The organism is Kitasatospora sp. NPDC058032, from assembly GCF_042885845.1.
Classification (GTDB): domain Bacteria; phylum Actinomycetota; class Actinomycetes; order Streptomycetales; family Streptomycetaceae; genus Kitasatospora.
Map to the genome: position 1 here is coordinate 86,671 of NZ_JBHVRK010000011.1, position 56,775 is coordinate 143,445.

General features: G+C 73.0%; 50 protein-coding genes and 1 pseudogene (1 of these 51 only partly in view). 20 read left to right on the forward strand and 31 right to left on the reverse strand.

From position 1 onward, the window contains the following. The first annotated feature begins 149 nt into the window (after window positions 1–149). From tal to pgl, 4 genes are all read left to right on the forward strand, one after another. Complete coding sequence (gene tal / locus ACFVUH_RS19460) at window positions 150–1,289, forward strand: transaldolase (RefSeq protein WP_355369128.1); 1,140 nt, start codon at window positions 150–152, stop codon at window positions 1,287–1,289. 67 nt (window positions 1,290–1,356) lie between these two features. Continuing rightward, on the forward strand, window positions 1,357–2,904 hold the full coding sequence (gene zwf / locus ACFVUH_RS19465; RefSeq protein ID WP_355369224.1) for a glucose-6-phosphate dehydrogenase: 1,548 nt from the start codon (window positions 1,357–1,359) through the stop codon (window positions 2,902–2,904). After that, a complete protein-coding gene (gene opcA, locus ACFVUH_RS19470) occupies window positions 2,901–4,010 on the forward strand; it encodes a glucose-6-phosphate dehydrogenase assembly protein OpcA (RefSeq protein WP_387914536.1) in 1,110 nt (369 codons plus the stop codon). The genes zwf and opcA overlap by 4 nt, the downstream gene beginning before the upstream one ends. Then, on the forward strand, window positions 4,007–4,795 hold the full coding sequence (pgl, locus tag ACFVUH_RS19475; protein WP_387914538.1) for a 6-phosphogluconolactonase: 789 nt from the start codon (window positions 4,007–4,009) through the stop codon (window positions 4,793–4,795). Before opcA ends, pgl begins: the two co-directional genes overlap by 4 nt. Before the next feature lie 65 nt (window positions 4,796–4,860). Here pgl and ACFVUH_RS19480 read toward each other — a convergent pair whose 3' ends face one another. The 11 genes from ACFVUH_RS19480 to uvrA all read right to left on the reverse strand — a co-directional run bounded on the left by ACFVUH_RS19480 (window position 4,861) and on the right by uvrA (window position 18,052). Further along, window positions 4,861–5,148, reverse strand: a complete 288-nt coding sequence (locus ACFVUH_RS19480) for an RNA polymerase-binding protein RbpA (protein WP_243436955.1) — start codon at window positions 5,146–5,148, stop codon at window positions 4,861–4,863. 205 nt (window positions 5,149–5,353) lie between these two features. Further along, window positions 5,354–5,590, reverse strand: a complete 237-nt coding sequence (gene secG, locus ACFVUH_RS19485) for a preprotein translocase subunit SecG (RefSeq protein WP_355369132.1) — start codon at window positions 5,588–5,590, stop codon at window positions 5,354–5,356. A gap of 87 nt (window positions 5,591–5,677) precedes the next feature. Next, complete coding sequence (gene tpiA, locus ACFVUH_RS19490; protein ID WP_387914540.1) at window positions 5,678–6,463, reverse strand: triose-phosphate isomerase; 786 nt, start codon at window positions 6,461–6,463, stop codon at window positions 5,678–5,680. A gap of 7 nt (window positions 6,464–6,470) precedes the next feature. Then, complete coding sequence (locus ACFVUH_RS19495; RefSeq protein WP_387914541.1) at window positions 6,471–7,673, reverse strand: phosphoglycerate kinase; 1,203 nt, start codon at window positions 7,671–7,673, stop codon at window positions 6,471–6,473. Between the two features lie 151 nt (window positions 7,674–7,824). Beyond that, entirely contained in the window at window positions 7,825–8,829 is a 1,005-nt protein-coding gene (gene gap / locus ACFVUH_RS19500; RefSeq protein ID WP_355369138.1) for a type I glyceraldehyde-3-phosphate dehydrogenase, read from the reverse strand. 335 nt (window positions 8,830–9,164) lie between these two features. Beyond that, a complete protein-coding gene (gene whiA / locus ACFVUH_RS19505) occupies window positions 9,165–10,145 on the reverse strand; it encodes a DNA-binding protein WhiA (protein ID WP_209411690.1) in 981 nt (326 codons plus the stop codon). Next, window positions 10,136–11,209 carry a uridine diphosphate-N-acetylglucosamine-binding protein YvcK gene (gene yvcK / locus ACFVUH_RS19510; RefSeq protein ID WP_387914542.1) on the reverse strand — a complete coding sequence of 358 codons (1,074 nt, stop codon included), beginning with the start codon at window positions 11,207–11,209 and terminating at the stop codon, window positions 10,136–10,138. The genes whiA and yvcK overlap by 10 nt, the downstream gene beginning before the upstream one ends. Before the next feature lie 138 nt (window positions 11,210–11,347). Then, window positions 11,348–12,259 (reverse strand): RNase adapter RapZ, encoded by a 912-nt coding sequence (gene rapZ / locus ACFVUH_RS19515; protein WP_387914543.1) that lies wholly within the window; start codon window positions 12,257–12,259, stop codon window positions 11,348–11,350. Window positions 12,260–12,377: 118 nt separating this feature from the next. Further along, complete coding sequence (uvrC, locus tag ACFVUH_RS19520; protein ID WP_387914544.1) at window positions 12,378–14,429, reverse strand: excinuclease ABC subunit UvrC; 2,052 nt, start codon at window positions 14,427–14,429, stop codon at window positions 12,378–12,380. Window positions 14,430–14,480: 51 nt separating this feature from the next. Further along, window positions 14,481–14,936, reverse strand: a complete 456-nt coding sequence (locus ACFVUH_RS19525; protein ID WP_387914545.1) for a Rieske (2Fe-2S) protein — start codon at window positions 14,934–14,936, stop codon at window positions 14,481–14,483. Between the two features lie 143 nt (window positions 14,937–15,079). Next, complete coding sequence (uvrA, locus tag ACFVUH_RS19530) at window positions 15,080–18,052, reverse strand: excinuclease ABC subunit UvrA (RefSeq protein WP_387914547.1); 2,973 nt, start codon at window positions 18,050–18,052, stop codon at window positions 15,080–15,082. Window positions 18,053–18,342: 290 nt separating this feature from the next. Here uvrA and ACFVUH_RS19535 point away from each other — a divergent pair, with 290 nt between their 5' ends. Then, window positions 18,343–19,110: a maleylpyruvate isomerase family mycothiol-dependent enzyme gene (locus ACFVUH_RS19535; protein ID WP_387914548.1), complete on the forward strand. Its 768-nt coding sequence runs from the start codon at window positions 18,343–18,345 to the stop codon at window positions 19,108–19,110. Between the two features lie 58 nt (window positions 19,111–19,168). After that, window positions 19,169–19,822: an MBL fold metallo-hydrolase gene (locus tag ACFVUH_RS19540; RefSeq protein WP_355369149.1), complete on the forward strand. Its 654-nt coding sequence runs from the start codon at window positions 19,169–19,171 to the stop codon at window positions 19,820–19,822. 74 nt (window positions 19,823–19,896) lie between these two features. Here ACFVUH_RS19540 and ACFVUH_RS19545 read toward each other — a convergent pair whose 3' ends face one another. From ACFVUH_RS19545 to zapE, 6 genes are all read right to left on the reverse strand, one after another. Beyond that, window positions 19,897–20,880, reverse strand: a complete 984-nt coding sequence (locus ACFVUH_RS19545) for a TerC family protein (protein WP_380684686.1) — start codon at window positions 20,878–20,880, stop codon at window positions 19,897–19,899. 247 nt (window positions 20,881–21,127) lie between these two features. Further along, window positions 21,128–21,709, reverse strand: coding sequence for a TerD family protein (locus ACFVUH_RS19550; protein ID WP_355369153.1), 582 nt, complete (start codon window positions 21,707–21,709; stop codon window positions 21,128–21,130). Between the two features lie 294 nt (window positions 21,710–22,003). Next, the gene (gene uvrB / locus ACFVUH_RS19555) at window positions 22,004–24,103 is read right to left on the reverse strand and encodes an excinuclease ABC subunit UvrB (RefSeq protein ID WP_355369155.1); all 2,100 of its coding nucleotides are present in this window, start codon (window positions 24,101–24,103) and stop codon (window positions 22,004–22,006) included. A gap of 44 nt (window positions 24,104–24,147) precedes the next feature. Further along, on the reverse strand, window positions 24,148–24,456 hold the full coding sequence (locus ACFVUH_RS19560; RefSeq protein WP_387914550.1) for a helix-turn-helix domain-containing protein: 309 nt from the start codon (window positions 24,454–24,456) through the stop codon (window positions 24,148–24,150). Next, window positions 24,453–24,827 (reverse strand): type II toxin-antitoxin system RelE/ParE family toxin, encoded by a 375-nt coding sequence (locus ACFVUH_RS19565; protein WP_387914551.1) that lies wholly within the window; start codon window positions 24,825–24,827, stop codon window positions 24,453–24,455. The genes ACFVUH_RS19560 and ACFVUH_RS19565 overlap by 4 nt, the downstream gene beginning before the upstream one ends. 63 nt (window positions 24,828–24,890) lie before the next feature. Next, the gene (gene zapE / locus ACFVUH_RS19570) at window positions 24,891–25,946 is read right to left on the reverse strand and encodes a cell division protein ZapE (protein ID WP_355369159.1); all 1,056 of its coding nucleotides are present in this window, start codon (window positions 25,944–25,946) and stop codon (window positions 24,891–24,893) included. Between the two features lie 76 nt (window positions 25,947–26,022). Here zapE and ACFVUH_RS19575 point away from each other — a divergent pair, with 76 nt between their 5' ends. From ACFVUH_RS19575 to msrB, 4 genes are all read left to right on the forward strand, one after another. Continuing rightward, on the forward strand, window positions 26,023–26,790 hold the full coding sequence (locus ACFVUH_RS19575) for a pyrimidine reductase family protein (RefSeq protein ID WP_387914552.1): 768 nt from the start codon (window positions 26,023–26,025) through the stop codon (window positions 26,788–26,790). A gap of 141 nt (window positions 26,791–26,931) precedes the next feature. Further along, window positions 26,932–27,393 carry an indole-3-glycerol phosphate synthase gene (locus ACFVUH_RS19580; protein WP_355369163.1) on the forward strand — a complete coding sequence of 154 codons (462 nt, stop codon included), beginning with the start codon at window positions 26,932–26,934 and terminating at the stop codon, window positions 27,391–27,393. 135 nt (window positions 27,394–27,528) lie between these two features. Next, window positions 27,529–28,911 (forward strand): UDP-N-acetylmuramate--L-alanine ligase, encoded by a 1,383-nt coding sequence (gene murC / locus ACFVUH_RS19585; RefSeq protein ID WP_387914701.1) that lies wholly within the window; start codon window positions 27,529–27,531, stop codon window positions 28,909–28,911. A 21-nt stretch (window positions 28,912–28,932) separates the two neighbouring features. Next, entirely contained in the window at window positions 28,933–29,337 is a 405-nt protein-coding gene (gene msrB, locus ACFVUH_RS19590; protein WP_355369165.1) for a peptide-methionine (R)-S-oxide reductase MsrB, read from the forward strand. A 59-nt stretch (window positions 29,338–29,396) separates the two neighbouring features. On the opposite strand, the gene ACFVUH_RS19595 is transcribed toward msrB, so the two are convergent. The 8 genes from ACFVUH_RS19595 to ACFVUH_RS19630 all read right to left on the reverse strand — a co-directional run bounded on the left by ACFVUH_RS19595 (window position 29,397) and on the right by ACFVUH_RS19630 (window position 37,057). Then, the gene (locus ACFVUH_RS19595) at window positions 29,397–30,614 is read right to left on the reverse strand and encodes a cytochrome P450 (RefSeq protein WP_355369167.1); all 1,218 of its coding nucleotides are present in this window, start codon (window positions 30,612–30,614) and stop codon (window positions 29,397–29,399) included. Then, complete coding sequence (locus ACFVUH_RS19600; protein ID WP_387914553.1) at window positions 30,611–31,252, reverse strand: ATP/GTP-binding protein; 642 nt, start codon at window positions 31,250–31,252, stop codon at window positions 30,611–30,613. The genes ACFVUH_RS19595 and ACFVUH_RS19600 overlap by 4 nt, the downstream gene beginning before the upstream one ends. Beyond that, window positions 31,230–31,592, reverse strand: a complete 363-nt coding sequence (locus ACFVUH_RS19605) for a DUF742 domain-containing protein (RefSeq protein WP_355369169.1) — start codon at window positions 31,590–31,592, stop codon at window positions 31,230–31,232. Before ACFVUH_RS19605 ends, ACFVUH_RS19600 begins: the two co-directional genes overlap by 23 nt. Next, the gene (locus tag ACFVUH_RS19610; RefSeq protein WP_355369171.1) at window positions 31,589–32,041 is read right to left on the reverse strand and encodes a roadblock/LC7 domain-containing protein; all 453 of its coding nucleotides are present in this window, start codon (window positions 32,039–32,041) and stop codon (window positions 31,589–31,591) included. Before ACFVUH_RS19610 ends, ACFVUH_RS19605 begins: the two co-directional genes overlap by 4 nt. An 11-nt stretch (window positions 32,042–32,052) precedes the next feature. Next, window positions 32,053–34,002 (reverse strand): ATP-binding protein, encoded by a 1,950-nt coding sequence (locus tag ACFVUH_RS19615; protein ID WP_387914554.1) that lies wholly within the window; start codon window positions 34,000–34,002, stop codon window positions 32,053–32,055. Between the two features lie 75 nt (window positions 34,003–34,077). Continuing rightward, a complete protein-coding gene (locus tag ACFVUH_RS19620; RefSeq protein WP_387914556.1) occupies window positions 34,078–35,082 on the reverse strand; it encodes an MBL fold metallo-hydrolase in 1,005 nt (334 codons plus the stop codon). 132 nt (window positions 35,083–35,214) lie between these two features. Next, entirely contained in the window at window positions 35,215–35,961 is a 747-nt protein-coding gene (locus tag ACFVUH_RS19625; RefSeq protein WP_355369177.1) for a hypothetical protein, read from the reverse strand. A 145-nt stretch (window positions 35,962–36,106) separates the two neighbouring features. Further along, window positions 36,107–37,057: a GNAT family N-acetyltransferase gene (locus ACFVUH_RS19630; protein WP_387914558.1), complete on the reverse strand. Its 951-nt coding sequence runs from the start codon at window positions 37,055–37,057 to the stop codon at window positions 36,107–36,109. Between the two features lie 268 nt (window positions 37,058–37,325). Between ACFVUH_RS19630 and ACFVUH_RS19635 the strand changes: the two are divergent. The 3 genes and pseudogenes from ACFVUH_RS19635 (at window position 37,326) to ACFVUH_RS19645 (ending at window position 40,820) form a co-directional block, all read left to right on the forward strand. Further along, window positions 37,326–38,743 (forward strand): annotated as a pseudogene (locus ACFVUH_RS19635) (DUF692 domain-containing protein). A 93-nt stretch (window positions 38,744–38,836) separates the two neighbouring features. Beyond that, window positions 38,837–39,943 (forward strand): TIGR04222 domain-containing membrane protein, encoded by a 1,107-nt coding sequence (locus ACFVUH_RS19640; RefSeq protein ID WP_387914559.1) that lies wholly within the window; start codon window positions 38,837–38,839, stop codon window positions 39,941–39,943. Between the two features lie 100 nt (window positions 39,944–40,043). Further along, entirely contained in the window at window positions 40,044–40,820 is a 777-nt protein-coding gene (locus tag ACFVUH_RS19645) for a TIGR04222 domain-containing membrane protein (protein ID WP_387914561.1), read from the forward strand. A 76-nt stretch (window positions 40,821–40,896) separates the two neighbouring features. Here ACFVUH_RS19645 and hemQ read toward each other — a convergent pair whose 3' ends face one another. The 3 genes from hemQ to ACFVUH_RS19660 are packed head-to-tail and all read right to left on the reverse strand — an operon-like array spanning window position 40,897 to window position 43,683. Further along, window positions 40,897–41,622 (reverse strand): hydrogen peroxide-dependent heme synthase, encoded by a 726-nt coding sequence (gene hemQ / locus ACFVUH_RS19650; RefSeq protein WP_355369185.1) that lies wholly within the window; start codon window positions 41,620–41,622, stop codon window positions 40,897–40,899. Continuing rightward, window positions 41,619–43,052, reverse strand: a complete 1,434-nt coding sequence (hemG, locus tag ACFVUH_RS19655) for a protoporphyrinogen oxidase (RefSeq protein WP_387914562.1) — start codon at window positions 43,050–43,052, stop codon at window positions 41,619–41,621. Before hemG ends, hemQ begins: the two co-directional genes overlap by 4 nt. Before the next feature lie 34 nt (window positions 43,053–43,086). Then, the gene (locus ACFVUH_RS19660; RefSeq protein WP_387914564.1) at window positions 43,087–43,683 is read right to left on the reverse strand and encodes a Uma2 family endonuclease; all 597 of its coding nucleotides are present in this window, start codon (window positions 43,681–43,683) and stop codon (window positions 43,087–43,089) included. Between the two features lie 55 nt (window positions 43,684–43,738). Between ACFVUH_RS19660 and ACFVUH_RS19665 the strand changes: the two genes are divergently transcribed. Together ACFVUH_RS19665 and ACFVUH_RS19670 are read left to right on the forward strand one after the other, a co-directional pair. Then, window positions 43,739–44,179, forward strand: coding sequence for a DUF523 domain-containing protein (locus ACFVUH_RS19665; protein ID WP_387914566.1), 441 nt, complete (start codon window positions 43,739–43,741; stop codon window positions 44,177–44,179). Between the two features lie 174 nt (window positions 44,180–44,353). Continuing rightward, complete coding sequence (locus tag ACFVUH_RS19670; RefSeq protein ID WP_387914568.1) at window positions 44,354–45,427, forward strand: DUF4349 domain-containing protein; 1,074 nt, start codon at window positions 44,354–44,356, stop codon at window positions 45,425–45,427. Window positions 45,428–45,493: 66 nt separating this feature from the next. Here the strand turns inward: ACFVUH_RS19670 and hemE are convergent, their stop codons facing one another. Further along, a complete protein-coding gene (gene hemE, locus ACFVUH_RS19675) occupies window positions 45,494–46,507 on the reverse strand; it encodes a uroporphyrinogen decarboxylase (protein WP_355369234.1) in 1,014 nt (337 codons plus the stop codon). Between the two features lie 259 nt (window positions 46,508–46,766). Between hemE and ACFVUH_RS19680 the strand changes: the two genes are divergently transcribed. The 5 genes from ACFVUH_RS19680 to ACFVUH_RS19700 all read left to right on the forward strand — a co-directional run bounded on the left by ACFVUH_RS19680 (window position 46,767) and on the right by ACFVUH_RS19700 (window position 53,528). Further along, the gene (locus ACFVUH_RS19680; RefSeq protein ID WP_355369196.1) at window positions 46,767–47,429 is read left to right on the forward strand and encodes a DUF3000 domain-containing protein; all 663 of its coding nucleotides are present in this window, start codon (window positions 46,767–46,769) and stop codon (window positions 47,427–47,429) included. 318 nt (window positions 47,430–47,747) lie between these two features. Beyond that, window positions 47,748–48,464 carry a response regulator transcription factor gene (locus tag ACFVUH_RS19685; protein WP_355369198.1) on the forward strand — a complete coding sequence of 239 codons (717 nt, stop codon included), beginning with the start codon at window positions 47,748–47,750 and terminating at the stop codon, window positions 48,462–48,464. A 166-nt stretch (window positions 48,465–48,630) separates the two neighbouring features. Next, window positions 48,631–49,884 carry an HRDC domain-containing protein gene (locus ACFVUH_RS19690; RefSeq protein WP_387914570.1) on the forward strand — a complete coding sequence of 418 codons (1,254 nt, stop codon included), beginning with the start codon at window positions 48,631–48,633 and terminating at the stop codon, window positions 49,882–49,884. A gap of 267 nt (window positions 49,885–50,151) precedes the next feature. Then, window positions 50,152–51,396, forward strand: coding sequence for a thiolase family protein (locus ACFVUH_RS19695; protein WP_387914571.1), 1,245 nt, complete (start codon window positions 50,152–50,154; stop codon window positions 51,394–51,396). Window positions 51,397–51,398: 2 nt separating this feature from the next. Further along, window positions 51,399–53,528: a 3-hydroxyacyl-CoA dehydrogenase NAD-binding domain-containing protein gene (locus tag ACFVUH_RS19700; protein ID WP_387914573.1), complete on the forward strand. Its 2,130-nt coding sequence runs from the start codon at window positions 51,399–51,401 to the stop codon at window positions 53,526–53,528. Window positions 53,529–53,594: 66 nt separating this feature from the next. Here ACFVUH_RS19700 and ACFVUH_RS19705 read toward each other — a convergent pair whose 3' ends face one another. Together ACFVUH_RS19705 and dxs are read right to left on the reverse strand one after the other, a co-directional pair. Beyond that, entirely contained in the window at window positions 53,595–55,136 is a 1,542-nt protein-coding gene (locus ACFVUH_RS19705) for a glycosyltransferase family 39 protein (RefSeq protein WP_355369206.1), read from the reverse strand. 134 nt (window positions 55,137–55,270) lie between these two features. Then, a protein-coding gene (gene dxs / locus ACFVUH_RS19710) for a 1-deoxy-D-xylulose-5-phosphate synthase (protein ID WP_355369208.1) crosses the window boundary here: on the reverse strand, window positions 55,271–56,775 show its 3' portion. Its footprint extends 400 nt past the window's final position; the window shows 1,505 of its 1,905 coding nt (coding positions 401–1,905); its start codon lies beyond the right edge, outside the window; it ends in the stop codon at window positions 55,271–55,273.

The following is a 56,775-nucleotide window of genomic DNA, read 5'->3' on the forward strand; positions in this document are numbered from 1 at the left end:
GGGGTGGCGCGCCCCCCCCACACCCCCGGGGCGCCGCGCCTGGCGCCATCCCCCGAGGCCCCCCCGGGGGGGCGCCCCCCCCCCCCCCCGCGCCCCCCCCCCCGCCCCCACACCACCCCACAGCGAAGAAGTAAAGGGACGGAAGCACCATGACTGACGCACTGAAGCGCCTCAGCGACGAAGGCGTGGCGATCTGGCTGGACGACCTCAGCCGCAAGCGGCTGAACACCGGCAACCTCGCCGAGCTGGTGCAGCACAAGCACGTGGTGGGCGTGACCACCAACCCGACCATCTTCCAGAAGGCCATCGGCGGCGGCGACAGCTCCTACGACGGCCAGCTGCGCGACCTCGCCGTCCGCAAGGTCACCACCGACGAGGCCGTCCGCATGATCACCACCTCGGACGTGCGCGACGCCGCCGACGTGCTGCGCCCGGTCTACGACGCGTCCAACGGCCGCGACGGCCGGGTCTCCATCGAGGTCGACCCGCGGCTGGCCCACGAGACCGCCGCCACCGTGGCCGAGGCCAAGCAGCTGTGGTGGCTGGTCGACCGCCCGAACGTCTTCATCAAGATCCCCGCCACCAAGGCCGGCCTGCCCGCGATCGGCGAGGTCATCGGCAAGGGCATCAGCGTCAACGTCACGCTGATCTTCTCGCTGGACCGCTACAAGGCCGTCATCGACGCCTACCTGACCGGTCTGGAGGCCGCCAAGGCCAAGGGCCTGGACCTCTCCCAGATCGAGTCGGTCGCCTCCTTCTTCGTCTCCCGCGTCGACACCGAGATCGACAAGCGCCTGGACAAGATCGGCGGCGCGGCCAAGGACCTCCGCTCCAAGGCCGCCCTGGCCAACGCCCGCCTCGCCTACCAGGCCTACGAGGAGGTCTTCGGCACCGTCGACGGCAAGACCGCCGGCAGCGCCCGCTGGAAGGCCCTGGAGGCCGCCGGCGCCAAGCCGCAGCGCCCGCTCTGGGCCTCCACCGGCGTCAAGGACCCGGCCCTGCCGGACACCCTGTACGTCACCGAGCTGGTCGCCCCCGGCACCGTCAACACCATGCCCGAGGCCACCCTGGACGCCACCGACGACCACGGCGTGGTCACCGGCGGCACCATCGTCCCCAACTACGCCGACGCCAAGGCCGTGATGGACGCCATCGCCGCCGCGGGCGTGGACTACGACGACGTGGTCCAGGTGCTGGAGGACGAGGGCGTGGAGAAGTTCGAGCAGTCCTGGAACGAACTGCTCGACACCGTCACCGCCTCGCTGGCCTCGTTCGCCGACGAGAAGTGACCCCCTGCTCACAGCGCACGAAAGCGGAGCCCATCAAGTGAGCACTGATTTCCCCGAGTTGACACCACTGTCGGACGCGGACGATCTCCCGCCGGCACCCGTCAACCCGCTTCGCGACCCCTCCGACCGGCGGCTCCCGCGCATCGCGGGGCCGTCCGGCCTGGTCATCTTCGGGGTCACCGGTGACCTGTCCCGCAAGAAGCTCATGCCGGCCATCTACGACCTGGCCAACCGCGGCCTGCTGCCGCCGGGCTTCTCCCTCGTCGGCTTCGCCCGCCGCGAGTGGGACGACGAGGACTTCGCCCAGGAGGTGCACGACGCCGTCAAGGAGCACGCCCGCACCCCCTTCCGCGAGGAGGTCTGGCAGCAGCTCGCCAAGGGCATGCGCTTCGTCCACGGCACCTTCGACGACGACGACGCCTTCGACAAGCTCCGCGCGACCATCGAGGAGCTGGACAAGGCCCAGGGCACCAGCGGCAACTTCGCCTTCTACCTGTCCGTCCCGCCGAAGTTCTTCCCGACCGTCGTCCAGCAGCTCAAGAAGCACGGCCTGGCCGACCCTCCGAACGGCTCCTGGCGGCGCGCCGTCATCGAGAAGCCGTTCGGCCACGACCTGGAGTCCGCCCAGGAGCTGAACCGGATCGTCCACGAGGTCTTCCCCCGGGACGAGGTCTTCCGGATCGACCACTACCTGGGCAAGGAGACCGTCCAGAACATCCTGGCGCTCCGCTTCGCCAACCAGATGTTCGAGCCGATCTGGAACCGGTCCTACGTCGACCACGTGCAGATCACCATGGCCGAGGACATCGGCATCGGCGGCCGGGCCGGCTACTACGACGGCATCGGCTCGGCCCGGGACGTCATCCAGAACCACCTGCTGCAGCTGATGGCGCTCACCGCCATCGAGGAACCGGCGTCCTTCCACCCGAAGGCGCTGGTGGCCGAGAAGCTCAAGGTGCTGAGCGCGGTCAAGCTCCCGGCCGACCTCGGCCGGCACACCGTGCGCGGCCAGTACACGGCCGGCTGGCAGGGCGGCGAGGAGGTCGGCGGCTACCTCGACGAGGACGGCATCGACCCCGATTCCAAGACCGACACCTACGCGGCCATCAAGCTGGAGATCAACAACCGCCGCTGGGCGGGCGTGCCGTTCTACCTGCGCACCGGCAAGCGGCTGGGCCGCCGGGTCACTGAGATCGCGGTGGTCTTCCAGCGCGCCCCGTACCTGCCGTTCGACTCCTACGCCACCGAGGAACTGGGGCAGAACGCCCTGGTCATCCGGGTGCAGCCGGACGAGGGCGTCACCGTGCGGTTCGGTTCCAAGGTGCCGGGCACCTCCTTCGAGGTCCGGGACGTCACGATGGACTTCGCCTACGGCGAGTCCTTCACCGAGTCCTCCCCGGAGGCGTACGAGCGGCTCATCCTCGACGTGCTGCTCGGTGACGCCAACCTCTTCCCGCGTCACCAGGAGGTCGAGCTCTCCTGGCAGATCCTCGACCCGATCGAGAAGTACTGGGACACCCACGGCAGGCCCGCCGAGTACGCGGCCGGCACCTGGGGCCCGGCCGAGGCGGACGAGATGCTCGCACGAGACGGCAGGAGCTGGCGCCGGCCATGAAGATCGACCTGATGAACACCACGTCCGGCAAGATCAACGCAGCGCTCATGGAGGCGCGACGGGCCAGCGGCTCCACCGCCGCCGGCATGGTGCTCACCCTGGTGATCGTGACCGACGAGGGCAGCGCCTACGACGCCCTCAAGGCGGCCAACGACGCCTCCCGCGAGCACCCCTCGCGCACCCTGGCGGTCATCAAGCGCGCCGGGCGCTCGCCCCGGGCCCGCGCCGAGACCCGGCTGGACGCCGAGGTCCTGGTCGGCTCCGACGCCGGCTCCGGGGAGACGGTCGTCCTGCGCATGCACGGCGAACTCGCCGCGCACGCCCAGTCGGTCGTCCTGCCGCTGCTGCTGCCGGACGCCCCGGTGGTGGTCTGGTGGCCGGACAACGCGCCGCGGCACCCGGCGCAGGACCCGCTGGGCGCGCTCGCCCAGCGCCGGATCACCGACGCGGTCACCGCCGAGTCCCCGGTCGGCCAGCTCGCCCAGCGGGCCGAGAGCTACACCCCGGGCGACACCGACCTGGCCTGGACCCGGATCACCGGCTGGCGCTCCATGCTGGCCGCCGCGCTGGACCAGCGGCCGTCGACGATCACCGCCGCGGTGGTCGAGGGCGAGTCGTACAACCCCAGCGTCGAACTGCTCGGCCTGTGGCTGCACACCCGGCTGCACGTGCCGGTCGAGCGGGTCGTCACCAACGGCCCGGGCATCACCGCGGTGCACCTGCGCACCAAGGACGGGGACATCACCCTGGACCGCCCGGACGGCCTGATGGGCACGCTCTCCATGCCCGGCTCGCCGGACCGCCAGGTGGCGCTCAAGCGGCGCGAGACCTCGGAGCTGATCGCCGAGGAGCTGCGCCGGCTCGACCCGGACGACATCTACGCGGCCGCCGTGCGCACGCCGGTGGACCGGCTCAAGGAGCCGGACAACGCCGAGCAGGCGGTCGCGAGCGCGGTGGCCGCCGAGGCCGCCGAGGAGGCGGCCACGCACGAAGCCGCCCCGGAGGGCGGGCAGGTCGCCAACCCGACCCGGGTGACCGCCGAGGCGGCCCCCGCCACCGCGAAGAAGGCCGCCGGCAAGCGCACCACCAAGAAGGCGGACGCATGACGGCGGCCACCCCGCAGCTGGTCGTCCACCGGGACAAGGAGCTGATGGCCCAGGCGGCCGCGGCCCGGCTGATCACCCGGATCGTGGACGCCCAGTCCGCCCGCGGCACCGCCTCGGTGGTGCTCACCGGCGGACGCAACGGCAACGCCCTGCTGGCCGCGATCGCCGCCTCCCCGGCGCGCGACGCGGTCGACTGGGCGCGGCTGGACCTGTGGTGGGGCGACGAGCGGTTCCTGCCGTCCGCCGACCCGGAGCGCAACGCCGTGCAGGCCCGCGCCGAGCTGCTGGACGCCGTCCCGCTCGACCCGGCGCGGGTGCACGAGATGCCCGCCGCGGACGGCGCCGACGGCTCGGACGTCGACGCCGCGGCGGCCCGCTACGCCCAGGAGCTGGCCGCCGCGGCCGGCCCCGGCGACCGGGGCGGCATCCCGGCCTTCGACGTGCTGCTGCTCGGCGTCGGCCCGGACACCCATGTCGCCTCGCTCTTCCCGGAGCACCCGGGCGTGCGGGAGACCGAGTTGACGGTGATCGGCGTGCGCGGTGCGCCGAAGCCGCCGCCGACCCGGATCTCGCTCACCCTCCCGGCCATCCGCGCCGCCCGCGAGGTCTGGCTGCTGGCGGCCGGCGAGGACAAGGCCGGCGCGGTGGCGGTGGCCCTGTCCGGCCCCGGCGAGCTCCAGGCGCCCGCCTCCGGGGCGCACGGCACCGGTCGCACCCTGTGGCTGCTGGACCGCGCCGCGGCCTCCCAGCTGCCGCCCCAGTTGTACCCCCCGGCCTCGGCCTGAGGGTTCCGGTGAACGTCGAAGGGCGCCACCCCCGCGGGGGTGGCGCCCTTCGTCCTTCGCTGTGCTCAGATCTCGCCGCGGAGCTTGGCCAGCGCCTCGGCGAGGATCGCCTCGCCGTCGGCGTCGGTGCGCCGCTCGCGGACGTAGGCGAGGTGCGTCTTGTACGGCTCGTTGCGGGACGGCGCGGGCGGGTTGTGCTCGTCCTGGCCGGCCGGAAAGCCGCAGCGCGGACAGTCCCAGGTCTCCGGGATCACCGCTTCGGCCGCGAAGCTCGGGCGGGTCTCGTGCTTGTTCGCGCACCAGAAGGAGATCCGGTTGCGGGGGGCGGATTCGCCGCGCTCCGCCTCGCCCATCGGGCCGGCTCCGACCCTGCTGCCACGGATGGCGTTGCCACTTGCCACGGTCTGACTCCCTGCGTGCTGGTGCGCCGACGCGCGTGACGCGCGTCGGGGGCGAAAGTCGTCCTAGTGTAAGCAGGGGTTAAGCATGCGCCACCCACCGGCTCCGCCCCGGACCTTTCCAGGATAGGCCGCGGGGCGACGGGGCGTCAGAGATATGTCAGCCCTTGTACTTCAGGACCAGACCGAGCACCACGAGGGTGGCGAACCAGCCCAGGCCGACGATGATCGTGATGCGGTCCAGGTTGCGCTCGGCCACCGCCGAGCCGCCGCCGGTGGACATCGCGCCGCCACCGAACATGTCCGACAGACCGCCGCCCTTCCCCTTGTGCAGCAGCACCAGCAGGATCATCAGCAGGCTGAAGACGATCAGGGCAATCGAGAACCCGATAACCACGACGGGACCAACTCTCTCGTATCTTCGGCGAAGGGGCCGGACCACGACGGGTGGTCCGGCCCCAAAGCCTACGTTGCTGCGGCGGCGTTAGCCTACTGCCTGCTCACGGTACCGCACGATCTTGACGAACTCCTCGGCGTCCAGCGAGGCTCCGCCGATCAGGCCGCCGTCGATGTCCGGCTTGGCCATCAGGCCGGCCGCGCTCGACGACTTCACCGAACCGCCGTAGAGCACCCGGACCTTGCCGGCCAGCTCGGCGTCGTACAGCTCGGCGAGCCGCGCGCGGATGGCGGCGCAGACCTCCTGGGCGTCCTCGGGGGTCGCCACCTCGCCGGTGCCGATCGCCCAGACCGGCTCGTAGGCGACCACGACGGACTCGGCCTGCGCGGCCGGGACGTCCTGCAGGGCGCCGTCGAGCTGGGCCAGCGTGTGCTCGACGTGGGTGCCGGCCTTGCGGACCTCCAGCGGCTCGCCGACGCACAGGATCGGGGTGATCCCGCTGCGGTAGGCGGCCTTGACCTTGGCGTTGACGATCTCCTCGTTCTCGCCGTGGTACTGGCGGCGCTCCGAGTGGCCGATCACCGCGTAGGTGCACTTCAGCTTGGCCAGCATCGGGCCGGAGACCTCGCCGGTGTAGGCACCGCCGTCGTGCTGCGAGATGTCCTGCGAGCCGTACTTGATCTTCAGCTTGTCGCCGTCGACCAGGGTCTGCACCGAACGGAGGTCGGTGAACGGCACGAGCACGGCCACCTCGACCGACTCGTAGTCCTTGTCGGCCAGCGCGAAGGCCAGCTTCTGGGTGTGCTGGATGGCCTCGAGGTGGTTGAGGTTCATCTTCCAGTTGCCCGCCATCAGCGGGAGACGCTCAGTCATGCGAGATTCAGCCTTCCAGGGCGGTGAGACCGGGGAGCTGCTTGCCCTCCAGGTACTCCAGGCTCGCGCCACCGCCGGTCGAGATGTGCCCGAACTTCGTCTCGTCGAAGCCCAGGATGCGGACGGCCGCGGCGGAGTCCCCGCCACCGACCACGGAGAACGCGTCACTGTCGAGCAGGCCCTGCGCGACGGCCGCGGTGCCGGCGGCGAAGTCCGGGTGCTCGAAGACGCCCATCGGGCCGTTCCAGAACACCGTCTTCGCGTCGGCCAGCTTCTCCGCGAACAGCTTGCGGCTCTCCGGGCCGATGTCCAGGCCCAGCTGGTCGGCCGGGATCGCGTCGACGGCGACGACCGAGTGGGGGGCCGGGGCCTTGGTCTTGAGGTCCGGGAACCCGGTGGAGACCACGACGTCGGTCGGCAGGACGAACTCGACGCCCCGCTCCTTCGCCTCCGCCAGGTACCCCTGGACGGTCGGGATCTGGTCCTCCTGCAGCAGCGAGACGCCGACCTCGTGGCCCTGGGCCTTGAGGAAGGTGAACACCATGCCGCCGCCGATCAGGATCCGGTCGGCCTTCTTCAGCAGGTTCTCGATCACACCGACCTTGTCGGAGACCTTGGAGCCGCCGAGCACCACCACGTACGGGCTCTCGACGTCCTCGGTGAGGCGCTTGAGCACGCCCACCTCGGTGGCGATCAGGTCGCCGACCGCGTGCGGCAGCAGCGCCGGCAGGTCGAACACCGAGGCGTGCTTGCGGTGCACCGCGCCGAAGCCGTCGCCCACGTAGAGGTCGGCCAGGGCGGCCAGCTGCTCGGCGAAGGCCCTGCGCTCGGCGTCGTCCTTGCTGGTCTCACCGGCGTTGAAGCGCAGGTTCTCGAGCAGCGTGACCTCGCCGTCGGCCAGGGCGGCGACGGTGGCCTTCGCGCTCTCGCCCACGGTGTCGGCCGCGAAGGCGACCGGCCTGCCGAGGATCTCACCGAGGCGGACGGCCACCGGCGCGAGGGAGAACTGCGGGTCCGGCGCGCCCTTGGGACGGCCGAGGTGGGAGGCGACGACGACCTTCGCGCCGCGCTCGACGAGCTTGGCGATGGTCGGGGCGACGGCACGGATCCGGCCGTCGTCGGTGATCGTGCCGTCGGAAAGCGGGACGTTGAGGTCCGCGCGGACGAACACGCGCTTACCGGCGACGTCCAGATCTTCGATGGTCTTCACGGTCTTCGGTCTCCTGGCGAGATGGTGGAGCAGGGGACGACACAACGTTGTGCCGTCCATGGGGAGTTGAGGGTGCGCAGACGGAGGGCCCGGTCGGCTTCGCACATGCCTTCCGGGCCCTCCCCCCTACTTCACGTCAGCTCCCGCTACGTCAGAGCCCGGCACCGACGAGGGTGGTCAGGTTGACGAGGCGGTTCGAGTAGCCCCACTCGTTGTCGTACCAGCCGAAGATCTTGACCTGGTTGCCCTGGGCCATCGTCAGCAGCGAGTCGAAGATCGTGGAGAACGGCGAGTTCACGATGTCGGAGGAGACGATCGGGTCCTCGGTGTACTGCAGGATGCCCTTGAGGGTGGTCTCCGAGGCCTTCTTGAAGGCCTCGTTGACCTCGGCGACGGTGACGTCGCGCTCCAGGGTGACGACCAGGTCGGTGATCGAACCGGTCGGGACCGGAACGCGCAGCGAGGTGCCGTCCAGCTTGCCCTTGAGCTCCGGCAGGACCAGCGCGGTCGCCTTGGCGGCACCGGTCGAGGTCGGGATGATGTTCAGGGCGGCGGCGCGGGCGCGACGCAGGTCCTTGTGCGGGAAGTCCAGGGTGACCTGGTCATTGGTGTACGCGTGGACCGTGGTCATCAGGCCCTTGACGATGCCGAAGCTCTCGTTCAGCACCTTGGCCAGCGGCGCCACACAGTTGGTGGTGCAGGAGGCGTTGGAGATGACGGTGTGCTTGTCACCGTCGTACTTGTCGTCGTTCACGCCCATGACGATGGTGATGTCCTCGTCGGTGGCGGGCGCGGAGATGATGACCTTCTTGGCGCCGGCCGCGACGTGCTTCTTCGCCGCCTCGGCCTTGGTGAAGATGCCGGTCGACTCGATGACGACGTCCGCGCCCAGCTCGCCCCAGGGGAGGTTGGCCGGGTCGCGCTCGGCGACGACCTTGAAGGTCTTGCCGTCGACGGTGATGCTGTCCGCGGTGTGCGACACCTCGCCCGGGAAGGTGCCCAGGATCGAGTCGTACTTGAGCAGGTGCGCCAGGGTCTTGGTGTCGGTCAGGTCATTGACACCGACGATCTCGATGTCCGCGCCCTGGGCCTGAACCGCACGGAAGAAGTTGCGGCCGATGCGGCCGAATCCGTTGATGCCTACCCGGATCGTCACGAACCGATCTCCTCGTTAGGTACGCCGGACGCTATGCCGACGGGGTGGAATTTTGGGATGTCCCCGACCGCCTATGACCCTACCCCTCCGAGGCCGGGTAGAGCACATCAGGCGGCTGCGCAACCCCTGGCGTGGCGCGTGTTCACAACAATCCGGGTCGTCCGGCCTTGCCCTCCCGGGCAGTTGGTCCCGACCCCGTCCGGGACCCTCGGCAGGGGCCCCGTCCCACCCTCCGGACACGGCTCCGCCGGTGCCCGCGGAAGCGGACACCGGCGGAGGGGGAAGCACCGGGCGGGACCGTCGGAACGGCGACGGCCGACGTCAGTCGACGGCCGTCAGTTGAGGGCCATCTCGTCGGTGAGGTTGGCCTCGGTGCTCGGCAGGCCGAGCTCGGAGGCGCGCTTGTCGGCCATCGCCAGCAGTCGGCGGATCCGGCCGGCCACCGCGTCCTTGGTCAGCGGCGGGTCGGCGAGCGCGCCCAGCTCCTCCAGCGAGGCCTGCTTGTGCTGCATCCGCAGCTGGCCGGCGGCGGCCAGGTGCTCGGGCACCTCGTCGCCGAGGATCTCCAGCGCGCGCTGCACCCGGGCGCCGGCCGCCACCGCGGCCCGGGCCGAGCGGCGCAGGTTGGCGTCGTCGAAGTTGGCCAGCCGGTTGGCGGTGGCCCGCACCTCGCGCCGCATCCGGCGCTCCTCCCAGGCCAGCACCGACTCGTGCGCGCCGAGCCGGGTGAGCAGCGCGCCGATCGCGTCGCCGTCGCGGATCACCACCCGGTCGACCCCGCGCACCTCGCGGGCCTTGGCCGGGATGCCGAGCCGGCGGGCGGCGCCGACCAGGGCGAGGGCGGCCTCCGAGCCGGGGCAGGTGATCTCCAGCGAGGACGAGCGGCCGGGCTCGGTGAGCGAGCCGTGCGCCAGGAACGCCCCGCGCCAGGCCGCCTCGGCGTCGCAGGTGGCGCCGGAGACCACGGCCGGGGGCAGGCCGCGGATCGGGCGGCCTCGGCCGTCCACGAGGCCGGTCTGGCGCGCGAGCAGTTCGCCGTCCTTGACCACCCGGACCACGTACCGGCTGCCGCGCCGCAGGCCGCCGGGGGCCATCACGACCAGGTCCGAGGAGTGTCCGAAGATCTCCAGCAGGTCCTTGCGCAGACGCCGGGCGGCGGCTCCGGTGTCGAGCTCCGCCTCGATCACGATCCGGCCGCTCACGATGTGCAGCCCGCCCGCGAACCGCAGGATCGCCGACACCTCCGCCTTGCGGCAGCAGGCCCGGGTGACCGGGAGCCGGCTGATTTCGTCCTTCACCGCTGGAGTCATCGCCATGGCCCGATCCTTCCATGTGTCCGGAAAATCCGGTCGTACGCGGCTGCCAAGAGCTCCGGGTCGTGTCGCGGCGTGCCGTCGGTACGGGCGACCCGGCCGAGCACCAGGGCCGCTCCCATCCGCTCGGCGGCCTTTTCCAGTCCGGCCAGGTCCGCCTGGCCGAAGGCGCCGCCGGTGACGGCGCGCTCATCCACCAGGATCGCATCCACCGCGAGGGACGGAGCGTGGTCGGCGATGACCTCCAGGTGACGCTGCGGGGTGAAGCCCTCCGTCTCGCCGGGCTGCGGGGCCAGGTTCAGGGTGAGCAGGCGGCGGGCGCGGGTCTCCACGAGCGCCTTGGCCAGCTCGGGCACCAGCAGGTGCGGCAGCACGCTGGTGAACCAGGAGCCGGGGCCGAGCACCACCCAGTCCGCCTCGCGGACGGCGGTGACCGCCTCCGGCACGGCGGGCGGCTCGTCCGGCAGGAGCCGGACGGACTGCACGGTTCCGGGGGTGACCGCGACATTGGCCTGGCCGCGGACGGCGGCCAGCTCGGCCGGGAAGGCCGGGTCGTGGCCGCGGACGACCGCCTCGATGTCCAGCGGTACCGCCGACATCGGCAGCACCCGGCCCTGCACGTTGAGCAGTCGGCCGACCCAGTCCAGGGCGGCGACCGGGTCGCCGAGCTTCTCCCAGAGCGCGACGATCAGCAGGTTGCCGACGGCGTGGCCGCCCAGCTCGCCGGTGCCGGTGAAGCGCTGCTGGATCACCTCGGACCAGGTGCGGCCCCAGTCGTCGTCGCCGCAGAGCGCGGCGAGCGCCTTGCGCAGGTCGCCGGGGGGCAGGACCCCGAGCTCCTCGCGCAGTCGGCCGCTGGAGCCGCCGTCGTCGGCGACGGTGACCACGGCGGTGAGGTCGGTGGTGAGCCGGCGCAGCGCGGACAGCGAGGCGGACAGGCCCTGGCCGCCGCCGAGCGCGGTGATCCGCGGGGCCTGGTTGGTCCTGGCCGCCTGGCTGGTCCGCGGCGCCGGATGGGGACGGGACGGGCCGGTGCGGGCCGACCCGGAGCGGGACCGGCCGGTCACGATGGACCGGGCCGTGGCCCCACTCCGGTCGGCGGTCCTGTTCTGGAACTGCCGCCCGGGCACGTATCCCGTCACACCTACCTCGCGTTCCTGTTGCCCGCCGCCGGCCTCCGCCGGCGGCCCGGCAGGGCGAGGCGGCTACTCCCGTCCCATGTCACGGTGGACGAGCACCGTTTCCACACCGTCGGCGATGAGACGCTTCGTCAGGCGCTCGGACATCGCGACGCTGCGGTGCTTGCCACCGGTGCAGCCTACGGCAAGGGTCATGTAACGCTTCCCTTCGCGACGATAGCCCTCGGTGATGATGCGCAGCAGCTCGGCGTAGCCGTTGAGGAACTCGTTGGCCCCGGGCTGCTGGAAGACGTAGTCGGCGACGTCCGCGTCGGTGCCGGTACGGGCCCGCAGTTCGGGCACCCAGTGCGGGTTGGGCAGGAAGCGGCAGTCCACCACGAGGTCGGCGTCGACCGGCAGGCCGTACTTGAAGCCGAAGGACATCACGGTGGCGCGCAGCTCGGGCTCGTCGTGGTCGGCGAACTGGGCGTCGAGCTTGGCCCGCAGCTGGTGGACGTTGAGGTTGGAGGTGTCGATCACCAGGTCGGCCTCGCCGCGCAGCTCGCGCAGCAGGTCGCGCTCCAGGGCGATGCCGTCGACGATCCGGCCGTCGGCCTGCAGCGGGTGCGGGCGGCGGACGCTCTCGAAGCGGCGCACCAGCGCCTCGTCGGAGGAGTCCAGGAAGACGACGCGCAGCCGCACGCCGCGCTTCTCCAGCTCGTCCAGCGAGGTCAGCAGGTCGTCGAAGAACTGCCGGCCGCGGACGTCCACCACGGCGCCGATCCGGGCGACGTTGCCCTGGGAGCGGGCGCCGAGGTCGACCATGGTGGGGATGAGGGCCGGCGGCAGGTTGTCCACCACGAACCAGCCCAGGTCCTCCAGGCACTTGGCGGCGGTGGAGCGGCCCGCTCCGGACATGCCGGAGATGATCACCAGCTCCGGGGTGTTCTCGCCGCCGGCCTCGGGCCTGGCGGTCCCGCCGTAATCGGACACGGTCACTTCGGTTCCCCGCTCTCGGTGGTTCTGCTGTGGGAAACGCGCGTCGCGCGGGCGTGCTTCCCCGGCTCACTCGGACGAGTGGGTTCGGGGCGCGCCGGCTGACGGGCGGCGTCGGCCGTCATGGCGTCTCCTGGATGGGTGCGGTCTCGGGCTCGGGCGCCGCGGGCGCCGGCTCTTCGGCGCCGTCCTCGATGATCTCGCCCGTGGCGGTGTTCACGGCGGGTGCGGCAGGTGTACGGGACGACAACGCCGCCGCAACGGTCTCCGCAGTCCGGCGGCCGATGCCGGGGACGGCGCAGAGTTCGTCGACGGTGGCCGCCCGGAGCTTCTTCAGCGAGCCGAAGTGCTTGAGCAGCGCCTGACGGCGAGTCTCGCCGAGGCCGGGGACGGAGTCCAGTTCTCCGGCGGTGAGTCGCTTGGAACGCTTGCCGCGCTGGTAGGTGATCGCGAAGCGGTGGGCCTCGTCACGGACCCGCTGGAGCAGGTAGAGGCCCTCGCTGCTGCGCGGGAGCACGACCGGGTCGTCCTCGCCGGGCAGCCAGACCTCCTCCAGGCGCTTGGCCAGGCCGCACAGGGCGACGTCGTCGATGCCGAGTTCGTCCAGGGCCCGCCGGGCGGCGGCGACCTGGGGCAGGCCGCCGTCGACGACGAGCAGTTGGGGCGGGTAGGCGAAGCGCTTGGGGCGGCCGTCCTCGGTGCGCGGCCCGTCCTCGGGGTGCCGGCCGTCCTCCGGCGTCTCCGGCTCCTCGGGGACGGCCCACTCGCCGGTCTGCTCGCGCTCCTGGAGGTAGCGGCGGAAGCGGCGGCTGACCACCTCGTGCATCGAGCGGACGTCGTCCTGGCCCTCGAAGCCCTTGATCTGGAAGCGGCGGTACTCGCTCTTGCGGGCCAGGCCGTCCTCGAAGACGACCATCGAGGCGACCACGTCCTCGCCCTGGAGGTGGGAGATGTCGAAGCACTCGATGCGCAGCGGGACGCTGTCGAGTTCGAGCGCCTCGGCGATCTCCTGGAGGGCGCGGCTGCGGGTGGTGAGGTCGGAGGCGCGCTTGGTCTTGTGCAGCGCGAGCGCCTGCTGGGCGTTGCGCTGTACGGTGGCCATGAGGTCCTTCTTGTCGCCGCGCTGCGGGATGCGCAGGTCGACCTGGGCGCCGCGCAGGCCGCTCAGCCAGTCGCGCGCCGGCTCGACGGGCTCGGGCAGCGCGGGCACGAGCACCTCGCGGGGGACGGACTCGCTGCCGCCGCCGTAGAGCTGCTGGAGGGCGTGCTCGACCAGGCCGGCGGTGTCGACGTCCTCGACCTTGTCGGTGACCCAGCCGCGCTGGCCGCGGACCCGGCCGCCGCGGACGTGGAAGATCTGGACGGCGGCCTCCAGTTCGTCCTCGGCGACGGCGAGCAGGTCGGCGTCGGTGGCGTCGGCGAGGACGATGGCGTTCTTCTCCATGGCCCGCTTGAGCGCGCCGATGTCGTCGCGCAGCCGGGCCGCCTTCTCGTACTCCAGGTCGGCGGCGGCCTCCTGCATCTCGGTCTCCAGCCGGCGCAGGTAGTTGCCGGTGCGTCCGGCCATGAAGTCGCAGAAGTCCTCGGCGAGGGCGCGGTGCTCCTCGGCCGAGACCCGGCCGACGCAGGGTGCGGCGCACTTGCCGATGTAGCCGAGCAGGCAGGGGCGGCCGACCTGGCGGGCGCGCTTGAAGACGCCGTTGGAGCAGGTGCGGACGGGGAAGACGCGGAGCAGCAGGTCGACGGTCTCGCGGATCGCCCAGGCGTGGCCGTAGGGGCCGAAGTAGCGCACGCCCTTCTTGTGCGCGCCGCGCATCACCTGGACCCGCGGGTACTCCTCGTCGAGGGTGACGGCGAGTTCCGGATAGCTCTTGTCGTCGCGGTACTTGACGTTGAACCGGGGGTCGAACTCCTTGATCCAGGAGTACTCCAGCTGGAGCGCCTCGACCTCGGTGGCGACGACGGTCCACTCCACCGAGGCGGCGGTGGTGACCATGGTGGCGGTGCGCGGGTGCAGCCCGGCGAGGTCCTGGAAGTAGGAGGAGAGCCGGGGCCGCAGGCTCTTGGCCTTGCCGACGTAGATGACCCGCCCGTGGGCGTCGCGGAACTTGTAGACACCGGGCGAGGCGGGGATCGCACCCGGCGCCGGGCGGTAGGTGGACGGGTCAGCCATGGGTCCACCGTACCGACTCGGGCCGGGGGCGCGTGCGGGAGATCAACTGCTTCAGCGGGGGGTCACCTTGAGGTTGCCGCCCTCGACCGCCACGGTGTACTCGGGCAGCGGGGTCGGGGCCGGACCGTCCAGCACGGCGCCGTCGGTGATGCCGAACATGCTGCCGTGACAGGGGCATTGGATCTTCTGGTTCTTGACCTGGTCGACGATGCAGCCGGCGTGGGTGCACTTGGCGCTGAACGCCTTGTACTGGCCCTCGCTGGGCTGGGTGACGACGATCTTCTTCTCGCGGTACACGGTGCCGCCGCCGACCGGGACGGCGGAGGCGGGGCCGACGTCGACCGGGGTCTTGGCGGTGGAACCGGAGCCGGAGTCGGAGGCGGAGGAGGAGCAGCCGGAGACGGCGAGGGTGCCGCCGGCGGCGAGGACGGCCGCGGCTCCGCAGAGCAGGGTGCGGCGGGTGGGGGCGGGGCCTTCGGGGGCCTGGCTCTCGGGGGCCTCGGACATGGCGGGGAGCTCCTGGTTCGACGGCGGCGCCGCGGCTGCGGGCCGCCCGGAAGTCTATGCGTCCTCATCCGCCCGCCCCCGGGGGTGCCGGGGGCGGGCGGATGCGGGCGGATGCGGGCGCGGCGGGTTCCGGGCGCCGTGCGCTACTTGCGCGCCGCCGTGGTGCGCTTGGCGGGGGCCTTCGCCTTGGCCGGCGTCTTCGCCGCGGTCTTGGCCGGGGCCTTCGCCCGGGCCGGGGCCTTGGCCTTGGCCGGGGTGACCGGTGCGTCGGCGAAGTCGCCGGGCAGGATGTCGCGCAGGAACTTGCCGGTGTGACTCTCCGCCACGGCGGCGATCTCCTCGGGGGTGCCCTCGGCGACCACGGTGCCGCCGCCGGAGCCGCCCTCGGGGCCCATGTCGACGATCCAGTCGGCGGTCTTGATGACGTCGAGGTTGTGCTCGATGACGATCACCGTGTTGCCCTTGTCCACCAGGCCGGTGAGCACCTTGATGAGCTTGCTGATGTCCTCGAAGTGCAGACCGGTGGTGGGCTCGTCCAGCACGTAGACGGTCCGGCCGGTGGAGCGCTTCTGCAGCTCGGAGGCGAGCTTGACGCGCTGGGCCTCGCCGCCGGAGAGGGTGGGCGCGGACTGGCCGAGGCGGACGTAGCCGAGGCCGACGTCGTTGAGCGTCCGCAGGTGGCGGGCGATCGCCGGGACGGCCTCGAAGAAGCCGAGCGCCTCCTCGATCGGCATGTCCAGCACCTCGGCGATGGACTTGCCCTTGTAGTGGACCTCCAGCGTCTCCCGGTTGTACCGGGCGCCGTGGCAGACCTCGCACGGCACGTAGACGTCCGGCAGGAAGTTCATCTCGATCTTGATGGTGCCGTCGCCGGAGCAGTTCTCGCAGCGGCCGCCCTTGACGTTGAACGAGAACCGGCCCGGCAGGTAGCCGCGGACCTTGGCCTCCTGGGTCTCCGCGAAGAGCCGCCGGACGTGGTCGAACACGCCGGTGTAGGTGGCCGGGTTGGAGCGCGGGGTGCGGCCGATCGGCGACTGGTCGACGTGCACCACCTTGTCCACCAGATCGGTGCCGGTGATCCGGGTGTGCCGGCCGGGCACCGTGCGGGCGCCGTTCAGCTCCCGGGCGAGGTGGGTGTAGAGGATGTCGTTGACCAGGGTGGACTTGCCCGAGCCGGAGACGCCGGTGATCGCGGTGAAGGTGCCCAGCGGGAAACCGACCGTGACGTCCTTGAGGTTGTGCTCGCGGGCGCCGTGCACGGTGAGCTGGCGCTTCCTGTCACGCGCGCGCCGCTCCTGCGGGATCGGGATGAAGCGCTTGCCGGAGAGGTACTGGCCGGTCAGCGACTCCTTGTTGCCGAGCAGCTGCTTCAGCGAGCCGGAGTGCACCACCTTGCCGCCGTGCTCGCCGGCGCCGGGGCCGATGTCGACCACCCAGTCGGCCATCTTGATGGTGTCCTCGTCGTGCTCGACGACGATCAGCGTGTTGCCGATGTCGCGCAGCCGCACGAGGGTCTCGATCAGCCGGTGGTTGTCGCGCTGGTGCAGGCCGATGGACGGCTCGTCCAGCACGTAGAGCACGCCGACCAGGCCGGAGCCGATCTGGGTGGCGAGCCGGATGCGCTGGGCCTCGCCGCCGGAGAGCGTGCCGGCCGCGCGGTCCAGCGAGAGGTAGTCCAGGCCGACGTCGACCAGGAAGCGCAGCCGCTCGTTGACCTCCTTGAGGACGCGCTCGGCGATCTGCTTGTCCCGGGCGTTCAGCTTCATCGCGCCGAGGAAGTCCGAGCAGTCGCTGATCGACATCGAGGAGACGTCGGCGATCGAGCGGTCCTCGACGGTGACCGCGAGCACCACCGGCTTGAGCCGGGTGCCCCGGCAGGTCGGGCAGGGCACCTCGCGCATGTAGCCCTCGAAGCGCTCGCGGCTGGAGTCGCTCTCGGCCTCCTGGTGGCGGCGCTGGATGAACGGCACCGCGCCCTCGAAGCCGGTGCTGTAGGAGCGGTCGCGCCCGTAGCGGTTGCGGTAGCGGACCTGCACCTGGTGCTTGTGCCCGTACAGCAGCGCCTTCTTGGCGCGGGCCGGCAGCCCGGCCCAGGGGATGTCGGTGCGGAAGCCCAGCTCGCCGGCGAGGGCGTCGATCAGCCGCTGGAAGTACTCCTTGGTGTGGCCGCCGGACCACGGGTGGATGGCGCCCTCGTCCAGCGAGCGCTCCTCGTCGGGCACCACCAGCTCCGGGTCCACCTCCATCCGGTTGCCGAGGCCGGAGCAGTCCGGGCAGGCGCCGAACGGCGAGTTGAAGGAGAACGAGCGCGGCTCCAGCTCCTCGAACGACACGTCGTCGTACGGGCAGTAGAGGTGCTCGGAGTACATCCGCTCGCGCTCGGGGTCGTCCTCGGGGAGGTCGACGAAGTCGAGCACGACCATGCCGCCGCTCAGCCGCAGGGCGGTCTCCACCGAGTCGGTCAGTCGGCGCTTGGCGCTCTCCTTGACGGTGAGGCGGTCGATCACCACCTCGACGGTGTGCTTCTCCTGCTTCTTGAGCTTGGGCGGCTCGGCGAGCTGGACCGTCTCGCCGTCCACCCGGGCGCGGGCGTAGCCCTTGGACTGGAGGTCGGCGAAGAGGTCGACGAACTCGCCCTTGCGCTCCCGGACCACCGGGCTGAGCACCTGGAAGCGGGTGCCCTCGGCGAGTTCGAGCACCTTGTCGACGACGGCCTGCGGGGACTGCTTGGCGATCGGGCGCCCGCAGTGCGGGCAGTGCGGCTTGCCGATCCGGGCGAACAGCAGGCGGAGGTAGTCGTAGACCTCGGTGATGGTGCCGACGGTCGACCGCGGGTTGCGGTTGGTGGACTTCTGGTCGATCGAGACGGCCGGGGAGAGGCCCTCGATGAAGTCCACGTCGGGCTTGTCCATCTGGCCGAGGAACTGGCGGGCGTAGGAGGACAGCGACTCGACGTAGCGGCGCTGGCCCTCGGCGAAGATGGTGTCGAAGGCGAGCGAGGACTTGCCGGAGCCGGAGAGGCCCGTGAAGACGATGAGGGAGTCGCGGGGCAGGTCGAGCGAGACGTTCTTGAGGTTGTGCTCGCGAGCACCGCGGACGATGAGGCGGTCGGCCACTGCTTCTGGCGCCTTTCTCCGGGGCGAGAGGGCTGGGGGAAACGAAGGTGTGCTTCTTCCAGGATGCGGCAGCCAGCCTACTAGCTCACGCGTTCGATTAACGACCTTGTCCAGCCGGGTCCACCCGAACGAGTGAGGACGGCTTGCGGAGCCTTGCCGTGCGGTTCACAAAAGCCCCTGCTCAGCGCCGGGGAACGGGGGTAGCGTCGTCCCCGGCGGCCCCGGCGTCGCCCCCTTCAACGAGCGGAGCCCCGTGCGGGCAACGCGCCGTCCCCACGGAAGGCCGATCCATGACCGACCCGCAGTCCGCCGCAGCCCGGTCCGCCGCGGCCCCCTCCTCCGCCGCCGCCCGCGCCGCGCGCAACCTGGCGCTCGTCGAGGAGAGCACCCGGCACCTGCTGCACACCGTCGCCGAGCTCGGGCCCGACGCCGTCGCCGAGCCCTCCGCCCTGCCCGGCTGGACCCGCGGCCACGTCCTGGCCCACCTCGCCCGCAACGCCGACTCCCTGGTCAACCTGCTGGACGGCGCGCGCACCGGCACCGACATCCCCCAGTACCCGAACGAGGAGGCCCGCGACCTGGGCATCGAGGAGGGCGCGCCCCGCCCGGCCGACGTCCAGCTCGCCGACCTGAGCACCACCGGCGGGCACTTCACCGCGGCCGCCGCCCTGCTGCCCGCCGACGCCTGGGCCGCCGAGGTCCGGCACCGCCACGGCTACCGCTTCCCCGCGTACGAGATCCCCTGGAGGCGCCTGATGGAGGTCGAGTACCACCACGTCGACCTGGACGCCGGCTACACCCCCGCGCACTGGCCGGCCGAGTTCGCCGCCGCCGAGTTCCGCCGGCTCGCCGGCAAGCTGTCCGGCGCCGACCTGCCCGCCGTCGAGCTGTTCGCCGACGACACCGCCGAGCGCGCCGTGATCGGCACCGGCGTCCCCGCCCTGACCGTCGAGGGCCCGGTCCGCGCCCTGCTCGCCTGGCTCTCCGGCCGCGCCGACGGCGACGGCCTGCGCCGCACCCCCGACACCGCGCTGCCCACCCTCCCCCCGCTGGGCTGAGCGGCCCGCCAGGCGCGAGGATGACCTCGAACCCTGTAGCCCGACAAGGAGCGGACGGATGACGTACCACGGAGCGGTCAAGGTCGGCGGGCCGCCGGACGTGCGCGAGCTGGCACATCTGATCATCACCAAGGTGGCGGTCGGCCCCTACGACAACAACGCCTACCTGCTGCGCTGCCGCGACACCGACGAGCAGCTGCTGATCGACGCCGCGGCGGACGCACCGGTGCTGCTGGAGACGGTCGGCGAGAACCTGGCCACCGTCGTCACCACCCACCGGCACCGCGACCACTGGAACGCGCTGGCCGAGGTGGTCGCCGCCACCGGCGCCCGCACCGCGGCCGGCGAGCACGACGCGGAGGGCATCGACGTCCCCACCGCGTTGCCGCTCGCGGACGGCGACACCCTCGCCGTGGGCCGCTGCGCGCTGACCGTCCGGCACCTGGTCGGCCACACCCCCGGGGCGATCGTGCTGGTCTACGACGACCCGCAGGGCCACCCGCACGTCTTCACCGGCGACTGCCTGTTCCCCGGCGGGGTCGGCAACACCTGGGGCGACCGGACGGCCTTCGAGAGCCTCTTCCGGGACGTCAACGAGAAGATCTTCGACGCCCTCCCGGACGAGGCCTGGGTCTACCCCGGCCACGGCAACGACACCACCCTCGGCACCGAGCGCCCCCACCTCGCCGAGTGGCGCGAGCGCGGCTGGTAGCCCCCGGACGCACAAGGGGCGGGCCCGCGACCACTGCTCGGTCGCGGGCCCGCCCGGTTCGGGGGGGGTGGGGGTCAGGCGTCCAGCTTCTGGGGCTCGTCCTGCTCGGCCAGGGCGGCCTTCCTGGAGGCCATCAGGCTGGTCACGGTGGTGACGGCGAGCACGACCACGATGAAGCCCAGCGAGAACGGGATGCCGATCTCCGGCACGTGCACGCCCTGCTCGTGCAGCGCGTGCAGCACCAGCTTCACGCCGATGAAGCCGAGGATCACCGACAGGCCGTACGAGAGGTGGACCAGCTTCTTCAGCAGGCCGCCGATCAGGAAGTACAGCTGGCGCAGGCCCATGAGGGCGAAGGCGTTGGCGGTGAAGACGATGTACGGGTCCTGGGTCAGGCCGAAGATCGCCGGGATCGAGTCCAGCGCGAACAGCACGTCGGTGGTGCCGATCGCCAGCATGACGATCAGCATCGGGGTCATCAGCCGGCGGCCGTTCTCCCGGATGAAGAGCTTGGTGCCGTGGTACTTGTCGGTCGACGGGAAGCGCTTCTCGATCGACTTGAGGAGGCGGTTCTCCTCGAACTCCTCGTCCTCCTCGTCGGCCCGCGCCTCCTTGATCAGCTTCCAGGCCGTCCAGATGAGGAAGCCGCCGAAGATGAAGAACACCCAGGAGAACTGGGCGACCAGCGCGGCGCCGCCGGCGATGAAGACCGCGCGCAGCACCAGCGCGATGATCACACCGAACATCAGCACACGCTGCTGGTAGATCTTCGGCACCGCGAACTTGCCCATGATCAGGATGAAGACGAAGAGGTTGTCGACACTGAGCGACTTCTCGGTGATGTAGCCGGCGAAGAACTCACCGGCCGGCGTCGAGCCGGAGTGCCACCAGAGGAAACCGCCGAAGATCGCCGCCAGCACCACCCAGACCGTGGTCCAGATGCCGGCTTCCTTGATCGACACCTCGTGCGGCTTGCGGCCACCGATGAAGAAATCGGCCACGATCAGGGCCAACAGCACCGCGATGGTGCCGACCCAAAGGCTTACGGAAACGTCCACTACTGCTCCTCCGGCAGGTAGGCGAGACAGTCATCGTCACTTGCCGGAGGTCTCTTCCGCCCGTCGGACGCGCGTCGGCGCACCCGCGGACCAGCGCCCCGGGGCGCCGCGACGGGCGCCCGTGATGACGGGACGACTGCGTGGGAATACTCCCCTCCGCTGCAAGAAGGGTAACAGCATCCCCAAAGAAAGGTAAAGAAGGTAAAGACCCGTCAGGGCCGCGACCGCGGAAGGGCCACCGCAGAGGTCAGAGGAACGGCTCGATGGCCGGCAGCAGGTCCTGGAAGGTCCGCCCCTTGGCCGGGGCGCCGATCGCCTGCATCTCCCAGCCGCCGTTGCCGTCCCGGAACACCTTCGCCATGACCTGGCCGGTGTGCGGGCCGCCGCCGGTCAGCTCGTAGCGGGCCAGCTCCAGCCCGGTCGACTCGTCCACCAGCCGGCAGTGCGCGTTCTGCACCTCGGCGAAGGTCTGCCCGGTGTACGAGCTGACCGTGAACACCACCTGGGTGATCTGTGGCGGCACGTGCACCAGGTCCACCAGGATCGACTCGTCGTCCTCCCCCGCGCCGGACCCGCCGACCAGGTTGTCCCCGGTGTGCCGCACCGAGCCGTCGGCGCTCTGCAGGTGCTGGAAGAACACCACGTCGGACGGGGTCCGCTCCTCGTACAGCAGCGCCGAGGCGTCCAGGTCGATCTGCCGGGTCCGGCTGCCGAACAGGCCCCGCCGGGGCGCCGCCTTCCAGCCCAGGCCCATCCGGACGATGGTGAGCGTCTCCCCCGGCCCCTTCTGCAGACTGACCCGCTGGCCCTTGGCAAGGTTCACCGACACGGCGCATGTCCTCTCTGCCCGGCCGCGCGGGCACCCGCGCCGGCTCCACGGTGGAACACCCCGTTGCCGTCCCCCGGCTGAGGCCCCCTCTTCCGGCCCGCCCGTCCCGGAGCGGCGCCGCAGGCCAGCCTAGGCCCTGCGGTCGGGCGAGCTGTCCGCCCTGTACCCGTTTGTGGCAGGGCTGAGACACCGCCGGGCTTGACCGGGGACGTCACCGGCCGGGCCCGGCGGGCACCGTCGTGGAAGGGGGCGCGGAAGGGAGTGCGGAAGGGGCCGCGAGCCGTTCCGGGGCCGCTACGCGATACCCGCCTCGCGCATCTGCCGCAGCTCCTTCTTCAGCTCCTTGACCTCGTCGCGCAGCCGGGCCGCCACCTCGAACTGAAGGTCGACCGCGGCGGCGTGCATCCGCTCCGTCATCGACTGGATCAGCTCGGCCAGCTCGGCCGCCGGCAGCGACTTCGCCGGCTTGCGCTCGGCGCCCAGCGCCGGCACCGGGGCCTTGCCGCCCTTGCCGCCGCCCGAGCCGCGGTAGCCGCTGGACAGCAGCTCGCCGGTGTCCACGTCCTCGCGGGCGAGGGTGTCCAGGATGTCGCCGATCTTCTTGCGCAGCGGCTGCGGGTCGATCCCGTGCTTCTTGTTGTACGCCTGCTGCACCTCCCGGCGGCGGTTGGTCTCCTCGATCGCCTTCTCCATGGCCGCGGTGATCCGGTCCGCGTACATGTGCACCTGGCCGGAGACGTTGCGGGCGGCGCGGCCGATGGTCTGGATCAGCGAGGTGCCGGAGCGCAGGAAGCCCTCCTTGTCCGCGTCCAGGATCGCCACCAGCGAGACCTCCGGGAGGTCCAGGCCCTCACGGAGCAGGTTGATGCCGACCAGCACGTCGTACTCGCCGGCCCGCAGCTCGCGCAGCAGCTCCACCCGGCGCAGCGTGTCGATGTCGCTGTGCAGGTACCGCACCCGGATGTCCAGGCCGAGCATGTAGTCGGTGAGGTCCTCGGCCATCTTCTTGGTGAGCGTGGTGACCAGGACGCGCTCGTCCTTCTCCACCCGCTTGCGGACCTCGTGCACCAGGTCGTCGATCTGGCCCTCGGTCGGCTTGACGATCACCTCGGGGTCGATCAGACCGGTCGGGCGGATGATCTGCTCGACCTGGCCGTCGCCGCGCGACAGCTCGTACGCGCCCGGGGTCGCCGACAGGTAGACGGTCTGGCCGATCCGCTCCAGGAACTCCTCCCACTTCAGCGGGCGGTTGTCCATCGCGGACGGCAGCCGGAAGCCGTGCTCGACCAGGGTGCGCTTGCGCGAAGCGTCGCCCTCGTACATCGCGCCGATCTGCGGGACGGTGACGTGCGACTCGTCGATCACCAGGAGGAAGTCCTCCGGGAAGTAGTCGAGCAGGGTGTTCGGCGGGGAGCCGGGCTCGCGGCCGTCGAAGTGCATCGAGTAGTTCTCGACGCCGGAGCAGGTGCCGATCTGGCGGAGCATCTCGATGTCGTAGGTGGTGCGCATGCGCAGCCGCTGGGCCTCCAGCAGCTTGCCCTGCTTCTCCATCCGGGCGAGGGTCTCCTCCAGCTCCTTCTCGATGCCGTTGACCGCGCGCTCCATCCGCTCCGGGCCCGCCACGTAGTGCGAGGCCGGGAAGACGTACACCGAGTCGTCCTGGCTGATGATCTCGCCGGTGAGCGGGTGCAGCGTGTACAGCGCCTCGATCTCGTCGCCGAACATCTCGATCCGGACGGCCAGTTCCTCGTAGACCGGGAAGATCTCGATGGTGTCGCCGCGCACCCGGAAGGTACCGCGGGTGAAGGCGAGGTCGTTGCGGGTGTACTGGATGTCGACGAAGCGCCGGAGCAGGACGTCCCGGTCGATCTCCTCGCCGACCTTCAGCCGCACCATCCGGTCCACGTACTCCTGCGGCGTACCGAGGCCGTAGATGCAGGAGACGGACGCGACCACGACCACGTCCCGGCGGGTGAGCAGCGAGTTGGTCGCCGAGTGGCGCAGCCGCTCGACCTCCTCGTTGATCGAGGAGTCCTTCTCGATGTAGGTGTCCGTCTGCGGGACGTACGCCTCGGGCTGGTAGTAGTCGTAGTACGAGACGAAGTACTCGACCGCGTTGTTCGGCAGCAGCTCGCGGAACTCGTTCGCCAGCTGCGCGGCCAGCGTCTTGTTCGGCGCCATCACCAGGGTGGGCCGCTGCAGCTTCTCGATCATCCAGGCCGTGGTGGCCGACTTGCCGGTACCGGTGGCACCGAGCAGGACGACGTCCTTCTCCCCGCCCCGGATCCGCCGCTCCAGCTCCGCGATCGCCGCCGGCTGGTCACCGTTGGGCTGGTAGGGACTGACGACCTCGAAGGGCGTCACTGACCGCTCAATACTCGTGATGGGTCGCACGCCTCCACCGTACGACCCACCACCGACAACCGAGCACCGATCACTCAGGCCGCGTGGGCCTCGAACCTGATGGCGGGCTCCCCCGCCGGGTCGATGCGGACCGCCGAGTCGAAGGCGGCGGCCAGCCGCTCGATCAGCGGGAGGGTGGGATCGACCCCGCTCTCCTCGATGCTCTCGACGGCCTCCTCGTCCAGTCCGGCCCGGACGGCGAGCTCCGCGAGGGTCCAGCCGAGCGCCGACCGGCGGGCGTACACCGCCTCCGCCAGCGCCATCCGTCGCCCGGCCGCCCGGTACTCCTCGGTCTCCCGGTGCTCCGGCGGCACGACCCAACGGGTGTGGTAGCCGCTGCTCATCGCTCCTCCTCGTCCCTGTCGTAGACCTGGTGGTCGCCTGCGGGGCCGTGCTCGGCCTCGCACACCTTCTGGGCCCGGTGCGCCCGCCCGACTTCGTCGGTCTCGCGGCTCCTAGTCTTGCGGAACACCGTCAGCAGCACAGCCCGCCGACCGGGGGCGAGCCAGTACGTGATACGCATCGGCCCGACGCGCAGTTCCCGCAGCGGACCGCCGAGGTGGCTGGCCAGCGGGAACGGCAGCAGTTCGCCGTCCTCGGCCAGCCGGTCGGCGGCGCGTTCGGCCGCCCGGTACTCGGTGGTCGAGCAGGTGCGCAGCCAGGCGCGCACCTCGGCCTCGACCTCGATCGTCCAGGCGGCCTTCTTCCCAATCATGATCCTCCTTTCGCGACCCATTGCCGCAGGGAGAAACGCCCGACCAGGAAGCAGGTCACGCCCTCAGTTCCGGGCGCTGTCCCGGGCGAGGGCGACCAGGCGGGAGATGGCGCGCAGGTACTTCTTGCGGTAGCCGCCGCGGAGCATCTCCTCGGGGAAGACCCGGTCGAAGGGGAGGCCGGAGGCGGTGATGGGGAGTTCGCGGTCGTACATGCGGTCGGCGAGGACGACCAGGCGCAGGGCGGTGGACTGGTCGTCGACCTGGCGCACGTCGCGCAGGCAGACGGCGGTGACGTCGTCCAGCAGGGCGCCGTAGCGGCTGGGGTGGACGGCGGCGAGGTGGGCGAGCAGGGCGTCGAAGTCGTCGAGGGAGGCGCCCGGGGTGCGGGCGGCGACGGCGTCGACCTCGGCGGGCCGGTAGGGCGGCGGGGCGTCCGGCAGGCCGCGGTGGCGGTAGTCCTGGCCGTCGATCCGCATCGGGCGGAAGTGCGCGGACAGGCCCTGGATCTCGCGCAGGAAGTCGGCGGCGGCGAAGCGGCCCTCGCCGAGCTTCTCCGGCAGGGTGTTGGAGGTGGCGCAGAGCTTGACGCCGTTCTCCACCAGGCGGCCGAGCAGGGTGGAGACCAGGACGGTGTCGCCCGGGTCGTCGAGCTCGAACTCGTCGATGCAGAGCAGCTTGTGCCCGGACAGGGTCTGCACGGCCTGCTGGAAGCCGAGCGCGCCGACCAGGTTGGTCAGCTCGACGAAGGTGCCGAAGGCCTTGGGGCCGGGGGCCGCGTGCCAGAGCGAGGCGAGCAGGTGGGTCTTGCCGACGCCGTAGCCGCCGTCCAGGTAGATGCCGGCCGGGCCGGCCGGGGCCGGGGCGGAGCGGCGGAACCAGCTGCGCTTGGGGGCGGAACCGTTTCCGCTGTTGAGCGTGCCGGCGAACTCCTCCAGGACCTGCACGGCCTCGTACTGGCTGGGCTGGGCCTGGTCCGGGATGTACGTCCCGAAGCTCACGTCGGAGAAGCGCGGCGGCGGCACCATCTCGGCGACCAGGCGCTCGGCGGGGACGACGGGGCGCCGGGCGGTGAGGGCTATCGGCGCGGTCGCGGTGGCGGGGCGGGAAGGTGCGGACACGGTGATAAAGGGTACGCCTGGTCGGGAGGCCCCCGGGACGAGCACCCGGTGCAGCACCCGGTGGAAGACTGGGGGCATGCAACAGCTGATCAGCCCGGTGGCGGAGACCTTCGACGACCCGAGTTCGCTGGAGGCGCTGGCCGCCGTCTACGCGTACCCCGGGCAGGTGAACCACGGGCGTCCCTGGCTGCGCGCCAACATGGTGGCCGGGCTGGACGGCGGGGCCCGGCTGGACGGGCTCTCCGAGGGCCTCTCCAGCGAGGCGGACAAGCGGATCTTCGGTGTGCTGCGGGCGCTGTCGGACGTGGTGCTGGTGGGTGCCGAGACGGTGCGCGCCGAGGGGTACCGGCCGGCCCGGGCGCGGGCCGACTTCGCCGGGGCCCGCCGCGCGGCCGGGCAGGCGCCGGCGCCCGTGATCGCGATCGTCAGCCGCTCGCTGGAGCTGGACCTCGCGGCGCCGCTGTTCACCGAGCCGCTGGTGCGCACCGTGGTGATCACCACCGAGGACGCCCCGGCGTCCACCGTGGCGGCGGTCGCCGAGGTGGCCGACGTGATCACGGCCGGCGTCGGCGCGGTGGACCTGCGGGCGGCGGTCGCCGCGCTGGCCGACCGGGGCTGGACCCGGCTGCTGACCGAGGGCGGGCCCCGGCTGCTGGGGCAGCTGGCCGCCGAGGACCTGCTGGACGAGCTGTGCCTGTCGCTGGCGCCGCTGGTCACGGGCGGCGACGCGCCGCGCATCCTGCACGGCGCGCGCATGCCCGAGGTGCAGCGGATGCGGCTGGTCTCATTGATCGAGCAGAAAGGATTCCTCTTCACCCGCTACCTGCGTCCGCCCACCCCGTGACCTCCGAACCGTGATCCCGCTCCCACTTGCGGCCCCCTCCGCGTGGCCCGTGTGCCGGGTGGACAGCGTGCGGAAAGCTTCCGCCGGGCAGTATGGGATGCGAAGCCGGAGCCCGGGGGCCGGCGACTGGAAGGGATTCACGTGTTCAAGACGGTACTGATGATCGAGAAGGCGCTCTCCGACGCGGACGTGGAGCTGGTCACCACGCTCCACAGCGAGGAGAAGGTGTCCTTCGTCGTCCTGATGCAGCCGCGCGGCAAGCAGGACGAACTGCTGCGGGCGCTGGACGACGTCGCCCTCGGCCACCTGGACAAGGTGGTGCGCGAGCACGACGAGTCGGAGAGCGGGCCGACGGTCGCCACCGAGTCGCTGGAGCACAGCCTGCGCCACCTGCGGCGGGCCGGTGCCGAGGCGGTCGGCGAGCTGGTCGAGGAGTCGCCGCTGGAGCGGCTGCGCGCCGTGGTGGAGGAGCACCAGGCCGACGAGGTGGTGGTGCTCACCTCCCCGCACTTCGTGGAGGAGTTCTTCCACCGCGACTGGGCCTCCCAGGCGCGCCACAAGGTGGGCGTGCCGGTGCTGCGGCTGTTCGCCAGCGACTCCTGACGCGACCCCGAAGTGGTGCAGAATCGTCCTTGCGGTCCGGCGCGGTCCGGCCCGCGAGGACGATTCGCACGCCGTCCGCCCTCCCCTGACCCCCCGCCCGTACGGAGCCCCGCCTTGAACGACGCCGCGCACGACCTGCACGCCCCGCACTTCATCGGCATCGGCGGCGCCGGGATGTCCGGTCTGGCGAAGATCCTCGCGGTGCGCGGGGCCGGCGTCTCCGGCAGCGACGCCAAGGAGTCCGAGACCGTCCGCGCGCTGCGCGCGCTCGGCGCCACCGTGCACATCGGGCACGCCGCCGAGCACGTGCCGGACGGCGCGAGCAGCATCGTCGTCTCCAGCGCCATCCGCGCCGACAACCCGGAGCTGGCCGCCGCCCGCGAGCGCGGCATCCCGGTCGTCCACCGCTCCGACGCGCTGGCCGCGCTGATGGGCGGGCGCCGGGCACTCGCCGTGGCCGGCACGCACGGCAAGACCACCACCACCAGCATGCTCGCCGTCGCCCTCGGCGAGCTGGGCCTGGACCCGTCCTACGCGATCGGCGGCGACCTCGACGCGCCCGGCTCCAACGCCCACCACGGCACTGGCGAGATCTTCGTCGCCGAGGCCGACGAGAGCGACCGCAGCTTCCACAAGTACGCGCCCGAGGTGGCGATCGTGCTCAACGTGGAGCTGGACCACCACGCCAACTACGCCTCGATCGACGAGATCCACGAGTCCTTCGAGACCTTCGTCGGCCGGATCGTCCCCGGCGGCACCCTGGTCGTCTCCGCCGACCACGACGGCGCCCGCGAGCTGACCGCCCGCGTCCGCGGCCGGGCGGACCTGAACGTGGTCACCGTCGGCGCCGCCGAGGACGCCGACCTGCGCGTCCTGTCGGTCGTCCCGCGCGGCATGACCAGCGAGGTCACCGTGCTGCTGGACGGCGCCGAGCTGGGCTTCACCGTCTCGGTGCCCGGCCGCCACTACGCCCACAACGCGGTCGCCGCGCTGGCCGCCGGTGTCGCCCTGGGTGTGCCGGCCGCCGACCTGGCCAAGGCGCTCGGCGCCTACACCGGCGTACGCCGCCGCCTGCAGCTCAAGGGCGAGGCGGGCGGCGTCCAGGTGATCGACTCCTACGCCCACCACCCGACCGAGATGACCGCCGACCTGGAGGCCATCCGGGAGGCCACCGAGGGGCGCGTGCTGGTGGTCTTCCAGCCGCACCTGTTCAGCCGCACCCAGCAGCTCGCCGAGGAGATGGGCGCCGCGCTGGCGCTGGCCGACGCCTCCGTGGTGCTCGACATCTACCCGGCCCGCGAGGACCCGATCCCCGGCGTCACCAGCGAGCTGATCATCGACGCCGCCCGCCGGGCCGGCGCCGAGGTGACCGCCGAGCACGACTTCGCGACCGCCCCCGCGGTGCTGGCCGCCCTGGCCCGCCCGGGCGACCTGCTGCTCACCATGGGTGCGGGGGACGTCACCAACCTGGGTCCGGAAATCCTCGGGCACCTGTCGAACGTTGCCACCAACGTCTGAGTCACCCGACCGGGAGCCGTCATGAGCTACGAGATCGAGAAGACCGACGCCGAGTGGCGCGCCCAGCTCTCCCCCGAGGAGTACCACGTCCTGCGGGAGGCCGGCACCGAGCGCCCGTTCACCGGCGAGTACACCGACACCAAGACCGTCGGCGTCTACAGCTGCCGGGCCTGCGGCACTGAGCTGTTCAGCTCGGAGACCAAGTTCGACAGCCACTGCGGCTGGCCGTCCTACTACGCGCCGCTCGCCGGGGACCGCGTCCAGTACATCGAGGACACCTCGCTCGGCATGCGCCGGGTCGAGGTCCGCTGCGCCCGCTGCGGCGGGCACCTCGGCCACGTCTTCGAGGGTGAGGGCTACGGCACGCCGACCGATCAGAGGTACTGCATCAACTCGGTCTCGCTCACGCTGAAGCCGGCGGAGTGACGAGGAGCGCGTGAACGCGTGGAGGGGCCCGGGTACCCGTGGGGTGCCCGGGCCCCGCGCTATCCGGCGACCGGGGTGAAGCGGACCGGGAGGCGGACCAGGGCACGGTGGAAGGGGCCGGGACGCCGGTGCAGGGCGTCGGCGGGCTCGGCGAGTTCGAGGTCGCCGATCCGGCTGGTCAGCTGCTCGATCGCGGTGATCGCGATCAGCAGGGCGGGGTCGCGGGCCGGGCAGGCGTGCGGGCCGGCTGCCCAGGCCAGATGGGCGGAGCCGCCGCTGCGCAGCCCGGCGGTGTCCACGCCGTCGGCGGTGGCGGCGGGCGGGGCGGCCTGGGAGTTGGCGGCCGCGTAGGAGACCAGGACGAGCGATCCCGCCGGGATGGCGCGGCCGTGGAAGGTGACGTCGACGCGCGGGTAGTGGGCGGAGAGGTTGGCCAGCGGCGGCTCGTGCCAGAGCACCTCGTCGATCGCCTGGTGCGCCGTCATCGCCCCGCCGAACAGCGAGCCGGCGTAGCGGGCGTCGGTGAGCAGGCGCAGCAGGGCGTTGCCGATGAGGTTGGTGGTCGGCTCGTTGCCGGCGATCATGGTGAGGGTGATCTGCCGGACCACCTCGTCGTTGTCCAGCCCGGCCGGGTGGGTGAGGAACCACGAGGTGAGGTCGTGCCGGGGGCGTTCGCGGCGCTCGGCGACCATCCCGGTGACCACCTCGACGAGGTCCGTGTACGCGGCCACCGCCTGCCGGGTGGACTCGATGGAGCCGACGATGCCGGCCACCAGCCGTTCCCGGTGCTCGTCGGGCACGCCGAAGCCGGTGGTGAGGACGTGCACGGGCAGCCGGCGGGCGTAGTCGGCGATGAGGTCGGCGGAGCCGGTCCCGCCGAAGGCGCCGATCAGCCGGTGCGCGACCTCGGCGACCCGGCGCTGCAGCAGGTGCGGTTCCAGCAGGGCCAGGCCGTCGGTGATCACCTGCCGGTAGCGGGCGTGCGTCGCGCCGTCGCTGAACAGGGCGGTCGGCCGGTAGCCGAGCACCGGCAGCAGCGGGGAGTCCGGCGGGACGGTCCGCTGCCAGGCGCGGGAGTCCTTGGAGAAGGTGTCGGTGTCGCGCAGCAGGTCCAGGGCGGCCTGGTAGTCGATGACCAGCAGGGCCGTGACGCCGGGTGCGATCTCCACCTCGGCGACCGGGCCCTGGCGGCGCAGCCGCTCGTAGACGGCCTGCGGGTCGGCGGCGAAGGCCGGGCCGTGCAGCGCGGCCGGGGGGTGTGCGGGGTCGGTGGTCATGGCTGCTCCGGGGCCGGTGCGGAGGCGGGCATGCCGTGCAGGACGTGCTCGGTGAGCGCGATCAGGGCGTCCAGGCTGGAGCCGCGCTCCCGGGCGTCGCAGAGCACCAGCGGGGTGCTGGGGTGCAGGTCTAGGTGGCTGCGCAGGACCGCGGCCGGGTGCACCGGCGAGTCGGGGAAGCGGTTGACGGCGACCGCGTAGGGCAGGCCCTGCTCCTCGACCATGTCCATGATCTCGAAGGAGTCGGCGAGCCGGCGGGTGTCCGCCAGGACGAGGGCGCCGATGGCGCCGCGGGCGATGTCCTGCCAGAGCGGGAAGAACCGGCGCTGGCCGGGGGTGCCGAACATGTAGAGCACCAGTTCGCCGGGCAGGGTGAGCCGGCCGAAGTCGACCGCGACCGTGGTGGTGGTCTTGCCGGGCAGGCCGGCCACGTCGTCGACGGGGGCGCCGGTCTCGGTCATCGCCTCCTCGGTGTGCAGGGTCGGGATCTCCGAGAGGGTGCGGATGAAGGTGGTCTTGCCGACGCCGAACGGGCCGGCGACCACCAGCTTCATCAGCGTCTGCTCGGGGTCGGGCAGGTAACCCACCCGGTCCGGCCGCCCCGGGCCGGGCGGGTTACCGGAGAGTGCGGAGTCCAACGAGGAGCCTCTCGACGAGGGAGCGGTCGGTCTGCTGGGCGCGGGGGATCGGCGCGCGGGCGTGCAGGCAGCCCGCCTCGACCAGATCGGCCGCGAGGAAGACCGTGGCGCTGACCGGCAGCCGCAGGTGCGCGGCGGCCTCGACCACGGTGAGCGCGCCGGGTCGTAAGAGGTCCCAGAGCCGGTGGTGCTCCGCCTCCAGCTCCGCGAGCGCCGCCGGGCGGTCGGCGCCGGTCGCGAACAGCACGGTGAGCCGTTCGAAGCCGTCGCCGCCCGGGCGGGTCCGGCCGCCGGTGACCAGGTAGGCAGGCACCATCCGCCTGCGGGGAGTGGCGGTCATGACCGGGCGGGGGCGTCCTGCCGCCGGGCCGGGCTGGCCAGTGCCCGGCCCAGGGCGGCGACCTGGACCTGCATCTGGTAGGCGACGTTGCCGAGTTGGGCGTCGGGGGTGGTGAACACCGCGAGCGAGGTGTTCTCGCCGGCCGGGACGACGACGGCGAAGCCCAGCTCGGACTCGACGACGGTCTGCGCCAGCCGGGGCTGCTCGGCGTCGGTGAAGGCGGTGGTGAACGCCCTGGCGGCGGCGTGCACGGTGGCGGTCATCGCGGCGACCCGCTCGGCGGAGGCGCGGGCGAGGCCGTCGGAGGCGGCTTCGACCAGGCCGTCGCCGGTGGCGATCAGCGCGTGCACGACACCGGGCAGCTCCAGGAGCGGGGTCAGCACCCAGGCGATGCCGTCGGTGTCGGACGGGCTGGGCGTGGTGCGGGTGGGGCTGGGCGTGCTGCTCACGGCGCGGCTCCTCAGGGGGTCTGGGTGGTGCGGCGGCCGGACGCGTCCGCGGGGCCGGCGCCGGTGCGGGCGGCGTCGGGGCGGGGCGGGGCCGCCCGGTCGGCGCCGGCGGGGCCGGTCGCCGCGGGGGACGGGGGGTGGGGGGCGGATTCGGTACGGGTGCCGGTGGCCTCGGTGACGGTCGCGTCGGTCCCGGTCATCTCGGTCCCGGTCCCGGCCTCGGTGGTCCCGGCCTCGGTGGCCGCGGCCTCGGCGACCGCGGCGCGGCCCGAGCCGGTGCCGTGCTGGAGCGCCTGCCAGCGGGCGGCGGCCTGCTCGGGTGTGCGCAGTGGGCGGACGGCGGCCGGCCCCCGGGCCGGTGCCCCGGCGGAGGCGGCCTGGGGCTGCGGGCCGGGCGTCAGCGGCCGGCGCCGGCGGCGGCTGGGCAGGCCGCTGCCGTCGTCCGCCGGGGCGGGCCCGTCCGGGACGGCGCGCACCGGCGGGACCGCGTGCACCGGCGGGACGGCGTGCACCGGCGGCGCGTCCGACACCGGCTCGTCCGGCACCACCGGGTCGTCCGGCTCGTCCGGCACCGGCGGCACGACCCGGATGGCCGGGACGCCGTCGCGGACGCGGCCGCCCGTGGGGCCCGGGGCGGGCGGCGCGGCGGGCGCGGAGCCGGGGCGCAGCGGCAGCGGGGTGAGCACCGAGAGCGGCTGCTCCTCGTCGACGACGGTCAGCAGCCCGGCCGGGATCCGCACCAGCGCGCGCATGCCGCCGTACGGGGAGGGCTCGACGTGGCAGGAGAAGCCGTACTGCCGGGCCAGCTTGCCGACCACCGCGAACCCGGTCCTGGGCGGGTTGCCGAGTTCGGTGAGCAGCACCTCGGGCGGGCCGGCCAGCAGCCGGCGGGCCCGGCGCAGCTGGTCCTCCTCCATGCCGATGCCGCTGTCGTCGACGATCACCAGGGCGCCCCGGCCGCCCTGCTGGACGGTGACCGGGACGTCGGTCTCCGGGTGCGAGTACGCGGTGGCGTTGGCGAGCAGTTCGGCGACGGCGATGGCCACCGGCTCGGCGGCCCGGGCGACCACCGCGAGCCGGTCCTCGCGCAGGTGGTTGGCCACCTTGATGCGGGCGTAGCCGGGCACCCGGGAGAGCGCGCCGACCACCACCTCGGCGAGCGGCGAGTCGGTGCGGGCCAGGCCCGGCCAGGCCTCGCAGAGCACGGCGACGGTCTGGATCCGGCGCAGCGCGACCTCGTTGCGGAAGTCGACCTCCAGCAGCCGGGGGTCGTCGTTGTCGTGCTGGAGCTGCTGGACCAGGCTCTGGATCTGGTAGAGCAGGGTCTGGATCTTGGAGGTGGCGCCGCGCATCCCGGCGCGGGCGGCGGCGTCGACCCGCTCCCGCTCGTCGGTGACGGCGGCGGAGGCGGCGTCCAGCACCGCCTGCAGGGCCTGGACGGCGTCCGGGCCGACGGCGGCGGCGTCGAGCGGCCCGGCGATCGGCGCGTTGGGGTGGCTCAGGCGCAGGGCGGCGGCGACCACGCGTTCGGTGGCGAGGTGGCCGATCTCGGCGAGCAGGGCGGCGGTGCGGCGTTCGGCCGCCGCGGCGTCCCGCTCGGCGCCGGTGGCGCGCCGCTGCGCCTCGGCGGCCACCAGGTCGGCCTCGGCGGCCCGTTGCCCGTCCTCGGCCGCCCGGTGTTCGGCCCGCCGGGCGCGGTCCTCGGCGGCGAGCGCGCTCTCGGCCGCGCCGCGGGCCTGTTCGGCCGACCGCTGCGCCTCGGCCCGCGCCTCGCGGGCCTGCTGCTCGGAGCGGCCGGCCCGGCCCTCGGCGACCCGGGCGCGCTCCTCGGCCAGGCCGGTCGAGGCTTCGGCGGCGGCGGCCCGGGCCAGCGCGCGGGAGCGGCCGCGGGCCAGCCACCCGGCGGCGGCGAGCGCGGCGAGCGCGATCAGCGCCAGGGCCGGGACCAGCAGCTGCGTCATCGACGTCCTCGGAGTTTCCTTGTACGAAGAACGGACTCGGGGCGGGGCGGTACGGGCGGTTCGGGGGCGGCCGGCTCAGGCGCGCGGGCGGGGGGCGCGCCGTTCGGCGTCCTCCTCCAGCTCCCGGGCGACCAGGGCCACCTGGCTCATCGCCTCCAGGATGTTCGGTACCGCGCTGTCCTCCAGGTGCCGGTACTCGGCGGCGACGGTGAGCACCAGCCGCTCGGGCAGCCCGAGCTCGGGGTGGCGCTGCTCGGCGATGATCCGCCGGGCGGCGTCCAGGGCGGGCAGGCCGGCCCGGTGCAGGGCGTGCACGCGCTCGCGGACGTAGTCGAGGTAGGCGATGTGCTCGCGGACGCCGGCCCGGTCGAGCACCGGGCCGTGGCCGGGGACGATGATCTCGGCGCCGGTGGCCAGGATCTGTTCGCAGGCGGCGATGACGTTCTCCAGCGGACCGGCCCAGTGCGAGGGGTGGTCGCCGGGCTGCGCGGCGGTGGAGCCGAAGATGACGTCGCCGCTGAACACCGCGCGCTGCCGCGGGAGGTGGACGATGAGGTCGCCGCCGGTGTGGGCGGAGGGCAGGCCGGTGATCTGCACGGGGTACTCCCCGACCCGCAGCTCCAGCTCGCCGTGGAAGACGGTGTCCGGGTGGACGGGCTCGGTGTGCGACCAGTCGAACCGGCCGAAGTGGCGCCGGAGGTAGTCGCCGAGCGGCGATTCCGGGTCGCTGCCGACGACCAGGCCGTGGGTCTGCTGGGGCGTCGGCTCCCAGTGGATGTGCTCCAGCGCCTCGCGGGTGGCGATCACCTCGGCATCCGGCAGCACGCCCGCGCCCCAGAGGTGGTCGCCGTTGGCGTGAGTGACGACGATCCGGTCCACGGTGACGCCGTCGGCCAGCCGCTTGCGGCTCTCGGCGAGGAACTCGGCGGCGAGCGAGGGGTCGTAGGGCGTGTCGATCCACAGCGCCGTCCGCGGGCCGGCGAGCAGTCCGCAGTTGGCCAGGCCCCATCCTCGCTTCGGCGGGAGCCAGACGTAGAGGTCCTCGGCAATCGCGCTCACGTTCGCACGGTTGATCGTCATGGGCGCGATTATGCCGATGATGTGACAGTAGTGGAGCAAAAGCCTGATGAATCCGGCCACTTCCTGTCCCGGAGTCTCCCGGACTGTCCGGTTTGCCCCTGTCCGCGGCGGCCGAATCCTGCCCCCGCACGCTCAGGCCGAGGGCAGGATGCGGCAGACCTCGACCGTCACGTCCACGGTGTCCAGGCCGATCACGCGGCCCTCGACGGCGACGAACCCCTTCTCCCCGGAACGGAACAGCGCGGCCAGCGGGGACTGCCGGCCGGCCGCCGCCAGGGCTTCCACCGCCATCGCCGACCCGAACGCGAAGACCCCGCAGAGCACCACGCAGGGCGCCTGCCGGCCGGTCCGGGTGACGAACACGAAGCCGTGATCGCGGACCAGTTCGTCGGCCGCGTTGTACTGCGCCTCGAAGATCATCCCGCCCCAGCGGGCCCGGGCCGCGTGCGGGTGCTCCAGGCGGAAGTCCGGGAAGCCGGCCGCCAGTACGCCGGCCGAGTAGGCGTTGACGGCCGGCCCGCCGATCGAGAAGGTCGGCATCCTCGGGTCCTGCGCGCCCGCGGTGACCAGCTCGATGGTGGCCTTGCGGTTGATCTTCCGCAGCAGGTCGATGAGCTGGGCGATGGCCCGGGCCTCGGCCATCGGCATGAAGAGCACGTTCCGCGGGCCCCGGCTGGTGAGCCGGCAGCCGTCCTTGGCGTAGGCGAACTCGGCGGCCTCGACGCTCGGGGTGACGATCTGCACCCGGCCGTACGGCCCGAGCAGCACCCGCAGGAAGCCGTAACGCAGGAAGAGCCGGGTGCGGGCGAGCGAGCGGGCGGCGAGAAAGCCGATCACGGCCGGGACGAACCCGACCAGGATCTGGAGCAGGATCTCCATGGCACCCCCGCGCGGAAGACTCGGGCACGAACAGACGGCGCGGAGGTGATGCCCCGTGAGGCCCCGGGAACGCACGCATTCCGGGCCCCATCCAGCGCCCACGCCGGTGGACGCCCCGAATTCACCCGTACGGCTCAGCGTCTCGTCACGCTCCGTCATCACCTCCGGCCGCGCCGCCGTCCAGGCGCTTGATGTACTTCCGTTCGCTCGCGCAGCGCTCGTAGCCCAGCCAGGCATTGATCGCGAGCATCGGCGCATTGGTGGCGTCGTTGGCGGTGTAGGCCCACCGCAGACCGGCGGCGCGGGCCCGGCGCAGCGACTCCAGCTTGGCGAGCTTGGCCAGCCCCCGCCCCCGGTACGCCCGGCGGCAGGCGGTGAACGCCGACAGGTAGCGGTCCGCGCCGTCCGTGCTGACGGCGCTGAACGCGACGGGCAGGCCGTCGGCCACGGCGACCACGGTCAGCCCGCGGTCGAGGTCCGGGCGGTTCCACTCTCCCGCCAGCCAGTCGTCGTACTCGACGGCGTCCAGCACGATCTCGCCCGGCTCGTCCAGCGCCGCGTCGGCCTCGACCTCGAAGACCGGGCGGGGATCGGCCGCGAAGTCGCTCGCCGGGCGCAGCTCCACACCGGCCGGCAGCGGCGGGGCGGACGGCAGCGGCACGGTGAGGTCCCGGACCGCGAAGTGGGCGGTGCGGCCGGCGGTGAAGCCCCGGGCCTCGGCGAAGGCGCGCGAGCCGGGCTCGTCGTCCACCCAGCTGTGCAGCTCAACGACGCCGTGCCCGGCCAGGTGCCGCTCGGCGGCGGCCAGCAGGGCGGTGAAGGCCCCGCGCCGCCGGTACCCGGGCAGGACGCTGCCGTTGGCGTGGCCGACGCCGGTGGTCGTGGTGCCGACGACCACCCCGCAGCGGACCGCGCCGACCACCCGGCCGTCCAGTTCAGCGACGAAGGTGCGGTAGTGGGAGCCCTTCGGCGGCCGGGCCTCGCGCCAGACGAACATCTCGGGCGCCTGCACCAGGTGCTCGCGCCCGGCGCGGTGGGCCGCCGCGACGGCCTCGGCGTCCTCGGGTCGGAAGTCACGAATCGTCAGAAGTGTCATAGGGAGGTCACGGTAGCCCCACAGACGGACCGTCCGCCCCTGGTTTTTCCGGCCGGGACCGCCCCGACCTGCGGCGATGCCGCGGCCCGGCGGTACGGATCACTCATTGACGCCACGCCAAGCTCAAGTAATGCTCTGAGATGACCGGACCAGGCTTGGCAGCCGAGCCGCCCGGGGACATGCTTCACCAGCACGGCCCGGCGGCCCCGGCGACGAGGCCCGGCCGACCGACGGCCTTCCCACCCGGCCCTCCGAAGGGGGCGCACCGATGACCTCCCCCGCCCTGCACCCCGCACCCCGTACGCCCGCACCGACGACGGGCGGCGCTCACACCAGCGGCACCGCCCACACCACCGGTACCGCGCGGGCGGCCGGCACCGCGCGCCGGCTCGGCATCGGCCTCGGCTGGCGCAGCGAGATCGACACCGTGGTCGAACGGCAGCCCGGCCTGGACTGGGTCGAGGTGGTCGCCGAGAACGTCTGCGCCGGCCACCTCCCCGAGTCCCTGCGGATCCTGCGCGAGCGCGGCCTCACCGTGGTCCCGCACGGCGTCGGGCTCGGCCTCGGCGGCGCCGACCGGCCCGACCCGGCCCGCCTCGACCGGCTCGCCGAGACCGCCGGGGCGCTCGGCTCGCCGCTGGTCACCGAGCACCTGGCGTTCGTCCGGGCCGGCGGCCTGGAGGCCGGCCACCTGCTGCCGGTACCCCGCTCGCGCGACGCCCTGCGGGTGATCGCCGAGAACGTCCGGATCGCCCAGGACCGGCTGCCGGTGCCGCTGGCCCTGGAGAACATCGCCGCCCAGCTGGCCTGGCCGGACGACGAGCTGACCGAGGGCCAGTTCCTCGCCGAGCTGGTCGAGCGCACCGGTGTACGGCTGCTGATCGACGTCGCCAACCTGCACACCAACCGGGTCAACCTCGGCATCGACCCGGCCGCCGAGCTGGACCGCCTGCCGCTGGAGGCGCTCGCCTACGTGCACGTCGCGGGTGGCACCCTGGTCGACGGCGTCTGGCACGACACCCACGCCCACCCGGTCACCGAACCGGTGCTGGAGGTGCTGGCCGAGCTGTGCGCGCGGGTCGCCCCGCCCGGGGTGCTGCTGGAGCGCGACGCCGCGTTCCCGCCGCCCGCCGAGCTCGCGGCCGAACTCGACGCCATCCGGCGGGTGCTGGACGGCGGTGCTCCCCGATGACCGCCGCCCCGCACACCGGCACCCAGCCGGACACCGGCACCGACCCGGGCACCGACACCGACGCCGCCCGCGCCCGGCTGGCCGCCCGGCAGACCGGACTGCTGACCGCCCTGGTGGCCGGCGGCCCGGTGCCGCCCGGCTTCGACCCCGCGCAGGTGCGCGCGCAGGCCGCCGGTCTGGCCGCCAAGCGGCGCGACACCGCCGCCAAGGTCGCCCCGGACCTGCCCCGTCTGCTCGGTGCACAGTACGGCCCGCTATTCCTCGCCTACGCCCGCAGCCATCCGCAGACCGGCGGCTACCGCGCCGACGCCCGGGCCTTCGCCGCCTGGGTGCTCGCCGAAGGCCCGAGCCCGGGAGGACCGGGCGCCGGCGGCGCGGGGCCGGACGCCGACGTCCACCGCTCGCTGGCGCGGTGGCTCGACCCGGCCCCGGAACGCCCGCCGGGCCCGCTCGCCCGCCTGCGGCGAGCCCTGCGCCCGGGCCGCGACGCCTGAGCGGCGTCCCGCCGCACCCCTGCACCCCAGAACCGCCCGAACCACGGCGCCGCGCGCGCCCGGACCACGTCTCACCGACCGGGGGAACCACCCATGTGGCACGACGCCTACTACCTGATCCCCGCCGCCGCCCTGGCCGCCACCGTCCTGTGGGCCTCACGGGCCCGGCAGGCCGCCCTGCGCGTCCCCAACCCCCAGGGCCTGCCCGGCCGCGGCCTCCCGCTGCTCCACGCCGCCTTCCTGGCCGGCGGCCCCGGCCGGGTCTTCGACACCGCGCTGGTCCGGATGCACCGGGCCGGCCACGTCGTGGTCAGCCGCTCCCGGCTGGTCACCGTCACCACCGACCGCCCGCAGGACACCGTGGAGCGCGCGATCGTCGAGGCGGTCGGCCCGTCCCGTAGCCTCGGCCTCGACCCGCTGCGCCTCACCGTGATGCGCTCGCCCAGCGTCCAGGCGATCGGCGACGAGCTCGCCGGACGCGGCCTGCTGCGCAACCCCGTCCGGCTGCGCCGGGCGAGGACCGCGCACCGGTCCATCTGGCTCGCGCTGCTGCTCACGGCGGCCCTCACCGCCCTCGCCTACCCGCTCGCCTCACACGACGGGTCCGGCGACGACGGTCCCGCGCTGTGGATCCCGCCGCTGCTGCTCGTCGTCGGCCTGCTCGCGCTGCTCGGCACCCGGCCGCCCAAGGGCCGGATCACCCCGGCCGGGCGCCGCCAGCTCGGCCTGATGGACAACGGCACGCCGTGGCGACCCCGGCACGGGGCCCGCAACGCCGACGCCGCACTGCTCGGCGCCATCGCGCTCGGCGGCCTGGCCGCCGTCGGCGCCGCCGAGTTCGCCGACGAGGAGCTGCAGCAGGCGCTGCTCGCCTCGGCCGCCGCCGACCAGACGGTCAGGGCGGCCGGCTGGTCCGCCGCCGGCTCGCCGTCCGCGTCCTCCTCGTCGTCCTCCGGCTCCTCGTCCTCCGGCTCCTCGTCCTCCGGCTGCGGCAGCAGCCCGGCGGTCTGGTGCGGCTCGTCCTCCGACTCCGGCCCGTCCGACTCCGGCTCCGGCTCCTCGGGTTCGAGCTGCGGCGGGAGCAGCGGCTGCGGAGGCGGCTCCTCGTCGTCCTCCAGCTGCTCCTCGGGGTCCTCCGGCTGCGGGTCCTCCTCCTCGTCCAGCTGCGGTTCCAGCTGCGGCGGCGGCTGCGGCTCCTGACCACCGCGCCCCCGGCGGACGCCCCGACGGACGTCACAGTTCGGTATCGCGGACCGGGAACACGTACCGCGTGCGGCGCGGCCGGGTCTACAACAAGCCCATGTGGTTGCTCTTCCTGCTCCCGGCCTGCGTCGCCGCGGTGCTCTCCTGCATCCGGCTGGTCCGGATGACCGCCGCCGCCGACGCGTTCTCCGGGCAGGAGGGCCCCCGACCGCCCGAGGCGGTCGGCATCGGACTGTACGAGACCGCCTACCTGGCCGGCGGACCGGACCGGGTCGTCGAACTCGCCCTCGTCCTGATGGCCTCCCGGGGCCGGCTGCACCTCGCCCACACCGGCTGGACCACCGTCGTCGACCCGCGCGGGCGCAGCCGGCTGGAGCGGGCGGTGATCGCCACCGTCGGCCCGGAGGGCCAGTGCCGCACCGACGACCTGCGGGCCGCGATGGCCGCCCACCCCACCGTGCTGGAGATCGGCAGCCGGCTGTCGCTGGCCGGGCTGGCCACCCCGGCGGCCGTCCAGCGGCACACCGTGCTGGTGGTCCGGCAGGTCCGGCAGGCGCTGCTGCTCTCCCTGGTGCTGCTGGCCCTCGCGCTGGTCGCCGGCGGTCTGCTGGAGGGTGACGCGCTGACCCCGCTGGCCTGGTTCTCGCTGCCGCTGGTGCTCACCTCGGGCACCCTGCTGATGGCCCGGGTCGACGTCTACCCCTACACCCGCTGGGCCTCGCCGGTCGGCCAGGAGGTGCTCCGCGAGGTGCGCCCGCCGCGCCAGCACGGGCTGACCGACGACGACGAGCGCGAACTGCTCACCGCCGTCGCCATGAACGGCCCGGCCGCCCTCCCGGACGCCCGGCTGCGCGCCGCCCTGCGCCGCCACTGACGCCGGACGCCGCCACTGACGCGGGGAGGGGTCCCGTCCGGTGCGGACGGGACCCCTCCTTCGCCTACCGCGCCGCTCAGACCAGGCCGTTGAGCAGCTCGGCGACCGGCTTGCGGCGGCCGGTGAAGAACGGCACCTCCTCGCGGACGTGCAGCCGGGCCCGGGACGGGCGCAGGTCGCGCATCAGGTCCACGATCCGGTGCAGCTCGTCCGCCTCGAAGGCGAGCAGCCACTCGTAGTCGCCCAGCGCGAACGAGGCGACGGTGTTGGCCCGCACGTCCGGGTAGCCGCGCGCCATCTGGCCGTGCTCGGCGAGCATCGCGCGCCGCTCGGCGTCCGGCAGCAGGTACCACTCGTAGGAGCGGACGAACGGGTAGACGCAGACGTAGTCGCGCGGGCGCTCGTCGGCGAGGAACGCCGGGATGTGCGACTTGTTGAACTCCGCCGGGCGGTGCAGCGCCATGTTCGACCAGACCGGCTCCAGCAGCCGGCCCAGGCCGGTGCGGCGGAAGCGGTTGTACGCCTCCTGCAGGTCGTCGGAGTCCTCGGCGTGCCACCAGACCAGGATGTCGGCGTCGGCGCGCAGACCGGACACGTCGTAGGTGCCGCGCACCAGGACGTCCTTGGCGGCCAGCTGCGCGAACAGCTCGTCGACCTCGGCGGCCAGCCCGGTGCGGTCCTCGGGCAGGGCGCCCTTGAGCTTGAACACCGACCACATGGTGTAGCGGATGACCTGGTTCAGGTCGCGCGCCTTCTTCTTCGCGGGCTGCTCGGCGGCCTGCTGCTCAACGGTCTCAGTCATGCGCCCATTGTCCTCTCCGTGACGTTCGCCCCGGTCAGCGGGGTCAACACTCTGTCGAGCCCGGCGACGGCCGCCCGGGCGCTCGCGATGCACGCCGGGATGCCGACGCCGTCGTACGCCGCCCCGCACAGCGCCAGCGCGCCGACCCGGTCCGCGGCGGCCCGGATCCGGGCCACCCGGTCCAGGTGGCCGACCGGGTACTGCGGCAGTCCGGCCCGCCAGCGGGTGACGGCGGTGTCGTAGGGGCGGGCGGTCAGACCGATCGCCTCGCCCAGGTCGGCCAGCGAGCGGGCGACCAGTTCCCCGTCGTCCAGCTCCAGCGGCTCCTCCTCGTGCAGCCGCCCCAGCGAGGTGCGCAGCACGAAGGTGTCCGGGGCCGAGCGCTCCAGCCAGCCCCACTTGTTGGAGGAGAACGTCGACGCCTTGATCCGGCGGCCGTCCACCGGCGGGACGAGGAAGCCGCTGCCCGCCGGCGGCTCGGGCAGGTCGGCGCGGCGGAAGGCCAGGGTGACCAGCGCCATCCCGGCGTACTCGACGCCGTCCAGCTCGGCGGCGGCGGCCGGCGCGTCGGCGCGCAGCAGCCGGGCGGCGGCGGGCGCCGGCACGGCCAGCACGACGGCGTCCGCGTGCAGGGTGTCGCCGTCGCCGGTGGTCACCCGCCAGCCGTCGGCGGTGCGGCGCAGCGCGGTCACCTCGGTGCGGGTGCGCAGGTCGACGCCGGCCTCCGCGCAGGCCGCGGCGACCGCCGCCGGCAGGGTGCCGAGGCCGCCGCGCAGGCCCTGGAAGACGGGGGTGTCGCCCTTCGGCCGGCCGGCCAGCTCGCGCACCCCGTCGAGCAGCGACCCGCCGCCCCGGGCGAGCGGCAGCAGCGCGGGCACCGCGGCCCGCAGCGAGATCTCGTCGGCGTGCCCGGCGTAGACGCCGCCCAGCAGCGGCTCCACCAGCCGGTCCACCACCTCGCGGCCGAGCCGGTCGGCGACGTAGCGGCCGATCGCGACGTCGTCCGCGACCGCCTCGCCGGCCGCCTCGTGCCGGGCCCGCTCAAGCCCCTCGGGGCTCAGCACCCCGGAGTCCGCCAGCGCGGCGAGGTCCCCGGGAACGCCCATGACCTGCCCGCCGGGCAGCGGACGCAGCGCGCCCCGGGTCCAGATCGCGGCCTTGGCGGTGGTCGGCGGCTCCAGCTGCTCCGCGAGTCCGACCGCCCGCGCCAGCTCGACCGCCTCCGGCCGCCGCGCCAGCATCGACTCGGCCCCGAGGTCCACCCGGACCCCGCCGACCTCGCCGCCCCACAGCTTCCCGCCCAGCCGCTCCGACGCCTCCACCAGCGTCACCCGCGCCCGCACGGGCTCCCCCGTACCCCCACCGAGCACGGCGGCAGCGGTCAGTCCCGCGATACCGCCGCCGATCACCACGACATGTGCCTGCGCCATGCTTCGCAGTCTCGCAGGTCTTTACACCTTTGCCTCAATCCGCTGCACGCTTCGCCCCGGGGGCGGGGACGAGCGCGTCGAGGTCGATGTCCAGCGGGAACGGCACCGGCCGCTCCAGCCGCTTCCGGAAGATCCCGGCCGGGGCGTAGGCCGGCACATTGGCATCCAGCTCGTAGGTGTGCACCACCGGCAGCCCCTCCTCCTCCTCGATCACCCAGTAGTGCGGGATCCCGGCCTCGGCGTACTTCCGGAGCTTGACGACGCGGTCACGGTGAGCGGACTCGGGGGAGACCACCTCCACCACGAGCGCCACGTCGGCCGCTGCGAAATACGTCCGGTCGGGGTCGTAGTCGGTTGTCGCGACCACCAGATCGGGCTCGGGCCGATGACGCGCGTCCAGCTTGATCGTCATCTCGCGCTCGGCCAGGAAGCCTTCCGGCACGAGTTCCTCCAGGAGTGCGGTCAGGCCGGTGACCGCTCGACTGTGCCACGACCGCTGCGGGGAGGTCCTGAAGACCAGCGCTCCGTCCAGCACTTCAGTGTGGCGCGGCGCCTGAGGCAGGTGATCGAGGTCGTCGGCGAACCACCCCTCTGCATGGGGTGCGTACATCCGGTCCGGCAGCTCACCCATGGGCCCACGGTAGCGAGTCGCCGGGTGGCCGTCGGACCTCGTTAGGCTCGACCCCATGGAGAAGGTGCTGGTGAGTGCGTGTCTGGCCGGGGTGCCGTGTCGGTACGACGGGCGGGCGAAGGCGGCGCGGGCGGTTGCCGAACTGGTGGCCGAGGGGCGCGGGGTCGTGGTGTGCCCGGAGGGGGCGGGCGGGTTGCCGACGCCTCGGCCGGCGGCGGAGATCGTCGGCGGGGACGGGGCGGACGTGCTGGACGGGCGGGCGCGGGTGGTGGACACGACCGGCGCGGACTGCACCGAGGAGTTCGTCGCCGGGGCGCGGGCGGCGCTCGCCGCGGCCGAGGCGTCGGGGGCGCGGCGGGCGCTGCTGATGGCCCGCAGCCCGTCCTGCGGGTGCGGGCAGGTGTACGACGGCACGTTCGGCGGGACGCTGCGGCCGGGGGACGGCGTGACGGCGGCACTGCTGCGGCGCGCGGGCATCGAGGTGGAGGCCGTCTGACGCCTTGTCCGGCCCGCAGCCGATACGTGATCAAGCTGCGATGTCCCGAGGGGATCCGATCCGGGCCGCCTCCCGTCGAATGGTCCGAGCGTCCCGAGGGGGGACGCCGGACGGTCGACGCGGGAGGGCCCCAAGGTGGGAAGAGGACGGCGAAGAGCGGGGACACTGGCGGCGGTGGCGGTGACCGCGGCGCTGGCGGCGGGGTGCAGCGCCGGCTCCAGCGACGGCGCCGCGGACCGCGCGGCGGCGGCCCCGGCGCAGGCCGCGGCCGGGGAGGCGGCCAAGGGGGACGCCCCGCTGGGCGGACCGGGTTCGGCCGCCTCGGCGGCGGCCCCCCAGGCCGCGGCGACCGGGCAGCCCGCCGCGGCCCCGGTGGTGGACGCCCGGCAGATCGCGTACTCGGCGCAGCTGACGGTGCGGGTGGCCAAGGTGGACGAGACGCTGGACCGGGCCCGCGCGCTGGCGCTCGCCGCCGGCGGCTACGTGGCGAGCGAGACGGCGAGCGGCACCGGCCCCGGCACCGGTGGCGAGCCCACGGCGACCGGTGTGCAGAGCGGGCAGCTCACGGTGAAGGTGCCGTCGGCGGCGTTCCAGCAAACGCTGGACCAGCTGGCCGCGCTCGGAGAGGTGGTGTCCCGGCGCAGCCAGGCGGAGGACCTGACCCAGCAGGTCGCGGACGTCAACAGCCGGATGCAGAGCCAGCAGGCCAGCGTGGACCGGGTGCGGGCGCTGATGGCGCAGGCGAAGTCGCTGTCCGAGATCGTCAGTCTGGAGAGCGAGCTGAGCCGCCGGGAGGCGGACCTGGAGTCGCTGCAGAAGCAGGTGAAGGAGCTGTCGGCGCGGACCTCGCTGTCCACCGTCACGCTGGACGTGCGCCCGAAGCCGAGCACCGCCCAGCCCGAGGCGCCGGCTCCCGAGGAGGACGACGACGGTTTCTGGGCCGAGGTCGGCTCGGCGCTGGGCGGCGGCTGGCACGTGCTGTTCCTGATCGTGCGCGGGCTGTTCGTGGCCCTGGCCGCGCTGCTGCCGTTCCTGCTGGTGGTGGTGCCGGTGGCGGCGGCGGTGTGGGTGGTGCGCCGCCGGTGGGCGCGGACGGCACGTGAGCGCGGTCGGGATCGGGATCGGGAGCCGATTCCGGGCTTCGCGCCGCCGCCGCCGTCGTCCCCGCCCGGTGCCGAACAGGAGCCGGAGCAGGAACCCGCGCGGGACGACGAGCAGGATCAGGACCAGGAGTCACGGACGCCCTGACACCCGGTACGACGACGGCGGCGGACCCCTCCGGTCTCCCGGACGGGGCCCGCCGCCGTCGCGGTGTCAGCGGGCGCTGGCCTCGTGCACGAAGGCGACCAGGCGGGAGAGCGCGTCCGGGTCCATGGTGGGCAGCACACCGTGGCCGAGGTTGAAGATGTGGCCGCTGGTGCCCAGCGCCTGCGCGGCGTGCAGCACCTCGCGGGCCTTGGTCTCGACGGCCCTGGTCGGCGCGAACAGCACCGCCGGGTCGAGGTTGCCCTGCAGGCCCTTGCCGGGGCCGACCCGCTCGGCGGCGACGTTCAGCGGCACCCGCCAGTCGACGCCGACCACGTCCGCGCCGGCCTGGCCCATCAGACCGAGCAGCTCGCCGGTGCCGACGCCGAAGTGGATCCGCGGCACGCCGTAGCCGGCGACCGCGTCGAACACCTTGGTGCTGGCCGGCATGACCGAGCGGCGGTAGTCGTCCGGGGCGAGCGAGCCGACCCAGGAGTCGAACAGCTGGACGGCGGAGGCGCCGGCCTCGATCTGCACCTTCAGGAAGGCGGAGGTGATGTCGGCCAGCCGGTCGACCAGGGCGGCCCACAGCTCGGGCGCGCCGTACATCATGGCCTTGGTGTTCTCGTGGTTCTTGGACGGGCCGCCCTCGACCAGGTAGCTGGCCAGCGTGTAGGGGGCGCCGGCGAAGCCGATCAGCGGGGTGGAGCCGAGCTCGTCGACGAGCAGGCCGACCGCCTCGGTGATGTAGGGGACGTCGTCCGGCTCCAGCGGGCGCAGCCGCTTCAGGTCCTCGGCGGTGCGGATCGGGTCGGCGATGACCGGGCCGATGCCGGGCTTGATGTCGACGTCGATGCCGATCGCCTTGAGCGGGACCACGATGTCGCTGAAGAAGATCGCCGCGTCCACCTTGTGCCGGCGCACCGGCTGGAGGGTGATCTCCTTGACCAGCTCGGGCCGCATGCAGGACTCCAGCATGGGGATGCCCTCGCGGACCTTCAGGTACTCGGGCAGCGAGCGGCCGGCCTGACGCATGAACCACACCGGGGTGTGCGGTACCGGCTCGTGCCGGCAGGCGCGCAGGAACGCCGAGTCGTACGCGGCGCCGCCGCGCGCGTCGGGCTGCTGACCGGGGGTGGCGCCGGTCGGGGGGACTGCCGGGGTGGCTGCCGTGGTGTCTGCCGTCGTCTCGCTCACGCTCCAAATCTTCGCACGCGGCCCGGACCCGTCCGCCCCGTCGGCCTCGTCGGTTCCTCCAAGATCTGGCCGGATTGCCGCTCCGGCGCGCCGCGCGGGAAGAAGTTGCGGCGATTACCCGCGTTTTCGACCTAGTCTTCGGGTCATGGCAGCGGTCGGAGGGCACCCCGCACAGGGTGGCGGAGCAGGTGGCGGAACGGGTCGGGAGGCGGCGCCGAGCGAGTTCCGGGCTGCCGTGGAGGCGTTCTCCGAGGCCCGGCTGCGCCCCGAGGTCGTCCTCTCCCCCGCCCCGGCGCCCCGCCGGCTGGCGCCGTTCTCCTTCGCGCTGACCGCGACCGTCGAGGTGGACGGCGAGGAGCTGGCCGACGGCCGGCTGGTGCTGCTGCACGACCCGGCCGGGCAGGAGGCCTGGAACGGGGACTTCCGGGTGGTCACCATGACCCGGGCCGAGCTGGAGCCGGAGATGGCCGGCGACCCGATGCTCTCCGAGGTCGGCTGGGCCTGGCTGCTGGACGCGCTGCAGGCGCACGGCGCCGGGTACGCGGAGCCGTCCGGCACGGTGAGCCTGTGCGCCTCGCAGTACTTCGGCGGGCTGGCGGACCGCGCGTCGAGCACCGAGATCGAGATCCGGGCGTCCTGGACGCCGGCCGACGGCCGTTTCGAGCGGCACCTGGCGGCCTGGGGGGACCTGCTCTGCATCAGCGCGGGCCTGCCCCCGGCCTCCCCGACCCCGTACTCCCCCGCGGACGTCACGTCACTCGGTGGAGTGGTCCCGATGCCGGCGCGGCGACGCCCCCGTTCGCACTGAGGAGTGGCGCCCGGCCCTGGCGTCATCGGTCGGCGCGCCGCCACTCCCAAGGCTGACAGCGTGTGACTTCAGAGCGGCTCTTCGTCAACAAATCGTTCGGAACTGACCGCTTTGCGCTGGATCTGATCGATTTTGTGCGATTTCCAAGCATGTCGCATCAGTCATCTGCGCGATTTGTCCGTATTGTGACTCACTAGATCGTGATCTTTCGCTAAAGCCGGGCACGGATGCTGCCGAAGCAGACTGTGACCCTTTCCGAACGCGGAACACTCCGACCGCCCCCTCGGGGTTCCGTCCGCCACTCCCGCAGGAGGCCTGGTGTCGGTCCTTCTTGAGCACCCCGCAAACGTGGTCGCCTACCGCCCGACCAAGCCCACCGCCATGGTGGTCATCGCCGATCCCCGCGTCCGAAACACCGTCACCCGTCACCTCTGGGCGCTCGGCGTCCGGGACGTGATCGAGGTGTCCTCGATCGCCGAGGCCCGCCCCCGGGTCTCCACCCCGCGCGACATCTGCGTCGCCGACGTCCACCTCCCCGACGGCTCCGGACTCACCATCCTGGCCGAGACCCGCGCCGCCGGCTGGCCCAACGGCCTGGCGCTCTCCGCCGCCGACGACATCGGCGCCGTGCGCAGCGCGCTCGCCGGCGGGGTCAAGGGCTACGTGGTCACCGGCACCCGCACCAATGTCGCCATGCCGGGCCGCCCCGGCCTGCCGCTCGGTGCCGCCGGACTGGCCGGGCGGATGCGCCGGCCCGGGATGCCGGGCATGCCGGGCGCGCACGGTGCGCCGGGCGCTCCCGGGGCGCACGGCGCGCCGGGTGCGCAGCAGGCCGCGTACCGCGAGCTCTCCGGTCGCGAGGTGGAGGTGCTGCGACTGGTGGCCGAGGGCCAGTCCAACAAGGCGATCGGCGTCGCGATGGGCCTCTCGGCGCTCACCGTGAAGAGCCACCTCGCCCGGATCGCCCGCAAGCTCGGTACCGGCGACCGCGCCGGGATGGTCGCGGTCGCGCTGCGCACCGGCATCATCCACTGAGCAGCCCGCCGCTGCGGCGGCCATGGAGGAACGTTTCCTCCGTGGCCGCCGCAGCGCGCTGAGGAGTGCCCGGTTCGCCGCCGCGGCGGCGAACCCGCGGCCCCCGTCATCGGTCTGACCAGTCCGACAACACTCCCGGTCGCGGGGACCGTCGTACCCTTGGGGAGTGACCGACGCCGTAGCAGCCATCCCAGAAGAAGCAGCCCCGGTCCCGCTCCTCGAACCGAAGGAGGGGATCCCTCCGGTCGTGGCGGACGAGCAGGCGCTGGCCGCCACCATCGCCGCCTTCGCGGCGGGAACCGGACCGGTCGCCGTCGACGCCGAGCGGGCCTCCGGCTACCGCTACGGCCAGCGGGCGTACCTCATCCAGCTGCGCCGCGCGGGCGCCGGTACCGCGCTGATCGACCCGATCGCCTGCCCCGACCTCGGCGCACTGGGCGCGGCCCTCGCGGACACCGAGTGGGTGGTGCACGCCGCCACCCAGGACCTGCCCTGCCTGGCCGAGGTGGGCATGAGACCGGGGCGCCTGTTCGACACCGAGCTGGCCGGACGGATCGCCGGCTTCGCCCGGGTCGGCCTCGGGCCGATGACCGAGAGCGTGCTCGGGCTGAGCCTGGCCAAGGAGCACTCCGCGGTCGACTGGTCCACCCGCCCGCTGCCCGAACCGTGGCTGCGCTACGCCGCTCTGGACGTCGAGGTGCTGGTCGAGCTGCGCAACGCACTCGAACGGGAGCTGGACGTCCAGGGCAAGCTCGACTGGGCCCTGGAGGAGTTCGCGGCGATCGCCGCGGCCCCCCGCCCGGCGCCGCGCACCGACCCCTGGCGCCGCACCTCACAGCTGCACAAGGTGCGCCGGCGCCGCCAGCTGGTCGTGGTGCGCGAGCTGTGGCTGGCCCGCGACCGGATGGCGCAGGACCGCGACGTCTCGCCGGGCCGGGTGCTGTCGGACGCCGCGATCGTCAACGCCGCGCTGGCCATGCCGCTCAACATCGCCGCGCTGCAGTCCGTCCAGGGCTTCGGACCGCGGGTGCACCGGCGCCAGCTGGAGCAGTGGCTGGCAGCCGTCCAGCGCGGGCGGGAGGTGCCGGAGAACCAGCTGCCGCCGGCCGCCGCACCGCACGACGGCCCGCCGCCGCCGCGCGCCTGGGCCGAGAAGGACCCGGTCGCGGCTGCCCGGCTGAGCGGGGCGCGCGCCGCGGTGAGCGAGCTGGCCGAGCACCACCACCTGCCGGCCGAGAACCTGATCACCCCGGACCTGGTCCGCCGGGTGTCCTGGGAGCCGCCGGCCGACGCCTCCGCGGCGAACGTGGCCGCGGCGCTGCGTCGGCTGGGCGCCCGCCAGTGGCAGGTGGACCTGGTCGCCCCGGTGATCTCCACCGCCTTCGCCAAGGCGGCGGAGACGGCGGCGCAGCAGGGCTGAGCGGCGGAGGAGCAGGAGGAAGGGGATGTCGCCCGGTCGGGCGGCATCCCCTTCGGCGTTCCCCGCGGCGTTCCGTTCGGCGTCCCGTTCGGCGCTCGCGGAGCGGAACGTGTCCGGGGACACATCGCGAGAGTCGCCGGACGGGCCTGGGCAGGGTGGTTACCGGCGGGTAGCATGGCGGGGAAGCGGCGCCGCTCACATCCCCTCGTGCGATGGTGAGCGGCAGCCTGCCCACCTGAACCGTTGGTCCCTGGGAGGAGAGCCCCCGTGCCTCGTACCGTGAGGGACGTCGTCTTCGTCGACGGCGTCCGCACCCCGTTCGGCAAGGCCGGCCCGAAGGGCATCTACCACGAGACGCGCGCCGACGACCTGGTCGTCAAGTGCATCCGGGAGCTCGTGCGTCGTAACCCGAACCTGCCCGTCGAGCGCATCGACGAGGTCGCCATCGCGGCCACCACGCAGATCGGCGACCAGGGTCTGACCATCGGCCGCACCGCCGCGCTGCTGTCCGGCCTGCCGAAGTCCGTCCCCGGCTACGCGATCGACCGCATGTGCGCCGGCGCGCTGACCGCCGTGACCACCACCGCCGGCGGCATCGCCTTCGGCGCGTACGACGTGGTCGTGGCCGGCGGCGTGGAGCACATGGGCCGTCACCCGATGGGCGAGGGCGTCGACCCGAACCCGCGCTTCGTCTCCGAGAAGCTGGTCGACGAGTCCGCCCTGTTCATGGGCATGACCGCGGAGAACCTGCACGACCGGTTCCCGCACCTGACCAAGGAGCGCTGCGACGCCTACGCGGTGCGCTCGCAGGAGAAGGCCGCCAAGGCGTACGCCAACGGCGACATCCAGCCCGACCTGGTGCCGATCTCGATCCGCAACACCAACCCCGAGGTCGGCGAGACCGGCTGGGGCCTGGCCACCGTGGACGAGCCGATGCGCCCGGGCACCACGATGGAGAGCCTGGCGGGGCTCAAGACCCCGTTCCGCCCGCACGGCAACATCACCGCGGGCAACTCGGCCGGTCTCAACGACGGTGCCACCGCCTCGCTGCTGGCCGCCGAGGACGTGGCCGAGGAGCTGGGCCTGCCGGTCAGGATGCGCCTGGTCTCGTACGCCTTCGCCGGCGTCGAGCCCGAGGTGATGGGCATCGGCCCGGTGCCGGCCACCGAGAAGGCACTGGCCAAGGCCGGCCTGACCATCGACGACATCGGCGCGTTCGAGGTCAACGAGGCCTTCGCCGTCCAGGTGCTGGCGTTCCTGGACCACTACGGCATCGCGGACGACGACGAGCGGGTCAACCCGTACGGCGGCGCGATCGCGTTCGGCCACCCGCTGGCCTCCTCCGGCGTGCGCCTGATGAACCAGCTGGCCCGCCGCTTCGAGCAGCGCCCGGACGTCCGCTACGGCCTCACCACGATGTGCATCGGCTTCGGCATGGGCGGCACGGTCATCTGGGAGAACCCCCACTGGAACGGCGCGACCCAGAAGACCGAGTTCGAGGGTGGTAAGTGAGCATGAGCACCACGACTGAGCTGCTGACCCGCGGCGCCGAGCTCTTCCCCGGCGAGGTCGTCACCACCGCGCACGTGCGTCACCTGGACCTGCCGCTGCAGGCCGGCCGGCTGGCCCTGATCACCCTGGACAACGGCTTCGACCACACCAAGCCGACCACCTTCGGCCCGGGCTCGCTGCTCAAGCTGGACGAGGCGCTGGACCAGGTCGAGGCGGAGGCCGCCGAGGGCGCCATCGTCGGTGCCGCGATCACCGGCAAGCCGTTCATCTTCGCCGTCGGCGCCGACCTCAAGGGCGTCGAGCTGCTCAAGGCGCACGCGGACGCGCTGGCCATCGGCAAGGGCGGCCACGAGGTCTTCAAGCGGATCGCCGCGCTGCCCGTCCCGACCTTCGCGTTCTACAACGGCGCGGCAATGGGCGGCGGCGTCGAGGTCGGCCTGCACTGCGACTACCGCACGGTGTCGGCGGGCGTCCCGGCGTTCTCGCTGCCCGAGGTCTTCCTCGGCCTCGTCCCCGGCTGGGGCGGCTGCAGCATCCTGCCGAACCTGATCGGCCCGGCCAAGGCCGTCAAGGTGATCGTCGAGAACTCGATGGCGCAGAACAAGCAGCTCAAGGGCAAGGACGTGTTCGAGCTGGGGATCGCCGACGCGATCTTCGAGCCGGCCGACTTCCTGGAGCAGTCGCTGTTCTGGGCGGCCCGGGTGCTCAAGGGCGACGTGGTCGTCGAGCGCGAGGCGATCGACCGCGGCAAGGCCTGGGACGACGCCGTCGCCTGGGGCCGGCTGGTCGCCGACGCCAAGGTGCACGGGGCGGCCCCGGCCGCCTACCGGGCGCTGGACATCATCGCCCAGGTCAAGGACGAGAACCTGCAGGCCGGCTTCGACGCCGAGGACGCGGCGCTGGCCGACCTCATCATGGGCGGCGAGCTGCGCAGCGGCATCTACGCCTTCAACCTGGTGCAGCGCCGCGCCAAGCGCCCGGTCGGCGCCCCGGACAAGTCGCTGGCCCGCCCGGTCACCAAGGTCGGCGTCGTCGGCGCCGGTCTGATGGCCTCGCAGCTGGCGCTGCTGTTCGCCCGCCGGCTGGAGGTGCCGGTGGTCCTCACCGACATCGACCAGGAGCGCGTCGACAAGGGCGTGGGCTACGTCCACGCCGAGATCGACAAGCTGCTGGAGAAGGGCCGGATCGGCAAGGACAAGTCCAACCGCCTCAAGGGCCTGGTCTCCGGCTCGCTGGACAAGGCCGCGGCCTTCGGCGACGCCGACTTCGTGATCGAGGCCGTGTTCGAGGAGATGGGCGTCAAGCAGACCGTCTTCGCGGACCTGGAGAACGTGGTCTCGCCGACCTGCGTGCTGGCGACCAACACCTCCTCGCTGTCGGTCACCGAGATGGCCTCGAAGCTGAAGCACCCGGAGCGGGTCGTCGGCTTCCACTTCTTCAACCCGGTCGCGATCCTGCCGCTGCTGGAGATCGTCCGCGGCGAGAAGACCGACGACGCCTCGCTGGCCACCGCCTTCGGCGTCTCGAAGAAGCTGCGGAAGACCTCGGTGCTGGTCAAGGACGCCCCGGCGTTCGTGGTCAACCGGATCCTGACCCGCTTCATGGGCGAGATCCAGAACATCATCGACGAGGGCACCCCGATCGCCACCGTCGAGAAGGGCGTCGAGCCGCTCGGCCTGCCGATGTCCCCGATCGTGCTGCTGGAGCTGGTCGGCCCGGCCATCGCCCTGCACGTCTCGGAGACCCTGCACGGCGCGTTCCCGGAGCGGTTCACCGTCTCCGAGAACCTCGGCAAGGTGGTCAAGGCCGGCAAGCGCGGCTTCTACACCTGGGTGGACGGCCAGCAGGTCCTCGACCCCGAGGTGCTGGAGCTGCTCTCCTTCGGCGACACCGTGCTGACCGAGGAGCAGGTCCTCGGCCGCGCCCTGGAGGCCGTCGCGCAGGAGATCGGCCTGATGCTGGAGGAGGGTGTCGTCGCCGAGGCGCAGGACGTCGACCTCTGCATGATCACCGGTGCCGGCTGGCCCTTCCACCTGGGCGGGATCACCCCGTACCTGGACCGTGAGGGCGTCTCGGAGCGGGTGAACGGCAAGCGCTTCCTCGCCCCGGGTACGGCCTCCGTGCCCGCCTAGGCGAACGACGAAGGGCCCCGGTGACCATCCGGTCACCGGGGCCCTCTGCGTTGCGCCCGGGGCCGCTCAGCGCTTGAGGCGGTAGACGACGGTGTCGGCGAAGACGCCGACCATCTCGTAGTGGGTGTCCAGCAGGTTCTCGATCTTCGGGATCATGCCGGGCTGGTACGGCGCGAGGCCGGAATCGTCGACGACGACCTCGGGCAGGCTCTTGGCGATCTCCTGGTCGAAGGTCTGCCAGGCGTTGGCCATCGAGAACTGCTCGCCGACGTTGGGGCTGCCGTCCTTGCCGCCGCTGTAGTTGGTCAGGAAGCCCGCGGTGAGGTAGCGGGTGGCGGGCTTGCGGTCGGCCAGCCAGTACAGCTCCGGGTGCATGCCCCAGACCAGCACGGTGTCCTTGGGGGTGGTCTGCGCGGCGACCGCGGTGGCGACCTCGGTGGTGCGGTCCAGCCGCTCCCCCGGCCAGGCCAGCGCCAGGCCCCAGAAGACGCTGGCGGCGGCCGTGGTGTACACCAGCACGGGCTTCCAGCGGACGGCCGAGGTGGCGATCGCCCCGGTGCCCAGCAGCACCAGCGGGGGCATCAGCTGGAGGTAGTAGTGGCCGAAGAAGTGGAAGCCCATGCTGACCGCCACGACCGAGGAGAGCAGCCACACCCACAGGTCGGTGGTGGAGCCGTGCTCCTCGCCGGCGACCGGCAGCGGGCGGTGCCGGTGCTTCAGCCAGAGCCGGCGGCCGACCGGCAGCAGGAAGCCGAGGCCGGCGCCGAGCAGGATCGCCGAGTTGCCGAGCGCCCGGCCGAGCATCTGCAGCCAGGCGCCGCCGACGGTGGCGTAGTCGCCGCTGCCGGTGACCACCCAGAACAGGAAGCCCTTGGGCTTGGTGAGGATCACCGCGACCAGCGCTATCGGCAGGGTGACCCCGAAACCGATCTTGAGCAGGGCGGGGATCCAGCGCACGCCGCGCCGGCGGGCGTCCTGGAAGAGCATCCAGAGCACCGGCAGCAGCACCGCGCCGCCGGTCTGCTTGGTCAGCGAGCAGAGGGCCACCGCGATGCCGGCGGCCAGCCAGCGGCGGCGCTCGGCGTAGCGGAAGGCGGCCACCATGGCGGGCAGCATGAAGACCTCGAAGGTCGCCGCCTGGGTGTCCTCCGGGGAGAGCCCGATGGAGACCAGCAGGTAGAGCAGGCCCGCGCCGACGCCGGCCCGGTTGCCCCAGCGGCCGCGAGCGATCGAGGCCAGCAGGATCGCGGTGACCAGGTGGGCGACCACCGCCAGGGTGCGCAGCGGCCAGAGCGAGGCAGAGCCGAAGACGGCGAAGCAGGCCTGGTAGAGCCAGGGCAGCAGCGGCGGCTTGCGGTCCACCACGGTGTCGTAGAGCACGCCGCCGTCGGCGAGCATCCGGGCCTGGGTGGCCAGGAAGCCCTCGTCGGGGCTCCAGACCGGGCGGATGAAGGACGGCAGGTGGGTGAGCAGGGCGACCAGCGCCAGCAGCGGCACCAGCCGCGTCCAGTAGCCGGTCTTCACGCGCTCCCAGCCGTCGGCCGGGGGTACCCCCAAGGGAAGGCGCTCGGCGAGCGCGGTCAGGCGGGATCGGGTGGGGGTCGGCACGGATGACAACCTACCGGGCGGGATCGGCTCCGGCAGCGCCGGTCCCGCCTTTGGTGCGATTATCAGCCCCCGCCCGGTGTGACTGTTGCAGAGCTGTCACACACGGGCCGGGGGTGAAGAGGTGCGGGAGGCGGTCAGGCGTCGACGGCGACGTCGAGGCGCGAGACCAGGGTGGCCACCCGGCGGGCGAGGTCCGGGGCGGTGAGGCCGATCTCGGCGAGGATCTCGGCCCGCGAGGCGTGGTCCAGGAACTCCTGCGGGATGCCGAAGTCGCGCAGCGGCAGGTCCACGTCCGCGTCGCGCAGCGCCTGGGCGACGGCCGCGCCGACGCCGCCGGCCCGGCCGTTGTCCTCGACCGTGACGACCACCCGGTGCTCGGCTGCCAGGCCGGGCAGCGCCGGGTCGACCGGCTTGACCCAGCGCGGGTCCACCACGGTCGAGCTGATGCCCTGGGCGGCCAGCAGGTCGGCCACCTCCAGGCACATCGGGGCGAGCGCGCCGACCGAGACGATCAGCACGTCGGCCCGGCGGCCCTCCTCGGCGTCCGGGTTCGTGCGCAGCAGGTCCATGCCGCCGACCTTGCCGACCGCCGGGACGGCCGGGCCGACCGTGCCCTTGGAGTAGCGGACCACCGTCGGGGCGTCCTTGACCTCGACGGCCTCGCGCAGCTGGGCGCGCAGCTGGTCGGCGTCGCGCGGGGCGGCGAGCCGCAGGCCGGGGACGACCTGGAGGATCGACATGTCCCACATGCCGTTGTGCGAGGCACCGTCGTCGCCGGTGACGCCGGCCCGGTCCAGCGTGAAGGTGACGCCCAGCTTGTGCAGGGCGACGTCCATCAGGACCTGGTCGAAGGCGCGGTTGAGGAAGGTCGCGTAGACCGCGAAGACCGGGTGCAGCCCGCCGGTGGCCAGGCCCGCGGCGCTGGTGACGGCGTGCTGCTCGGCGATGCCGACGTCGAAGATGCGGTCCGGGAAGGCCTCGGCGAACGGTGCCAGGCCCACCGGGTGGAGCATCGCGGCGGTGATGCCGACGATGTCCTCGCGCTCGTGGCCGAGCGCGACCATCTCCTCGGCGAAGACCGAGGTCCAGCTCCGGCCGCCGGAGCTCTTGATCGGCAGGCCGGTCTCCGGGTGGATCACGCCGACCGCGTGGAAGCGGTCCTCGTCGTTGTTCTCGGCGGCGTGGTAGCCGCGGCCCTTCTCGGTGAGGCAGTGCACGATCACCGGGCCGCCGAAGCCGCGCGCCTTGGTGAGCGCGGACTCCAGGGCGGTGAGGTCGTGGCCGTCGATCGGGCCGATGTACTTGAGGCCGAGGTCCTCGAACATGCCCTGCGGGGCGATGAAGTCCTTGAGGCCCTTCTTGGCGCCGTGCAGGGTCTCGAAGAGCTGCTGGCCGACCACCGGGGTGCGCTGCAGCGCGTCCTTGCCCCAGGACAGGAAGCGCTCGTAGCCCTGGGTGGTGCGCAGGGTGGCGAGGTGGTTGGCCATGCCGCCGATGGTCGGCGAGTAGGAGCGCTCGTTGTCGTTGACGACGATGACGAGCGGGCGGTCCTTGGCGTCGGCGATGTTGTTGAGCGCCTCCCAGGCCATGCCGCCGGTCAGCGCGCCGTCGCCGATCACGGCCACCACCGGGTCGTTCT

Bases quoted from the DNA above. Each gene is read 5' to 3' on its own strand.
- ACFVUH_RS19560 (WP_387914550.1), bottom strand. From the start codon at position 24,456: ATGAGCAGCGGCTACCACACCCGTTGGGTCGTGCCGCCGGAGCACCGG.
- ACFVUH_RS19620 (WP_387914556.1), bottom strand. From the start codon at position 35,082: ATGACGATCAACCGTGCGAACGTGAGCGCGATTGCCGAGGACCTCTAC.
- ACFVUH_RS19665 (WP_387914566.1), top strand. From the start codon at position 43,739: ATGGAGAAGGTGCTGGTGAGTGCGTGTCTGGCCGGGGTGCCGTGTCGG.
- msrB (WP_355369165.1), top strand. From the start codon at position 28,933: ATGAGCTACGAGATCGAGAAGACCGACGCCGAGTGGCGCGCCCAGCTC.
- uvrC (WP_387914544.1), bottom strand. From the start codon at position 14,429: ATGGCTGACCCGTCCACCTACCGCCCGGCGCCGGGTGCGATCCCCGCC.
- hemG (WP_387914562.1), bottom strand. From the start codon at position 43,052: ATGGCGCAGGCACATGTCGTGGTGATCGGCGGCGGTATCGCGGGACTG.
- ACFVUH_RS19525 (WP_387914545.1), bottom strand. From the start codon at position 14,936: ATGTCCGAGGCCCCCGAGAGCCAGGCCCCCGAAGGCCCCGCCCCCACC.
- ACFVUH_RS19535 (WP_387914548.1), top strand. From the start codon at position 18,343: ATGACCGACCCGCAGTCCGCCGCAGCCCGGTCCGCCGCGGCCCCCTCC.
- ACFVUH_RS19595 (WP_355369167.1), bottom strand. From the start codon at position 30,614: ATGACCACCGACCCCGCACACCCCCCGGCCGCGCTGCACGGCCCGGCC.
- ACFVUH_RS19630 (WP_387914558.1), bottom strand. From the start codon at position 37,057: ATGACACTTCTGACGATTCGTGACTTCCGACCCGAGGACGCCGAGGCC.
- ACFVUH_RS19625 (WP_355369177.1), bottom strand. From the start codon at position 35,961: ATGGAGATCCTGCTCCAGATCCTGGTCGGGTTCGTCCCGGCCGTGATC.
- ACFVUH_RS19615 (WP_387914554.1), bottom strand. From the start codon at position 34,002: ATGACGCAGCTGCTGGTCCCGGCCCTGGCGCTGATCGCGCTCGCCGCG.
- ACFVUH_RS19680 (WP_355369196.1), top strand. From the start codon at position 46,767: ATGGCAGCGGTCGGAGGGCACCCCGCACAGGGTGGCGGAGCAGGTGGC.
- hemQ (WP_355369185.1), bottom strand. From the start codon at position 41,622: ATGACTGAGACCGTTGAGCAGCAGGCCGCCGAGCAGCCCGCGAAGAAG.
- ACFVUH_RS19640 (WP_387914559.1), top strand. From the start codon at position 38,837: ATGTGGCACGACGCCTACTACCTGATCCCCGCCGCCGCCCTGGCCGCC.
- tal (WP_355369128.1), top strand. From the start codon at position 150: ATGACTGACGCACTGAAGCGCCTCAGCGACGAAGGCGTGGCGATCTGG.
- ACFVUH_RS19660 (WP_387914564.1), bottom strand. From the start codon at position 43,683: ATGGGTGAGCTGCCGGACCGGATGTACGCACCCCATGCAGAGGGGTGG.
- ACFVUH_RS19565 (WP_387914551.1), bottom strand. From the start codon at position 24,827: ATGATTGGGAAGAAGGCCGCCTGGACGATCGAGGTCGAGGCCGAGGTG.
- ACFVUH_RS19575 (WP_387914552.1), top strand. From the start codon at position 26,023: ATGCAACAGCTGATCAGCCCGGTGGCGGAGACCTTCGACGACCCGAGT.
- tpiA (WP_387914540.1), bottom strand. From the start codon at position 6,463: ATGACTGAGCGTCTCCCGCTGATGGCGGGCAACTGGAAGATGAACCTC.
- ACFVUH_RS19480 (WP_243436955.1), bottom strand. From the start codon at position 5,148: ATGGGCGAGGCGGAGCGCGGCGAATCCGCCCCCCGCAACCGGATCTCC.
- ACFVUH_RS19645 (WP_387914561.1), top strand. From the start codon at position 40,044: ATGTGGTTGCTCTTCCTGCTCCCGGCCTGCGTCGCCGCGGTGCTCTCC.
- ACFVUH_RS19605 (WP_355369169.1), bottom strand. From the start codon at position 31,592: ATGACCGCCACTCCCCGCAGGCGGATGGTGCCTGCCTACCTGGTCACC.
- opcA (WP_387914536.1), top strand. From the start codon at position 2,901: ATGAAGATCGACCTGATGAACACCACGTCCGGCAAGATCAACGCAGCG.
- ACFVUH_RS19540 (WP_355369149.1), top strand. From the start codon at position 19,169: ATGACGTACCACGGAGCGGTCAAGGTCGGCGGGCCGCCGGACGTGCGC.
- whiA (WP_209411690.1), bottom strand. From the start codon at position 10,145: ATGGCGATGACTCCAGCGGTGAAGGACGAAATCAGCCGGCTCCCGGTC.
- pgl (WP_387914538.1), top strand. From the start codon at position 4,007: ATGACGGCGGCCACCCCGCAGCTGGTCGTCCACCGGGACAAGGAGCTG.
- ACFVUH_RS19700 (WP_387914573.1), top strand. From the start codon at position 51,399: ATGAGCACCACGACTGAGCTGCTGACCCGCGGCGCCGAGCTCTTCCCC.